The sequence below is a fragment of the Parageobacillus sp. G301 genome, assembly GCF_030268025.1.
In the GTDB taxonomy this organism is placed as follows: Bacteria; Bacillota; Bacilli; order Bacillales; family Anoxybacillaceae; genus Parageobacillus_B; species Parageobacillus_B toebii.
This window is the reverse complement of record NZ_BSDB01000003.1, coordinates 173,014-230,684: the sequence shown is the minus strand read 5'-3', so window position 1 is coordinate 230,684 and position 57,671 is coordinate 173,014. Positions and strand designations below refer to the sequence as shown.

The following is a 57,671-nucleotide window of genomic DNA, read 5'->3' as shown; positions in this document are numbered from 1 at the left end:
CAACCGCGGCTGCACAGGCGCCATCGTCGGATACCAACCGTTCGGCGGCTTCAACATGTCCGGCACCGACTCGAAAGCGGGCGGTCCTGACTACTTAATTCTTCATATGCAAGCAAAAACAGTATCAGAAATGTTTTAATGAAAAACCCTCTCTGCGCAGGCAGGGAGGGTTTTTTGTGCTGGCGCGGTTCCTTGAATTTAAACATTTTTTATTGATTCTCACGTTACGTGAAGTTTTATGATAGTGTCAGAAGGGGGGGAGAAATATGAAGAAGGTGTATCCAATCGGTGAGTTTGCGAAAAAAACAGGCCAAACAATACGAACTCTTCACTATTATGATGAAATAGGGATTTTGAAGCCGTCGCATGTATCGAGTTCTGGACGCCGATTTTACAGTGAAGATGAGATCATTACATTGCAAAAGATTGTGGCACTGAAGTTTTTAGGTTTTTCCTTTAAGGAGTAGATTTGAGTGAAGAAGAATCGTGATATGTCGATAGACAATTGGAAAACTTTCTGGGAGTTAATCAAGAGCACGAATCCGCCAAAATGGATTTTTGTTACTGCTGTTATTCTTAGTTTGATTGAGACAGGGGTTGGGCTCATTGTCCCATGGTTTACTAAATCTCTTGTTGACCAGATTGCTGCATCTGCGATAGAACCATCCATCATTATTTTACTTGCTGCTTCATTTATTGCGCAAACGATCACTTCCGGCTTTTCTTACTACTTCCTCACTTATATTGGGGAATATGTGGTTGCGGCGATTCGTAAAAAGCTTTGGAATCAAGTTTTATTATTGCCTATTTCTTTTTTCGACAATCACCAATCTGGAGAAACGATGAGCCGAATTACTCAAGATACCAACACGGTAAAAATGCTAATCACCCAACATTTAGTTACGTTTCTGACTGGATTGATCTCGGTCGGAGGGGCTGTTAGCATTCTCCTTATTATCGACTGGAAAATGACCCTTATGATGGTGACGGCTGTCCCAGTTTCCATCCTGATTCTCTGGCCGCTTGGGCAAAAAATGTACAAAATTTCAAAAGCTACCCAAGATGAAATGGCCAGTTTTTCAGCCAATCTTGGCAGAGTGTTATCCGATATTCGTCTTGTTAAAGCTTATTGCGCGGAGAAAGAGGAGCAAAAAAACGGGGAACTAGGGATTTTTCATTTGTTTCAATTTGGGCTGAAAGAAGCGAGAATCCAAGCTGTCATTTCCCCCCGTTTATGACATTTGTGATGATGCTCGTTTTAGTCGTTTTAATCGGTTATGGCGGCGTCCGTGTTGCCTCAGGCACACTTTCGTCCGGCTCGCTTGTCGCCATCATTATTTACATGGTTCAAATTGTTGTTCCGTTTAGTCAGATGGCTGCATTTTTCACTTCATTTCAAAAAGCGATGGGCGCAACAGAGCGAATCCAGCGCATTTTATCCTTAGAGAGAGAACCAAGCGGCAGTTTGCCTGCGGTGCCAAACCATAAGCAAGACATCCATTTTCGCAATGTTTCCTTTTCTTATAAAAAGGGAGAGCCTGTCCTCAAACAAGTAACGCTCACTATTCCTTCAGGGAAAACAACGGCTATTGTTGGTCCGAGCGGCGCCGGAAAAACGACATTGTTTGCTTTGTTAGAACGATTTTACACACCAGATGAAGGAGAAATATTGCTAGGGGAAACCAATATTGAAGATTTTGACTTGTATTCGTGGCGCAGTCAAATCGGTTATGTTTCTCAAGAAAGTCCAATGATGTCAGGAACGATACGCGACAATATTTGTTATGGACTAAATAGAGACGTTACCGATGAAGAAATAGAACGAGCAGCCAAACTGGCAAATGCAGCGGAATTTATCGAGCGGCTTCCAAAAGGATATTTGACTGAAGTTGGGGAACGGGGGATCAAATTATCAGGTGGACAGCGACAGAGAATTGCCATTGCCCGCGCTCTTATACGCAATCCAAAAATTCTTCTCCTTGACGAAGCAACCTCAAACCTAGACAGCTCATCGGAAGTTCTTGTTCAAAAGGCCTTGCAGCGGCTAATGGAAGGAAGAACAACACTTGTCATTGCTCATCGGCTCTCAACCGTTGTCAACGCAGACCAAATCGTTGTATTAGAGAATGGGACCATCACTGGCGTCGGAACACATAACGAATTGCTGCAAACCCATCCGCTCTACAGAGAACTGGCCGAACAACAATTTCAGACAATATCGGAGTAAACAAAAATAAATTTCTTGTTGGAGCGTGACAGATACGATTTCGGTGTTAAAACCACATTTAAAATGTGCTATATACGTTGCAGATTAATGCGATCGGACCGAGAGATCGCAATGAAGTATATGAAATAGCAAAATCGAGACTTCATTTCTTTTTTGAAGAAGTCTAAAAGCGTGGAACATAACCTCTAATTTGGCCCTTCTCTACATACGTAGGGAGGGTGCTTATTTTTTATTTTAGTGGAGGCAACAATTATATTGTGATTTGATTTACAATCCCCTGCCATTTCGTGTTGATACTCCGCCAAAAAATGGCGGTGTTCCGACATAAATTGGCGGCGAAAAGGAATGGAAGTGGAGGTACAATTTTAGGTGAAGAAAGTCCAATGTCAAAAGTTCTATAAAAAGTGTAAGAAGGTTGAAAAAATGGTAAAAAGCATTTTTTACTTATGACATTGTTCACATGGAAAGAAACGTTCCAATGGGGGCATCTGGTCAGTATACTGTTCGTTTTATTAGTCATTTTTATCACAGTTCTACGGGAGGAATCGCTCGGTTCAGCATTCATCCTCTACCATAGGTACAAGCATTCAACTTGCCCAAGGATAACAAACGTGTAAGTTGGTAAAATACCATCTAATGCTGTTTTAAAACCTTTTACTCTGTTTGCACGAATCGATGCAATGTGAAACGAGTCCATAAGTACTGAAAAAGTGGTTTCCACGATTTTGCGATTTCGACGCATCCATGGTGGCCACTTTTTTCTGTGATTTTTATTCGATCCTAAAAATAGGATATATGGATAAAACAGGTTTACCAGATAGTATATGAAGTCCTCTTTGTCAAGAAAAGAGGGGGTTTTAGAATTTCTATCGATTGGAAGAAGGAATTTCACCAATTTTGTTGTAATTTATCCATTTGGAAATATTTGTGTGAGATGTTGATGAAATGATAGAAAAAGAGACAGTGAAGATGACAATGAAAGAGATTGTCGAATCGTCTTTTTCCGTGACGTCTTTAAAAGAATTGGTGTTGACATCAATAGAGGAGCATGCAAAACGAAGCAATTTTTTGTTCGGCCGCTTAGCTGGTGTGCATTATCAGATGTTTTCCGAAAATATGAAGGAAAGCGAACAAATTGCAGCGGCTGTAGAACTGCTGATGTTGGCTGGAGATATGCTCGATGATCTCATTGATCAAGACAGCTTGGAAATCTCGTGGAGACAAGTCCCTCTTGCCACCTTTCTTCATGTCGTCGTCGGATTATTGTTCCTAGGACAAAAAGTCATTGCGGATTTACCTATTGATAATGATAAGAAAGCAAAAGCGCAGTTTTACGTTTCATCTCGATTGCTTCAAAGCGTAAATGGGCAGCATATGGATGTCACAAATGACATACAGACGGAAACAGATTATTTACAGATGGTGAAGAAAAAATCAGGTTCTCTAGTAGCCATGGCATGTTTCGTCGGAACTGCATTGGCAGGCGCTGAAAAAAACACTGTCATCATTGAAAAGTATGCCAATGATATAGGAATTGCTGCACAAATCGACAATGATATCGATGCGTTGTATCGTTGGGAGGAGAAGAACGACATTAAAGCAAAGAAGAAATCGCTTCCGGTATTGTACATGCTGGCCAGTAAACGGGATAACTTGTTGAAACAGTATTTTAGCAACCATGTTGATTACAATAAGCTTTATAATCAAAAAGAAACAGCCATTCAACAAATGGAGCAGGAAGGAGCGTTTTACTATGCAAAAGTAATAGGACAGATTTACAAGGAAAAGGCGTTACAAGAAATCGAGAAGCTGGATGTGGACGATAAGTATAAAATTGAACTCAAATCATTAATTTCATAATGTTTGGAGGTAATTGGAAATGCAAGAAATGATCCGTTTTCTTGTAGAACATCCAGAAGTCATCGGAAAATTACAAAATGGTACGGTGAGCTTGATAGGTTTAAGTGAGTTAGAGGTAAAAGCGGTTGTAAAGGTATTTAGTGAATCGATGGAGCCGCTTGGATATTGGAAGTAGATAACGATGAGTCGAATGGTCATTGTAATGATTGTTGCTTCGATTTTAGCAATATATTTAACTATTTTAAATGTTAAATATCCACTGATCGGCATTGATGTAGTGGAAAATAAGAATGGTGATATCATTGTTAACGATATTTACGAATTTGGATGGGCGGAAAAACAAAATATTCATGTTAATGATCAAGTGCTGAAAGTAGATGGGGAGCCCCCGCTCTCTCATTTTACTGTCCGAAAATACAAAACAATTGAACAAGCGAAAACAATAACGATTCAGAGAGAAAATCAAATTCAAATGTTGACGGTTGATTATCGATCGAATGGAGCGAAACAGTGGTTGTATTATATTGCTTTACCAGCTGTTTTTTTTCTATTCACTGTTAGTTTAAGCATTTTTTTGCTTCGTCTGTGGCCACATGATAAAGCGGCAACCGTGCTTATTTACTTTTTGTTATTGATAGGGCTTTGTTATATAAGTGCGAGCTTATCAGCAAAATATGCACTGTTTGGGCGGCAAATGTTTAACGGTATATTTTTAATCTTACCTGCCGTCTTTTTGCATTTCGTTCATCATTATTTTGAAAAAGAAAAGAAATTGTGGTTTACGAACAAAATCATCTTTTCTCTTTATGGGTTTAACTTTGTGATGTTTGTTGTCTCACTCATGTCTTTATCGTTTCGTTCGATCAGTGAAGCAGAAGTGCTATTGACTACATTTTTTATCAACATGGTCATCATTCTTGCTTTGTTAGGAAAAGGATTGGTTTATCTTAAAAAAGATGAACAGCAAAATACGGTCAAAGGGTTGTTTTTCGCAATTGGTCTATCTGTTGCACCATTTATTTTATTTTATAGTCTCCCGGTTTTAATTATTGGAAAATGGGTATTACCAGCTGAATTAACTGTTACCTCGCTTTTTGTGCTGCCATCTGTCTTTCTTTATTTAATTTGTACGGATCGGCTATTTCAATTACAGTTTTCCATCAATCATTTTGTGTACTATGCCTTTTTATCTTTACTTCCATCTTTTCTTGTTACATTGCTTTATATCAAATTTGTCAATGAAGCGAGAGGGCTTGTAGAGCTTGCTTTGTTGTTTTTACTGATTTATGTAATAAATATCCTTGCTCTCTATTTAAAAGGATGTTTCGATCGAACATTAAGGACGAAGTTATACGTACAAAAAGACTTTTATCAAGAAAGTATATATCGGATCGGCGAAGCATTAAAAAAACAGAAAAACATGCAAGAAGTGATCCAATGCCTAGAAAAAGAGGTGAGCGAATTATTAGCTATAGAGGAACTGGCTTTTGTACAACCAGCAATTAAAAATATGCAAGCACCTTTTCAATGTGATGAAAAAGAGTGGATGAAACTAACCAAAAAGATGGATAGAAAACCACTTTCGATTGGGAAAATCATTGAAAATAAGCGTTTGTTTGCGGTTTTTGTAGGCTCGTTCCGGCAAGGTCCTTTACTATTAATAGGAAAAAAGAAACATCCTATTCCATTTACGGCAGAACAAACAGATTGGTTATCGACTATTGTCTATTATACCAGCATCACGATTGAAAATATGGCCAAAGTAGAGGATTTAATAAAAGAGTTAGACAATCTAAAGGAAAGCAGAAATTCTATTTGGCTCACTCGTTTGATCTTTCAATGGTCGGAAAAGGAAAGAAGAAAGTTATCCATTGATTTGCACGATACGATTCTTCAAGATTTAATTGTTTTAAAACGGAAAGTGGAGAGTTTGCGCGTTCAAAATATGCGTATGGATGAAATGAAAAAGCAGCTAAGCGACATCGAAGAAGAAATCGTAGATATCATTGATTTAACAAGGGAAATATGTCATGAATTAAGACCGCCATTTTTGAGTCAAATCGGATTAAAGGAAGCGATCGTACAGTTAATCCAACGGTTCCAATTACGTGCGAATATAAAGGTAGAATGGAATGTTCATTTATTAGCCAAATTAGAAGAAGAACAGGAGCTTGCTATTTATCGGATTATCCAAGAATTATTAAACAATGCGCTAAAACATTCACAGGCATCATATATTAAATTAACATTGGAAACTCGAAACGAGGAAATCCAACTTCATTACATGGATAATGGTATAGGGATGGATATGAAAACGTTACGTCAAGATCATAGAAAGCTTGGATTGTTTGGCATCAAAGAACGCGTGCAAGGCTTAGGAGGAACTTACAAGATGACATCGCAACTTGGAGAAGGATTAGATATACGCATATCCATTCCATTATAAGCATAGGAAGGAGAAAAATAAGATGATTCGCATTTTAATTGTGGATGATCACCGCCTTGTTGGCGAGGGGACAAAGAACATGCTCGAGAGCGAACAAGACTTTCAAGTAGAACTCGTTACATCTGGCACAGAAGCGGAACAAATAATAGGACAACGTACGTATGATGTGTATTTGCTTGATTGGCGTATGCCGGATATGAACGGTATTGAATTAAGTAAGCGAATTCTCCAAAAACAACCGAATGCGAAAATTGTCATCTATACCGGATATGATGTTGCTCCTTTTTTTAATTATTTGATTGAATCAGGCGTTACGGGCTTTATCAGTAAAACAGCAACAAGAGACCAGCTAATTACAGCGATTCGCTGTGCATTAAGAGATGAAGCGGTCATCCCTGTGCATTTACTGCGACAACTGCGTCTTTGCGAAGTAAGGGCGAAGATAGAGGAAAATGGAAAACAGGCTGCGCTGAGCCAGCTTGAGCAAGAAATATTAATGGAAGTTGCCAATGGACTATGTAATAAAGACATTGCCAAAAAGCGTCATATAAGCCAGCGAAGTGTAGAAAGACACTTATCGCATATCTTTACGAAGCTGCATGTATCTTCACGGATAGAAGCAGTGGAAAAAGCAAAACAATTAGGGCTCATTCCAGAGCTTCATATGTTGCTAACGCCTTCATCGAATCGGTGAGGCGTTTTGTCTTTTTTAGGAATCGGCATTTCGTGTCGGTACTCCGTCAAAAAAATGGCGGGGTTTCGACACCATGTTGGCGGTAAAAAGGAAAGAAAATGGATGTATAATTAAGATAAGTAAGAATAATTTTAAAAAAAGTGTGTGAGACAAAAGAACGCAAGAGCCATTTTTGATTACATAAAAATTATAAGGAGAGATTCATTATGGCATATTCCTTAGGGATGATACTTGGTCCAATTGCAGGAGGAGGACTGGCCGATTTATTTGGTTTATCAACAGCTCTTTATATCATGTGTTTTGTTTTGGTAGGTTACAGTCTGTCTTCTAGGTTGATGAAACATGAGCAGAAAATCTGTAGAATGGATGAATTGTGTTGAAGGAAAAAATGAAGTACTTGAAACCATTTTTTTTAGTAACTGATATTGGGTTTATTGTATACTGGTTCATTACTTTTTTTCATCTTATACCTGAAAGTGTGGCGTTTAAGGACTATGATAACCCGATTATTATCGCATGGAACTGGTCTTTTTTTCCGTTAGATATTTTATTTCTATAACGGGTCTTTACAGTATATATCAATATAATAAAAATAACCCAGCGTGGATGAACTATGCTTTGATTTCTCTTGTTTTGACTTTTTGTTCTGGCTTACAAGCCATTGCATTTTGGGTTTTTAGCAAGAATTTTGACATAACTTTGTGGGCTATCAACTTGTATTTGATTATCTATCCATTATTTTTTATTAGAACTTTCATTGCCGAAAAGAAATAAGGATCGTCTGTGAAGGGTCATGATTTATCAGGATCGTTGGTGAAATGCTATTATGATACTCTTTCAAGCATTTTTAGAATAAAGGAGTGCTGTTCATGCATTTTCTAATTTGGGGCTTTCTTGTCTGGTTAGGAGCAACCCTCATTTTCCGATTTTTTGGACATTTTTTCTTCAATCCAGAAAATGCTTTGCTTCTTCTACTGTCCTATCTGCTTGTTGTTCCGCTCATTTTTTTATTAACCTATCCTCTATACAAACTTAAAGGTTTAAAAAAAGATGAGCGTTTAAAAGCTGCTATATTTATTGCGCTTCCCGGCATGTTCATTGATACGATTGTATTGGTTATCTTTCCAGAAGTGTTTACTAATTTACCAGTAGAATCTGATCGATATTTTGGTTCTTGGTTATTATGGGCATACAGTTGGATTTTGTTAACGGGGGTTCCGCTGAAAAGGAGAGAGGAACGATGACAAATGAAAAATTTTAAGATGTTTGTTTGACCGATGCTGCTAAACTTATTGGGTTGAACCTTTTTACGTAATGCTACTGGTATAGTATGGACTTATTAAAAAAGGTGATAAACACATGTTTTACCGTAAAAATAATATTTCTTCTGAAATCGATTGGCTCAAAGGTCATACGTACCGTATACAATTGCATGAATTCGATGATGATTCCGATTTGTATTTTTTAAAACCTTTACTGCAAAATAAACGGATCGTTTTTTTGGGAGAGAATGGCCACGGCGTGGCAGAGCATAGCCAGATTAAAACAAAGATGATTAAGTACTTACATAAAGAATTGGGGTTTCGAGTTTTAGCATTCGAAAGTAGTTTTAGTGACTGCAGCTTATGCTTTTATCAACAGGATCAACTGGATATAAGGCAATGGATGAAACATTCTTTGTTTAAAGTCTGGCATACGGAGGAAGTCGAGACTCTCTTTCATTATGTGAAGGAAACACAATTATCCAATCAGCCTCTCATCTTAACAGGATTGGATATTCAGCCTGCCTCAAACGATCATATTACTGGCAAATTTCTCTCAAAAATGTTTTCAAATATGGATAAGGCCTATGGTGAGAAAATAGTAGAGTTGGAACAAGAAATGCTTTACCAATATGTCAATTCCCGTAGTCCGTCAATTTCCAAAAAGGAACGTAAGCGAAAATGCAAAGAATTGATGGCTCTTTATCAAGAATTCCTCTTTTTATTAGATAAAAACAGTCTTGAGTTACAAAATAAATTTGGAAAAGACGCTTTTTTGCTTGTGAACCGAATTTTGCAAAACCGAATTTTCCTTATGCAGATGATCTCTTCCCATTTCATGAAAGCGATAAAAATCCGAAATAAGGCAATGGCTGACAATATTTCATGGCTGGCACAAGAGATGTTTCCTAATGAAAAGATAATAATATGGGCGCACAATGGGCATATAATGAAGCAATCTAGGAGATTACTAGGGTTTCTATCGACATTTTCTTATTTACCTCCCAAAATCAAGCAATTCTCCTATACCATTGGGTTTTTTATGTATAGTGGACAAGCAGCGGAAAATAATCGCAGTGTATATGAAGTACAGCAGCCTGATCAAGATAGCATCGAGTTTCGAATCAAGCAAGTAGGACACGAAATTGGCTTTTTAGATATCTCGCGGCAAAGAAAAGTGCCTCAAAATCGTTGGCTTTTCAAGCATACTTACACGATGCATGAAGGGAAGCAATTAAATCTTATCAAGCCTATTGCTTGTTACGATGGACTTGTCGTTTGTGCGAAAACATCTCCTCCAAAATACATCAATCTAAATTAAATCAGGAAGATTTTTCGCATTACATGTTATTCATTTCTTTTGTCATTTTGTCAGCAAGTTAGGTTTGGATTAAAATTCCGACATGAGCAAGCTTTTCTGCCACTTCGCTGAACGAAAACGCTATCAGACAAATAAATTTGTCCGCCATGCGTTTCACGGTTCAGGATCGACATGTCCAGGTCCTCAAGAAAACTATTGCTGCTATGACAGAAAAGAGGTCTTTACTATGATCACCGATGTCGGTGTTAACTTAGTGATGTTTTCTTTTCCATCATGTTAATTCCCAGCCTCGCCAATGCAATCCAAATTCCTTTCCTTTTAACTTGTTAATTCATTACTTTGCTAACTTGTTAAAATATGGTAAAAAATAATTGACAATAAAAAAACAAAGCCATTACAATAATAGTAAGTTATTAGTTTGTTTAGAAAATTTTAAAAATAGGTGCTGATTTGCGTGTTGAAGCAGGCAAAAGGAAGAATTGGCCGCAATGCGGTGCTCTTAGCGCTTTTCGAAGAGGAAGAAGAAGGAAAAATCACCGCTCATTTAGACAACTTGCAATGGCGTTATTGCAAAGGAAAAGTCGGTTCAATGGAACTGCAAAAAATCGTTGCTTCCGTTGAAACGGCAGCGAAGCGAAACAATGTTGTGAACGGTGAGCTATATCGAGAAATGCACGCGCTGTATCATGCGGTAGTTGAGGCGGTGCAGGGCGTAACGAGAGGACAGGTCGAGTTAGGAGATTTAATGAGAACCGTCGGTCTTCGTTTCGCTGTTGTCCGAGGAAACCCGTATGAAAACAGCAAAGAAGGAGAATGGATCGCCGTTGCCTTATATGGTACAATTGGCGCACCGATTCGCGGGCTGGAACATGAAACGATTGGATTAGGAATCAACCATATTTAAAATAGGAAGCCTATAGTTTTTTAGTCATGAGGAGGCTGCATCCGCAATGTGTGTATTGCGGATATAGCCTCCTTCTTTATTTCGCTAAAGTGCGATGGAGAGGGTGGGGAAACATGGTCGTTTTAACCGGTCATACGTTAACGCTAGAGGAAGTAAAACGGGTATTGTACCGTGATGAATTTGTCATTGCCTCTAAAGAGAGTATGGAGGCGGTGGAACGAAGCAGAAAAGCGGTGGAAGAGATTGTGGGGAATAAAAATGTGGTGTATGGCATTAATACAGGATTCGGAAAGTTCAGCGACGTCTTGATTGCCGCTGACGATGTCGAAGAACTGCAATGGAATTTAATTCATTCGCACGCGTGCGGAGTAGGGGAGCCGTTTCCGGAAGAGGTGTCTCGCGCCATGCTCCTTCTTCGGGCTAATGCTCTTTTAAAAGGGTATTCCGGTGTGCGGCCAATCGTTATTGAACGGTTGTTGGATTTATTGAACGCTAAAATTCATCCAGTCATTCCACAACAAGGCTCGCTTGGGGCAAGCGGCGATCTCGCTCCGCTTTCCCATCTGGCGCTTGCCCTTTTAGGAGAAGGAGAAGTGTTTTATCGAGGCAAGCGAGTTCCCGCTATAAAAGCATTATCAGCAGAAGGCATTGCGCCGATTACGTTAAAGGCGAAAGAAGGATTGGCACTTATTAACGGCACTCAGGCAATGACGGCGATGGGAGTAGTGGTTTATTTAGAAGCGGAACAGCTGGCGTATGAAAGCGAAGCGATTGCCGCTATGACGATCGAAGGCTTGCGTGGCATTATTGATGCATTTGATGAACATGTGCATCTCGTCCGTGGTTACAGGCAACAGGTGGAAGTGGCAGCAAGAATTCGCGATTATTTAGCGGGCAGCAAATTGACGACAAGACAAGGCGAGTTGCGTGTGCAAGACGCTTACTCGCTTCGCTGTATCCCGCAAGTGCATGGAGCTTCTTGGCAAGTGCTTGATTATGTAAAAGAAAAGCTGGAAATTGAAATCAACGCAGCAACGGACAATCCGCTCATTTTTGAAGGAGGAGCGAAGGTGATTTCCGGCGGGAATTTCCACGGTCAGCCGATTGCGTTTGCGATGGACTTTATGAAAATTGCTATTGCTGAGCTTGCGAACATTTCAGAGCGTCGAATAGAACGGCTGGTAAATCCGCAATTAAATGATTTGCCGCCGTTTTTAAGCCCGGCTCCAGGTTTGCAGTCAGGAGCGATGATTATGCAGTATACTGCAGCGTCGCTCGTATCTGAAAATAAAACGTTCGCTCATCCGGCAAGCGTCGATTCGATTCCATCGTCTGCGAATCAAGAAGATCATGTAAGCATGGGCACGATCGCTTCCCGCCATGCGTATGCCATTTTACAAAACACAAGGCGGGTACTTGCGATTGAACTGATTTGTGCCATGCAAGCTGTTGAGTATCGCGGTGTGGAAAACATGGCACCGAAGACGAGAAAGCTTTATGAAGCAGTACGAAATATCGTTCCATCCATTACAAAAGATCGCATCTTTTCCAAAGATATCGAAGCAACAGCGCAATGGTTGAAAGGTGTTGACTGGCCCTTTTTTCTTCAAACCATCACACCAACCAATCAATATTCATAGGGGGGAAACGATGATGCGCAACATTAAAGCAAAAAAAGGTCTTGAGCTAGAGTGCGAAGGATGGGAACAAGAAGCTGTTCTTCGTATGCTCTATAACAATTTAGATCCGGAAGTTGCCGAGAAACCAGAGGAGCTTATTGTATACGGAGGCATTGGAAAAGCGGCACGAAACTGGGAAGCGTTTGACGCAATTGTAAAAACGTTAAGAGAGCTTGAAAAAGATGAGACGCTCCTCATTCAATCAGGAAAGCCGGTTGGAGTGTTTAAAACGCATGAACGCGCGCCGAGAGTCCTTATTTCCAACTCGGTCCTTGTTCCAAAATGGGCAAACTGGGATCATTTCCATGAGTTAGATAAAAAAGGGTTAATCATGTACGGACAAATGACAGCGGGCAGTTGGATTTACATCGGGACGCAAGGAATTTTGCAAGGAACATACGAAACGTTTGCTGCAGTGGCGAAAAAACATTTCGGCGGAACGTTAAAAGGGACGTTAACGCTCACAGCTGGTTTAGGCGGAATGGGAGGTGCGCAGCCTCTTGCAGTAACAATGAATGAAGGGGTTGTCATCGCGGTTGAAGTCGACCCAAGCCGCATTCAAAAACGGTTGGATACAAAATATTGTGATCGCATGACCTATTCATTGGATGAAGCGCTTCTTTGGGCATATGAGGCGAAAGAAAAAGGCGAACCGCTATCGATCGGACTTGTCGGCAATGCTGTAGAAGTGCATCATGAGCTGTTAAAACGCGGTGTAAAAGTGGATATCGTCACTGATCAAACGTCGGCGCATGACCCGTTAAACGGGTATATTCCAGAAGGGATGTCACTAGATGAAGCGGCAGCATTGCGCAAGAGCAATCCAGATGAATATGTGCGCCGCTCAAAGCAAAGCATGGCCAAACATGTAGAAGCGATGCTTGAGTTCCAAAAACGCGGAGCGATTGTATTCGACTATGGAAACAACATTCGCCAAGTGGCGAAAGATGAAGGGGTTGAGAATGCGTTTGCGTTTCCAGGGTTCGTTCCAGCCTATATTCGCCCGTTATTCTGCGAAGGAAAAGGACCGTTCCGTTGGGCGGCATTATCGGGTGACCCAGAAGATATTTATCGGACAGACGCACTAATTAAAGAACTGTTCCCAGAAAATAAGGCGCTTGTTCGCTGGATTGATATGGCGCAGAAGAAAGTAGCATTTCAAGGGCTGCCTGCTCGAATTTGCTGGTTAGGATATGGTGAGCGGGTGAAAATGGGGCTTGCCATTAACGAATTGGTGCGCAAAGGAGAGTTAAAAGCACCGATTGTCATCGGACGCGATCATTTGGATTGCGGTTCAGTTGCTTCGCCAAATCGCGAAACGGAAGCGATGAAAGACGGAAGCGACGCCATTGGCGACTGGGCGGTACTCAATGCTTTGATTAACACGGCAGCCGGTGGTTCATGGATTTCCTTCCATCATGGCGGCGGTGTCGGCATGGGCTATTCACTGCATGCCGGAATGGTTGTTGTTGCGGATGGGACAGATTTAGCAAAAGAACGTTTAGAGCGCGTGTTAACGACAGATCCCGGCATGGGAATTATTCGCCATGCTGATGCTGGTTATGAGCGAGCGATTGAAGTCGCCGATGAAATGGGCATCACGATTCCGATGCGAAAGTACCAGTAAGGAGGAGTTTACAAATGTCTCATTTCGATACGCTCATTACAAACATTGGACAGCTTTTAACAATGGAAGGAAACGGTCCGGCTAAAGGGGAGCAAATGAAAACGCTCCCCGTTCTAGAGAATGCTGTGATTGGCTTAAAAGATGAAAAAATTGCATTTATCGGAACAAATGAGGAAGCAGAAGGATTTCGTGCCGCTCAAGTAATCGATGCAAACGGCAAGCTTGTGACACCAGGGTTAGTTGACCCGCATACACACCTTGTGTTTGGCGGCTCTCGAGAACATGAACTTGCACTAAAACAACAAGGTGTTCCATACTTAGAGATTTTAAAAAGGGGCGGCGGCATTTTATCAACAGTACGGGCAACGAGAGCGGCAAGCGAAGAAGAACTTTTTGCAAAAGCGAAGTTTCACCTTAATCGGATGCTGTCTTACGGTGTGACAACCGTTGAGGCGAAAAGCGGCTACGGATTGGATGAAGAAACGGAACTCAAACAACTGCGGGTCGTTCAACGCCTCCAACAAGAACACCCGATGGACCTTGTCTCCACGTTTCTCGGTGCGCATGCGATTCCGCTAGAGTATAAAGACAATCCGGACGAGTTTCTTGCTCGTATGGCAACTTTGCTTCATACCATTCAAAAAGAAGAGCTGGCCGAATTTGTCGATATTTTTTGTGAAACGGGCGTGTTTACAGTCGAACAGTCACGAGCGTTTTTACAAGCAGCAAAATTCCTTGGATTCGCCGTGAAAATTCACGCTGATGAAATCGATCCGCTTGGCGGAACGGAATTAGCTGTTGAACTGGGAGCGGTCAGCGGCGACCATCTTGTTGGCGCATCAGATGTTGGCATCGCGCAGCTTGCAAAGTCGAATACAATTGCTGTTCTGCTGCCGGGCACTTCGTTTTATTTAGGGAAAGAAAAATATGCAAGAGCGCGCGATATGATTGAAGCGGGAGTTGCTGTTGCGCTGGCAACGGACTTCAATCCCGGAAGTTCGCCTACAGAGAATTTGCAGCTCATTATGTCATTAGCGGCGCTAAAACTCAACATGACACCGGAAGAAATTTGGCATGCCGTCACCGTGAATGCCGCTTATGCGATTAATCGCGGCGAGGAAGCAGGACGCATCGCGATTGGCAGAAAGGCGGATATCGTCATTTGGGACGCGCCGAATTATGCGTACATTCCTTATCATTACGGAGTGAATCATGTCCACACAGTCTTAAAAGAAGGAAAAGCGGTGGTGAAAAAGGGGGGATACGATGTCAACGTTTCGCTTTCTTAAAGAAGCGGGGGAAGCATTGTTTCAAGACCGCCATGTGACAAAGGCGAGCAAGATATTGCAGAAGTGGAACGGAAATGAGGCGGGAAATGTCTGCCTCATTGGAGCTCCTTTATCGAAGGCGTCCATCAGCCACTCGGGAGCGTCTTTTGCTCCGAGTGCCATCCGAAAAATGCTTTCCTCCTACACCACTTATTCCATTGAGGAAAATATCGATTTGGCGGATATAAAGGTGACAGATTGCGGCGACATTTTGATGCATCCAACGGATATTGTCCAATCTCAGGAGAGAATTGCTGAAACGATCGAACAACTCATGACAGCCAATCCAGATTCGTTGTTAGTTGTCCTCGGCGGAGATCACTCGATCAGCTGTCCGGCGATTCGCGGATTCCAAAAGCGATGGGAGAAAATCGGAGCCATTCAATTTGACGCCCATCACGATTTGCGCAATTTAGAAGACGGTGGGCCAACGAATGGTACTCCGTTTCGAAGTTTAATGGAGTCGGGAACATTGGATGGAAACCATCTTATTCAGATTGGCATCCGTGATTTTGCCAACAGCAAAGCGTATACAGAGTACGGAAAACAGAACGGTGTCGCGATTTATACCATGAAAGATGTTCGCAAACGGCCCATCCAAGAGATTGTAAGGGAAAGCATTGAAAAACTGAAACAAGAAGTAGATGCTATTTACGTTTCGGTGGACATGGATGTTCTGGATCAAGCGTTCGCGCCAGGATGCCCTGCCATTGGTCCAGGCGGAATGGATAGCTATACGTTATTGGAAGCAATTGCTATACTAGGAGAATATGAAATTGTTAAAGCAATGGATATTGTTGAAGTGGATCCGACTGTGGACTTTCGTGACATAACAAGCCGAACCGCCGCATGGGTGATCATGCAGTTTTTAAAAGGAAAGAAAAAAGCCGGATGGATTTCATAAGCATGAAAGAGGATGCTTGAGTGAGCATTCTCTTTTTCTGTTCATAGTGCCAGGCACCTAAGAAGTCGCCGCATCATTCGGAACCAAAACAAAAAGGCTTCCCTCTTGTTGAGTGGAAGCAACTTAAACGGTAAACTGATATACCCCGTTTTTTACCTGGACGATTTTGTTTTCCGGCATTCCGGTTATTCCGCATAAAAACGGACGGTTGATAAGAGCGCTTTCGATGGCGGAAATGAGGCTTTTTGCTTCATATAAGCGGATCACTATGTTTCCGATAGCGAGTTCGAAATAGGCGCCAAATTCATCCTTGCTTTGCGTTACAGGCTGGCAGGATACATCGAATAAATGGCAATATTTTTGCAATGACTCATCAAGATGGCTTACATTCATCCCGATATAAGAAAGAGATGGAGATCCGATGCTGTGTTGCATAAGCGGTGCCATTTCCGTCGCGCGGGCTTCTTCCGGTTCACCCCATTGGATAAAAAACGGATAGCGGCATGTGTCATCTTGTTTGTCCTCGATAAACAGCATCGACCAGCTTAATACTTTACCATCTTCACGTTTTCGGCTCCCGGAAAACGGACCGATCGGCTTTAGCCCTTTTGCCTGAATGTGGGCAATGACAGAATAGATATCGTCTGTGCGGAATGCCAATTGTGAAAAGCCTTCTCCTTTATAGGAATCCGCGACGATTTGCTGGATCAATACATTGTCGGAAGTTTTTGCTTTATCAAAGTCCGTAAAGCCGATCCATTCAATGTAGCGCAGTTCGGTAAAGTAGTTCAGGCAGTTATACGTCCCCCAAGAAGGATGCTTTCCACCGTTTATAGCGTGAAATCCGATAAGCTGAAATGCGGTTTTTGCTTCTTCCGGGTTTTTTGTAAAGTGGACGATATGGTCAAACGTGACATTCATGGCTGCTTCTCCTTTTTTGCAAAAATAGAGGGGCGAGAACTGTTTGGCAACAAATGCCCTAAAATAGTCTGCTTTTCATTTTATATAGTTCACGCTCATTCTCCGTCGTTTTATGAACGGCAAAATCGATATCAAGCTGAATATTGTCTAGCCGTTCGTTCAGCTGTTGGTAGTGGGAATCTACTTTTTCCTCAAGTTTGTGAAGGCCTTGTTTGAGAGAAGTGATTTCACCGTGGATGTTGTGTACGTCCATTGTGAGGGCTTCAAGTTTGGCATCTGTTTCATCTTGCCGGTGAAGAAGTGCCGTCATTAGTTCGTTCAGTTCCTTTAGTCCGGCTTTCAAATAAGCCTGTTCTTTTTCCACATATTTTTGTCCATCGCGTAGATTTTTCACTTTGTTTTCTAGGCGTTTTTGTCCATCGCGTAGATTTTTCACTTTGTTTTCTAGGCGTTTTTGTCCATCGCGTAGATTTTTCACTTCATTTTCTAAGCGTTTTTGTCCATCGTGTAAATCTTTTACATCTTTTTCTAACCGCTTTTGCCCATCACGCAGATTTTTTATTTCGTTTTCTAGCTGTTGTTGTCCATTGCGTAAATCTTTTACTTCTGTTTCCAGTCGCTGTTGTCCATCGTTTAGACAATGCAAGGTGTCTTCCATATTCCCAAGACAATCTAATATTTGTTGGAGAAGTGCATCGGTCATCGATTTCCCTCTTTTCAAAAAATAATATCTTTCCCTTAATATAGCACGTACGTTCGATTTTTATCAAGGGATAATTGGTTTCGCCTTGATTATCTTTGTTTTTTTATAGAATGCGGCAAATGTTGCTTCATTCGATGAAAGTTTGGTATCATCATAGTATTGTGGTAGGTCGAACTCATTGGAGGTGAAAAAAATGTCGAGAATTTCCATCGAACAAGTAAAACATGTGGCGCATTTGGCGCGTTTGGCGATTACGGATGAAGAAGCAGAAATGTTTACAAAGCAGTTGGACGCGATTATTACATTCGCTGAGCAATTAAACGAGTTGGATACAGAAAACGTACCGCCAACATCTCATGTACTTGATATGAAGAATGTCATGCGTGAAGATGTGCCAACACCAGGGCTCCCGCTTGAAGAAGTGTTGAAAAACGCGCCGGACCACCAAGACGGGCAATTCCGCGTACCAGCCATTTTAGAGTAAGGAGGGGGAAGCAATGTCATTATTTGACCATAAAATTTCCGAATTACATACCCTTTTACAAAAAAAAGAAATTTCTGTTTCCGATTTAGTGGATGAATCATTCCGCCGCATTGGCGAAGTGGAAGAACAAGTGCAAGCGTTTTTAACACTAAATGAAGAAAACGCTCGCGCGAAAGCGAAAGAGTTAGATGACAAGCTAGCGAAAGAAGGAAACGATTTTGGCGTGCTTTTTGGCATGCCGATTGGCATTAAAGATAATATTGTAACAAAAGGATTGCGCACAACATGTGCAAGCAAAATTTTATATAACTTTGACCCAATTTATGACGCAACGGTTATGGAGCGCTTAAACGAAGCCGGTGCGATTACGATTGGAAAATTAAACATGGACGAGTTTGCCATGGGGTCTTCCACGGAAAACTCCGGTTTTCAACTCACGCGTAACCCGTGGGATTTAGAGCGCGTACCAGGCGGCTCCAGCGGCGGTTCCGCTGCGGCAGTAGCGGCAGGCGAAGTACCGTTTGCTTTAGGTTCTGATACGGGCGGTTCGATTCGCCAGCCGGCGGCATTTTGTGGAGTTGTCGGGCTGAAACCTACATACGGCCGTGTATCGCGCTTCGGGCTTGTCGCGTTTGCCTCTTCACTTGACCAAATCGGCCCGATTACGCGTACGGTAGAGGATAACGCCTACTTATTGCAAGTCATCGCTGGTTTAGATCCAATGGATTCGACATCGGCAAACGTAGAAGTGCCAAATTACGTAGAGGCGCTTACCGGCGACATTAAAGGCTTAAAAATCGCCGTGCCGAAAGAATATTTAGGCGAAGGTGTTGCGGAAGAGGTTCGCCAATCCGTCCTTGATGCATTAAAAGTATTGGAAAAATTAGGAGCGACATGGGAAGAAGTATCACTTCCGCACTCGAAGTATGCGCTGGCGACTTACTATTTGCTTGCTTCTTCGGAAGCATCCGCGAACCTTGCCCGCTTTGACGGAGTTCGTTACGGATACCGCACGGATAATGCGAAAAACTTGATCGATATGTACAAACAAACGCGCAGCGAAGGCTTCGGTAACGAAGTGAAACGCCGCATCATGCTTGGGACGTTCGCGTTAAGTGCCGGATATTATGACGCGTATTACAAAAAAGCGCAACAAGTGCGGACATTAATCAAACAAGATTTCGAAAAAGTATTTGAAAAATATGACGTTATTATCGGGCCAACGACGCCGACACCAGCATTTAAAATCGGCGAAAAAACACATGACCCGCTAACGATGTACGCGAACGACATTTTAACGATTCCAGTAAACCTTGCCGGCGTTCCTGGAATCTCCGTACCGTGCGGATTTGTGAACGGCTTGCCGGTCGGCTTGCAAATTATCGGCAAACATTTTGATGAAAGCACAATTTACCGCGTCGCTCATGCGTTCGAGCAAGCGACCGACTATCATAAACAAAAACCAGCGTTATAAGGGGGGAAACATGATGAATTTTGAAACGGTCATTGGTCTTGAAGTTCATGTTGAGCTAAAGACAAAATCGAAAATTTTCTCCAGTAGTCCAAATGCGTTCGGAGCGCCCCCAAACACGCAAACGAACGTGATCGATTTAGGCTATCCAGGGGTTCTTCCGGTATTGAATAGACAAGCGGTAGAATTTGCGATGAAGGCAGCGATGGCGTTAAACTGCGAAATCGCGACCGAAACGAAATTTGACCGTAAAAACTATTTTTATCCGGATAACCCAAAAGCGTACCAAATTTCGCAATATGATCAGCCGCTTGGCAAAAACGGCTGGATTGAAATCGAAGTGAACGGCAAAAAGAAAAAAATCGGCATCACCCGCATTCACTTAGAAGAAGACGCGGGGAAGCTTACACATACAAATGACGGTTATTCACTCGTCGATTTCAACCGTCAAGGCACACCGTTAATTGAGATTGTGTCAGAACCTGACATCCGTTCGCCAGAAGAAGCGTATGCGTATTTGGAAAAATTAAAATCGATTATCCAATATACAGGCGTTTCCGATTGTAAAATGGAAGAAGGTTCGCTTCGCTGCGATGCGAACATTTCCCTTCGTCCAATCGGCTCGACCGAATTTGGTACGAAAACAGAGTTGAAAAACTTAAACTCGTTTAACTTCGTGCGCATGGGCTTAGAATACGAAGCGAAACGGCAAGAGAAAATTTTGCTTTCCGGCGGCGTCATCCAGCAAGAAACGCGTCGCTTTGACGAAGCGACAAAAACAACGGTGCTTATGCGCGTCAAAGAAGGATCGGAAGACTATCGCTACTTCCCAGAACCAGATCTTGTCATGCTATATATCGATGATGAGTGGAAAGAACGCGTTCGCGCTTCGATTCCGGAGCTTCCAGACGCGCGCAAAAAACGCTATGTCGAAGAGCTTGGCTTGCCGGAATACGATGCAAAAGTATTGACGCTTACGAAAGAAATGGCCGATTTCTTCGAAGCGACGGTCGCAAACGGAGCCGATCCGAAATTGGCGTCTAACTGGCTCATGGTCGAAGTATCTGGCTATTTAAACGCAGAACAAAAAGAACTGCATGAGATCGCGCTGACGCCAGAAAGCTTAGCGGGCATGATTAAGCTCATTCAAAACGGCACGATTTCGTCGAAAATCGCAAAAAAAGTGTTTAAAGAACTCGTCGAAAAAGGCGGAGACCCAGAAAAAATCGTTAAAGAAAAAGGGCTTGTGCAAATTTCCGATGAGGCGACATTGCGCAAAATCGTTCTTGAAGTGTTGGATGCTAATCCGCAATCCGTTGAAGATTATAAAAACGGTAAAGACCGCGCGCTTGGCTTCTTAGTCGGCCAAGTAATGAAAGCGACAAAAGGACAAGCCAACCCGCCGCTTGTCAATAAGTTGTTAGTAGAAGAAATTAACAAACGATAAATAAGTTAAAGCTGGCTGCATCAAGCCAGCTTTTTATTTTTATCTTATTTCTATGATGCTACAATCAGTTAAACTTGAAGTCGAAAAAAGCGGGATACCAAGAGGCGATTTTGCCAATGCTTTGAGAAGATGTAGGAAGGAAAAGGCGGATTTTTCACGATAAATCCGCCTTTTTTCTTTCAATAACAAGCATGATACCTTGCTAAATTACGATGTTTGTGAGGAATGTTCCTAAAAAATAGTTAATATTATAAAAATATACAATAGTTTTACTATTTATATCATTATGCGTTATAAGAACAATTATTAACCTTTATGTAAAAAAATAACAAAAAGGGGATGAGGATGTTGAAGAAAAGGTCCATATTGCTTACTTTATTGTGTACACTGATGTTAATTATTGCTACTGCTTGCAGCGGTGGCGGCAATGAAGCAAAAAATGAAAATAAAGGAAAAAGCAGTGGGAAAAGCGGCGATACGGTTGACCTCTTGATGGGGACAGGAAGCCAAGGGGGGACATATTATCCGCTTGGAGCAGAAATGGCCAATGTTTGGAATAAAAATATTAAAAATATCAATGTTACATCCACTGAATCTGGTGCCTCTGTTGAAAACCTCGCCAAAATTGCTAATGGAGAATTCGATTTAGGGATGACTGTAAACCTTCCGGCATATGATGCTTACGAAGGAAAGGGAGATTTTAAAGGAAGAAAAGTAGAGAATTTCGCGTTTATCGGCCATATTTATCCAGAAGTATTGCAAATTGTGACGAGAGAAAGTTTCGGGATTAATTCTATCGCTGATTTAAAAGGAAAACGGATCGCGATCGGACCTCCAGGAGGTGCTACACAAACAGTCGCAAAAACCGTGTTGGCAGCATTCGGTATTAAAGATGGTGAGTATGTGGCATACCAAGAAGGATACGGCGATGCGAAAGCGAAGCTGCAAGACGGCACGATTGACGCATCGTTCGGATTGATTGGCCTGCCTGATGCCGGAATTGATGAACTGCAAGCATCTGTAAAAGACGTGAAATTTTTAGAAATTACTGGTGAAGAACTGGCTTATGTTGAAAAGAACAGCGGCTACACTCGATATACGATGAAAGCCGGTTCATATGAATGGTTGAAAAAAGATGTCAGCACTGTTTCCGCGTTTGCGGTTTTAGTCGCTAATACAGATACAGTGGATGATGAGACAGCATATCAGCTTGCGAAAGTAATGATTGAAAAAGCAAATGAAAACACACACCAACAGGCAAAACATATGACAAAAGAAAACGCATTGAATGGACGCGGAAATTTACCAATTCATCCAGGTGCAGAAAAATACTATAAAGAAATTGGCATCCTTAAGTAATAAAAAAGGGCAGACTAAGCGTCCTGGTCCTTTTTTCAATAATTCTCCTATCACAAAATCTCTTGTTTTTCCATTAATCTTAACGATGTGCCCCCTATGATTTTACTGTTGCCTATTTCAACCGGTAACAAGTAATTAACTTCATTTAGGTGGTGATGACAATGAACTGGCGTAAAAAAAACGATATGAAAGAAAAGCCGCTCGAAGAATTGTCCCAAGAGGAAATACTAGAAAAATATGATCGAGAAAGTTCCTACAGAAAAAATCTTGGGAAATGGTCATGGGTTGTCCTCTTTTTAGGTGTATCATTAACGTTGTTCCATTTGTACACAGGGTATCGCGGCGCGTTTGAAGCGAGAATTCAAGGTCCTATTCACCTGGGAACCGCTTTAGGCCTCATTTTTTTGCTTTATCCGATTAAAAAAGGATTGCATCGGAAACAAAAGGGAGTTCCTTGGTATGATGTCGTGCTTGCTTTCACAGCGCTTGGGGTTGGCTATTATAATGTGATTAATTACGAGGAGCTTGTAGCGCAAAAAATTGTGTTTGGGTATTCGCAAATGGATATTATTGTTGCTTCCCTTGGTGTGCTGTTAGTGCTTGAAGCGGCAAGAAGATGCGTAGGTTTGCCAATCGTGGCAGTAGCGGGTGTAGCAATTTTATACGCGTTATATGGAAATCATATTCCAACGAAAATGTTTGCCCATCGTGGATTTTCATGGGAAAAGTTAGCAACTGATTTGTATTTAACGACAAAAGGAATATTTAGTACGCCAATTCAAGTGTCATCCACGTTTATCTTCTTGTTTTTATTTTTCGGAGTGATGCTCATTCGGACTGGAGTTGGTCAATTTTTCAATGACGTAGCGTTTGTGTTAACAGGAAGATTTATTGGAGGACAGGCGAAAGCAGCAGTTGTTGCGAGCGCCTTGGAAGGAATGGTCTCGGGAAGCTCCGTCGCGAACACGGTAGGATCGGGAGCGTTTACGATTCCAATGATGAAAAAGGCGGGTTATAAGCCGGAATTTGCCGCAGCTGTAGAAGCTTCCGCATCAACAGGTGGGCAAATTATGCCACCAGTAATGGGAGCGGCCGCATTTATTATGGCTTCGTATACAAACACGCCGTATAGCCAAATCATGTTGGCTGCGATCATTCCTGCCATTTTATACTTCCTCGGTGTATTTTTAGGAGTACACTTCGAATCGAAAAAACAAGGGATTATCGGCACACCGAAATCGCAGTTGCCAAGCTTTCGGAAACTGATGACAGAACGCGGATATTTGATTTTGCCGCTTATAGTCATTTTTTACACATTACTGACTGGTAAAACGCCGATGCGCGCTGCTTTAGTGGCGATTTTAGTCGCGTTTCTTGTCAGCTTAGTACGCAAAGAAACAAGAATGACACCATGGCAAATCGTAAAAACGCTTGAGGAAGGTGCTCGAACCGCGCTTCCAGTCATCGCAGCATGTGCAGCCGCGGGAATTATTGTCGGTGTTGTCGTCCAAACGGGATTAGGTGGAAGAATAGCAAATGGCATTATTACGTTAGGTGGAGGATCATTAATTTTAACGTTATTCTTCACGATGATTGCCTGCCTTATTTTGGGAATGGGGTTGCCGACAACGGCAAACTATATCGTAACCGCGACGATGGTTGCGCCAGCGTTAGTATTAGGGTTGGATGTTCCAGTTTTAGCTGCTCATATGTTCGTCTTCTATTTCGGAATTGTCGCTGATATTACACCGCCTGTCTGTTTGGCAGCATATGCGGGTGCGGGACTGGCGGGAGCGAACCCGTTTATGACAGGAGTAAGGGCGTTTACGTTGGCGACGGCGGCGTATATCATCCCATACGTGTTTGTTATGAATCCGCAAATGATTTTAATTGACGTCAAACCGTTGTTTTTAACGATTTGCGTGGCCACGGCGATTATTGGCATGATCGGTGTAAGCAGCGCCATGGTTGGTTACCTTGTCAGAAAGGCGTATGTTTGGGAGCGGATTGTCTTATTTATCGCTGGTCTTCTTCTCATCTCGCCAAATATTACGTTTAGTGTAATTGGAAGCGTGCTATTAATTGCCGTTGCTGTGATTCAATCAAGAAGACCGAAAGAAACAAATAACCTTTTCACCGCAACCATGTAGTATTGGAGGGAAAGAGGGTGATTTTTGATCATCTTCTTTTTTTATTTACATATAGGCAAAAATCCTGCAATAAGAAATAAAAATTTCATATAATTTTATAAAATGAAAAATAAATTTCAAAGAGGTGTTCATGGTGGAAATCGAGCAGACAGAAGCGGTTGCTAGTAGTATGAAACGCTCCTTTCATTTGTATGAAAAAGCGAAGGAAGTCATACCAGGAGGCGTCACGGCAAATATTAAATATTTCGCGCCGCACCCGATTATCATGGAAAGAGGAAAAGGAAGCCGCCTAGTCGATGTCGATGGAAACGAATATGTCGATTATTTACTTTGTTACGGTGCACTTATTTTAGGACATGGCCATCCGAAAGTAATCGAATCGATCATGAGACAGATTATTACGGACGGAACGACCGTATTTGGCGCGCCACACATGTTCGAAACGTTGATGGCGAAAAAAATTATTCAAGCATTTCCAAGCATGGAAATGGTTCGTTATACAAATTCCGGTCTAGAAGCTACATTACTTGCCATTCGCTTAGCACAAGCGTTCACGGGAAAAACAGCTATCGCAAAATTCGAAGGACATTATCATGGTGGATATGATCAAGTGTTAATTAGTGTAAATCCGTCGGTTACCGAAGCGGGAGACGAAAAAGAGCCGAATGCGGTGCCTGAGTCGAAAGGAATCCCTCCCCAATATACGGATGAAACGATTATTTTGCCGTTTAACGATATTGAGGCAACGGAAGCGATTTTACGGAAACATAAAAATCGGCTTGCAGCAGTTATTTTAGAGCCGGTTCAAGGTGGCTTTATTCCGGCAGATGCAATTTTTATGAAAGAGCTTCGCGCCATAACGAAAGAACTTGGCATCGTCCTTATTTTCGATGAAGTAAAAACGGGATTCCGTATCACTTACGGAGGGGCACAAACGGTTTACGGCATCGCGCCTGATCTTACCGCATTAGGAAAAGTGTTAGGAGGTGGATTCCCGATCGGAGTGATCGGAGGGAAAAAAGAAATTATGGAACAAATGGACCCACGCCGCGGCAAAGACGCACTGTCAATAGAAACAGATAAAGCGAACAAAGGGGATGTCCTGTTCCATAGCGGCACGTATAACGGTCATCCGACTGTTTTAGCGGCAGGACTGGCAACATTAGACGTCTTACAGCAGCCGGAAACGATGCCGCGTCTATTGCAAATGACGAACATGCTCCGGGAAGGATTGGAAGCGGTGTACCGTGCTTATGGCATACCAATGAAAACGGTCGGATTAGGAAGCATCTTCAACATCGTCTTGACCGAACAAGATGTAAAAAATTATCGCGATTTGACAAAAGCAAATATGAAATTGCGGGAAGAAATCGATTACGAACTGTTGGGACACGGCGTGTATACGAAACCTGGCAATCGCTATTCGATGTCCGTCGTTCATACGGAAGAAGATATCGCATGGACGATAGAAGCGCATGAAAAAGCTATTCGAAAGGTAAAAAATCGTTTATAATGGACACACCAACAAACCGTTGTGAGAAAAGGACCGAAAAACGATGAATGAAGTGTATCGATTAATCGCCGAAAAACTGCCAGAAATGAGTCGAGCACAGCGGAAAATTGCGAAATACGTATTAAACAATCCTGAAGCGGTTCCGTTTTTCACGGTCGGAAAGCTTGCGAAAATGGCAGGAGTGAGCGAAGCGACTGTTGTCCGCTTCGCAACGTTTTTAGGATTTTCGGGATATCCAGAGTGGCAACAGGCGATGCAAGAATCGATGAAGCGGCAATTGACAACGGTGGAGAGACTGAAAATTTCCGAAGAAGTGTACGATTCGGAAGACAAATCGATTTTCGAAATGTTTCAAGAAGACATCGAAAGAATTAAAGCAATGTCGATGCAAATCGACATGGATTCGTTCTATCAAGCGGTGCAATACATTACCGACGCGAAACGAATATTTATTATCGCAAACCGAAGCGCGGTTTCATTAGGACTGTTTTTAGAATTTTATTTCGACATATTGTTTGAGAATGCGGAGCTCATTCGTAATCCGCACGGCATATCGGAAAAACTGTTTCGCCTTAATAAAGACGATGTCGTTATTGGTTTAAGTTTTGCCCGCTACACAAAAAGTACCATTGAAGCGGTCGCTTTCGCCAAAGACCGCGGCGCAAAAATTATTGTCATTACGGACCATCTATTATCACCGCTGGTATCGTACGGAGACGTCACGTTATGTGCTCCGACGGAAATGCCGTCGTTTATTGACTCGTTCGTCGCGCCGTTAAGTTTAGTGAACGCACTCATTACCGAAGTCGGCCGGAGAAAGCGCAGCGAAGTCGAAAAGCATTTATCTGATTTAGAAGAAATTTGGGAAAGATTTCATATTTTTTATGAGTAAAATGATGTGGACCTATTCCAAGAATGTTGGAATGGGTCTTTTTATTTCAGCGGCTCGACTCGTTTCTATTATGCGCGGTTGTACTATTGCTTCTTGTTTCCGTATCTCCGGTAAGCAGATAAATATATTTTCGTGCCTTCATATCGTCGGCCAAATAAAAAGTGTTTTATGTCAAGAAAACGGGTGCCTTAAACAAAAGGAAGATGATGTATAAAATTTTGTGTAAAGCATTTTGCTAGACCAAAAGAAAAAAGGTAGGGTATTCTCTGATTTGGACCACAACACATTCCAGAGAAAGGAGAACCCTACCTATGTCTAAAAGTATACCGAATGTCGACTGGGGCTATATGCCTTTCAAGGTTTTTTATTTTCAATCTAACAGCTGTATCAAAACATTTTGGCAAATGCCATGTCGAATGGAATGTATTTTTTGTAGAGTCATTGTGGATGATAGGCTACAATGAAGGTAATGATGGACGATAAGGAGAATGGACATGGATGCTTCTTGGTTAAAGCCGATTTCTGAGGTGAAGTATTTGGCGGTGGATAATGCCTATCGCTATCGCGCGATTTTGCGTTATTTTTACACTCAGCACGAACGGATGCGGCAATATTTGTTTCCGTTTTTATCTTACCTATGAGGAATTAAAACTCAGTAGCAAACATTTCGATCGGTGTTCCTGTTTTCCAAGTTTGTATCTTACCTATGAGGAATGAAAACCAAGCTAAAAGAGGTTTTATTATTGTTTTTATCGTAAAACTATATGCAATTGAACCGGCACTTCAGCGTGATGTAATGAATTGGTAACTATTTATTTTTATCGCACCTACGAGTAATTGCGTAGTGTTCCGGCAGCTTTCCCTGCACCATGTCAATATCACGTTCTAACCGATATGCGCATTCTCGTTTCTCTCTAGCATGATGCTAGGAAGGAACGAGTTTTTTATTTGGAAAATTCCCGTTGCACTTTTATTTTTTGCATGTTCTAATAGTGATTGATAGGTAACGGAAAGGTTTGTTTTTCCTTTTGGATGATGATAAAGATTTTATTTTCGAAGCAAGGAGTGGGGGCTGATGGAGAAAGAGGCGATCATCCGCTTTGAGCGGGTGACGAAGGAATACGATGGGTTGGTCGTGCTCGATGATGTCAGTTTTGAGATTGAGCGCGGGAAGTTTTATACCTTGCTCGGGCCGTCGGGATGCGGGAAGACGACGATTCTGCGTTTGATCGCGGGGTTTACGGAGCCGACGGAAGGAACGATTTATTTTCACGGAAAGCCGGTAAATCATGTACCTGCGAATAAGCGGCAAGTGAATACGGTGTTTCAAGATTATGCTTTGTTTCCGCATTTGAATGTGTTTGAAAACGTGGCGTTTGGGTTGCGGATTAAGAAGAAAAAGCGCTCGGAAATTGAGGAAAAAGTAAAGCAGGCGCTTCGGTTTGTGAATTTAGAAGGATACGAGAATCGCAGTATTCAAGAAATGTCCGGAGGTCAGCGGCAGCGGGTGGCGATTGCGCGCGCGATTGTCAACGAACCAGAAGTGCTTCTGCTTGATGAGCCGCTGTCGGCGCTTGATTTAAAGCTGCGCACCGAAATGCAATATGAGCTTCGCGAACTGCAGCGCCGTTTAGGGATTACGTTTATTTTTGTCACACATGACCAAGAAGAGGCGCTGGCGATGTCGGACCAAATTTTCGTGCTCAATAAGGGGAAAATCCAGCAAAGCGGCACACCGAAAGACATTTACGATGAGCCGATTAATCGGTTTGTCGCTGATTTTATCGGTGAATCGAACATCTTGCGAGGCACGATGATTGAAGATTACCTTGTCGAATTCGCCGGGAAGCGGTTTACGTGCGTGGACAAAGGATTTCGCCCGAACGAGCCAGTCGATATTGTCATCCGTCCGGAAGATTTGGACATTACGACAAAAGATCAAGGAAAGCTCCAAGTGCGCGTCGATTCGCTATTGTTCCGAGGTGTACATTACGAGCTGTGCTGCTATGACGAAGATGGGAATGAATGGCTCGTCCATTCGACGAAAAAAGCGGAAGTAGGAGAAGAAATCGGGCTTTATTTTGACCCAGAGGACATTCATGTCATGCGCATCAGCGAAGATGATGGTGAGAGATCCGATGAAAAATAGTGTACGCAATGTTTACTTATTTCCATATGTAATATGGATTGGGCTATTTGTCGTTGCGCCGATTTTATTAATTTTGTATTATTCATTTTTTGATATTGACGGGAATTGGACGTTTGCCAATTATAAAACGTTTTTTACGCCGATTTATTTAAAAATGGCGGCAAGTTCGGTTTGGTACGCATTTTTGATTACGCTATTTTCGTTGCTTGTCGCGTATCCGACCGCGTACTTGTTGACGAAGACGAAGCATAAACAGCTTTGGCTTTTGCTTATTATTTTGCCGACATGGGTGAATTTGCTTTTAAAAGTGTACGCGTTTCTCGGCATTTTTGGCACGTACGGATTGGCAAACGCGATTTTAGAAACGGTTGGAATCGGCAAGAAACAAATTTTGTTTACCGATTTTAGTTTTGTGTTCGTGTCGGTATACATTTTTATCCCGTTTATGATCCTGCCGATTTTTAACTCGCTTGAGGAGTTGAATCCAACGCTTGTTGACGCGGCGCGCGATCTTGGCGCTTCGGCTTGGACGACGTTTCGTCGCGTCGTTTTTCCGCTGACGTTAGACGGGGTGAAAGCAGGATGTCAAGCGGTATTTATTCCGTCGTTATCGCTCTTTATGATTACGCGTTTAGTTGCGGGAAACCGCGTTATTACGCTCGGTACGGCGATTGAGCAACATTTTCTTGTCACACAAAACTGGGGCATGGGCTCGACGATTGCGGTGTTTTTAATTATCGCGATGGCCATTGTCGTCATTGTGACAGGAAATCGGAAGTGAGGGTTAAGCGATGCGAAACAATAAAAAATGGGCGAACATGTATTTAGTGTTCGTGTTTCTCATTTTGTACGCCCCGATTATTTATTTAATTTACTATTCGTTTAATAGCGGCGGAACGATGCATAATTTCGAAAGGTTTACGCTGGAGTGGTATAAAGAGGTGATCGATGATACCCGTTTATGGATTATCGTGTTGAATACACTGACGATTGCCCTTTTGTCTGCGGCGGTTTCCACCATTCTTGGCGTGTTGGGAGCGCTCGCGATTTATTATGTGAAAAATCGGCATATGAAACAGTTGCTTTTAATGTTGAATAACGTATTAATCGTTAGCCCGGATGTCATTATCGGCGCCTCATTTCTCATTTTGTTTACGATTATCGGCATTCAGCTCGGTTTTACGTCGGTGCTGCTGTCGCATATCGCGTTTAGTGTTCCGATCGTCGTGTTGATGGTGCTTCCAAAATTGCAGGAAATGAGTCCGACACTGATTGATGCGGCTCGCGATTTAGGGGCGAATCAATGGGATGTGCTGACGAAAGTAATATTGCCGTTTATTACCCCTGGTATTTTCGCTGGTTTTTTCATGGCATTGACGTATTCGCTTGATGACTTCGCGGTGACGTTTTTTGTGACAGGCAACGGTTTTTCGACACTATCGGTAGAAATTTACTCACGGGCGCGCCAAGGTATTTCGCTGTCGATTAACGCATTATCGACATTGTTATTTTTGTTTACGGTTGTGCTGGTGATTGGCTACTACTTTATTAGCCAGAAAAGCAGCTCCTTATACGGAATGAGGGGGCGACGAAAATGAGAAAGCTTATATCATTGTTTGCGGCCGTTTTTTTCGCCTCGTTTGTACTGCTTTACGTGTCTTCCCAGCTGAATAAAGCGGAGGGATATTCTGGAAAGAATACATTGACAGTGTATAACTGGGGCGATTACATCGATCCTGAGCTTATTAAAAAGTTCGAAAAGCAGACGGGCATAAAAGTCATCTACCAAACGTTTGATTCCAATGAAGCGATGATGGCGAAAATTGCCCAAGGCGGCACGACGTTTGATGTCGCCGTTCCTTCTGAATATGCGATCAGTAAAATGAAAGAAGATGGATTGCTTATTCCGCTCGACCATTCAAAATTGCCGAATTTAAAATATATCAATCCGCGCTTTTTGAATTTATCATTTGATCCAGGCAACAAGTATTCCGTCCCGTATTTTTGGGGGACGGTCGGCATCGTCTATAATCCGGAAATGCTTGGCGGAAAAAAAATAACGAGCTGGAACGATTTATGGGATAAAGATTTGCGCAATCAAATTTTGTTAGTGGACGGCGCGCGTGAAGTGATTGGCATGGGGCTCAATAGTTTGCATTATTCGTTAAATGACACGAATAAGAAGCATTTACAGGAAGCAAAGAAAAAACTCGATCGCCTCACACCAAACGTCAAAGCGATTGTCGGCGATGAGATTAAAATGCTTTTGGTGAATGAAGAAGCGGCAATCGGGGTTGTTTGGTCAGGTGATGCGGCGGAGATCATTGCGGAAAATGACAAGCTCGATTATGTTGTGCCGAAAGAAGGATCAAATTTATGGTTCGATAATATGGTGATTCCGAAAACCGCGAAAAATATCGAAGGAGCACATCAATTTATTAACTTTATGCTTGATCCGAAAAACGCTGCGCAAAACGCGGAGTATGTCGGCTATTCGACGCCGAATGAGAAGGCGCTGGACTATTTGCCGAAAGAAGTAACTGAGGATAAACGGTTTTATCCAGATTTTGAGTCGGTCGGAAACTTAGAAGTGTACGAGAATTTAGGAAAACGAATGCTTGCTTATTACAACGAGCTGTTTTTGCAGTTTAAAATGCATCGGAAATAAGGAAAGGGAGACTGAGAGAATTGAAGCAGTTTAAAAAGGCGTGGCTTGCGTTTTTGTCTGTTGTTTTGTTTCTGGCGGGAAAACTGAAGTGGGTGCTGGCGATTTTTAAGTTTTTAAAATTCAGTTCTCTCATTTCCTTATTTATTTCGATCGGCGCATATGCGCTTGTATACGGATGGAAGTTTGCGGTGGCGCTCGTGTATTTGCTTTATGTGCATGAAATGGGCCATTTGTTTGCGGCAAAAAGGTTAGGAATTCCAACATCGAAGGCGATTTTCATTCCATTTGTCGGGGCGCTCATTGCGCTAAAGGAAGAACCAAAATCGGCGAAAGATGAGGCGTATTTAGCATACGCCGGTCCGTTATGGGGGACATTGGGGTTTCTCCCAGCTTTGCCATTGTACTGGATGACCGGAAACCCGTTTTGGGGATTAGTCATTGCGCTTGGAGCGCTTATTAATTTATTCAATCTCATGCCTCTGCATCCGTTAGATGGAGGGCGAATTGTCGGAGTGATTTCGCCAAAAATATGGTTTTTTGGTCTTATTGGGATGTTTGTTTATTTTCTTTGGAACCCGGGACCAATCGCCCCGCTCATTATCTTGTTAGGCTCTTTGAAATGCTGGGAGCTTTTGCGCCGGGAGTTTCGCTGGAAAAAGACGCAAATTCACAAAGAAGTCAATGAGTCATTACTGCAGGAAATTCAACGATACATGCTTTTATCGGAAGAAGAGCAGCAAGAAATGTATTGGCATTGGAAGGATGAGATAGAACGGACGGAGATGGAGCTATCGCGAAGAAAAACATGGTACATCCCCATTTTCCAAGATGAGCAGAAGCTGCAAAACTATCGCTTGGAGCGGTATGTGGAAAAGTATAATCAGTTATTAGAGGCAACTCGATGGGGCGTATTGCAGGAACAAACCGTTTCAGACTTTATCTGTAAGCTCCAAAAAGAAATAGAAGAAAACGAACAAGAAATACAGAAGCAAACAGTGTATTATCGTGCGGATGCGAAAACGAAATGGACATGGTTATGTTTATACCTTACGCTTGCGGTTGTTCTTGCCGTGTTCACAGCGTATGGGCAACAGATTATGGATGCCAATCAGTCGCTTATTTCGTAATGAAATCGAGGGTGGCCCTTTAGTTCTTTTTGGGTCACCCTCATTTTTGCTTACAACATTATACGGATTGGGCAGTCGAGTTCTTCTCTCTACTATGTATTTGAAGAACAAACCCGGCTGCTGTTACACAAAGGATACCCGCGACAATAAATATAAATGTATAGGTTCCGAACCATGTGTGTAAGATACCGCCGCCAAACGCGGCAGCCGCGGCTCCAATTTGATGAAAAGCCCATATCCAGCCAAATATCACGCCACTTTGCTTTCCAAATACATCACTGCACAGACGAACGGTAGGAGGTACTGTTGCGACCCAATCAAGCCCATAGAAGACAACAAAAATAGATAAGCCTAAAAACGTAGAATCCAGAGCATATGGGAGAAAGACAAGGGAAATTCCGCGCAATCCATAATACCAAAACAATAACCAACGATTATTCCATCGATCCGAAAGCCAGCCTGAGAGTGTTGTTCCTAAAATATCGAAAATCCCCATAACAGCTAGCATGCTAGCTGCGGTTACTTCTGGAATTCCATGTTCCATACAAGCCGGAATGAGATGGGTTCCAATGAGTCCATTCGTAGATAAACCACAAACAAAGAAGCTTCCTGCAAGCAACCAAAAATCTTTGGAGCGAACTCCTATTTTCAATCCATTTAGTGCAGAAAGGAAAGGATTCGCATGGGGAGCAGCTGCCGTTTCAACCGGCTCTGTTGCACCATATGGAAGAAGGCCTACATCACTGGGCTTATCACGCATAAACAATCCTACAAGCAACATCGTAATCAACACTGATAAGGATGTAACCAGGACAACCGTTTGCCAGCCGTAAAATGAGATCATTTGTGCGAATAGAGGTAAAAAAACAAGTTGTCCTGCTGCTCCACTGGCGGAAAACACGCCTACAACCAATCCACGCTTCTCTTTGAACCAATGATTTGCTATTACGGCTCCTAAAACAGAGGAAGTTAACCCTGCCCCGGTTCCCACTAAAAACCCCCATAACAATGTCATCTGCCATGTCGTTTTCATCCATACGGAGAGACCTGTGCCTATCGCTAGCAATGACAGGGCGATTAGCATCATTCGTTTTATCCCATATCGTTCCATAAACGCTGCCGCAAATGGCCCGCAAAGACCATATAATGCTATATTAATAGCCAAAGGAAACGTAACTTCTGCACGGGTCCATCCAAACGATAGCTCAAAAGGAACGATGAGAACACCGGGAGTAGAACGTACGCCTGCTGAAACTAATAACGTCAAGAAGGTGATTCCAGCCACAATCCAGTAAATACGATGTGATGTCAATGTAGAGGAAGAAGAAGGATTGTTATTCATTTTAAAGCCCCCTCTATCACATTTGAAATAGATACACCGATAGCGAACTTAATATAAGAAATTTAGAAATTATTAAAATAATATTATGGTGCCAACGTGAAAATTGTAAACAAAAACGTAAAATAAAAACGTAAATATTTGGTACACACAAAGAAGAGGGTGTCTATCACTTTTTAGACACCCTCATTTTGTTTTCTTCTCTTAAAAGTTATGGTGGACTATGGAGAATATCTCTAGTATTCCATATATAGCTGCTCATTTTGGGAATTTTCTTGAATTTTGGGAAAAATAACAAGAGAAGTGAAAACGAACAGCTTGATTCCGCTTTATTGTTTCGTCAAAAACGATCATGTTATAAAGAAAAAGAAAGCGCTATCATAATTGCGTTTTCAAACGAAAGCCTAAGAAAGGGGAGTGAGTGGACATGATGCAAAAAATTCAGCGGTTTGGTGCAGCTATGTTTGTACCGGTGTTGCTTTTTCCGTTCGCTGGTATAGTCGTTGGCTTGACCATCTTGTTTAAAAATCCTGATATCATGGGATCCATTGCTGATCCGAACGGAATGTGGTACAAGTTTTGGACGGTAGTAGAAGAGGGTGGATGGACAGTCTTCCGGCAAATGCCGCTATTGTTTGTTATAGGCATTCCGATTGGGTTGGCAAAAAAGGCCCATGCGAGAGCTTGTATGGAAGCGATTGTTACTTATTTAACATTCAACTATTTTATTAACGCGATATTGACTCTTTGGGGAGATAAATTTGGTGTAGATTTCAGCCAGGAAGTTGGCGGAGTTAGCGGTTTGACAATGATTGCGGGAATCAAAACATTAGATACGAGCATTATTGGAGCGATCGTTATATCTTCTATTGTTGTAGCGCTTCATAACCGCTATTTCGATACGAAACTTCCTGATTTTCTTGGCATTTTTCAAGGTTCATCATTTGTGGTGATTATTGCGTTTCTTGTGATGCTTCCAGTTGCTTTAATAACAGCATATGTTTGGCCAATCGTACAACATGGCATCGCATCTTTACAAGGATTTTTAGCAAGTTCGGGAGTGTTTGGGGTTTGGTTGTATACATTTTTAGAGCGCATCCTTATTCCAACAGGATTGCATCACTTCATCTACGGTCCGTTTGTCTTTGGTCCTGCGGTTGTTGAAGGAGGAATCGCTAAGTATTGGATGGAGCATTTATCAGAATACGCAACATCTGCCCATTCTTTAAAAGAAATGTTTCCAGAAGGCGGATTTGCATTGCATGGGATGTCTAAAATCTTTGGTATTCCAGGCATTGCATTAGCGATGTATGTTACTGCAAAACCAGAAAAAAGAAAACAAGTTTCAGGGCTATTAATCTCTGCCGCTTTAACGGCTGTTATTGCTGGAATTACAGAACCGATTGAATTTACTTTCCTGTTTGTGGCACCTTGGTTATTTGCCGTTCATGCAATTTTAGCAGCCACAATGGCAGCGGTGATGTATGCATTCGGCGTTGTAGGAAATATGGGCGGGGGACTGCTAGAAATCGCTACGGCAAACTGGATTCCACTATTTAAATATCACAGCACGACTTATCTCATCCAATGGGCAATCGGTTTCGCGTTTATGATTATTTACTTCTTTGTTTTCCGATATTTGATTCTTAAATTTAATGTTGCGACGCCGGGACGCGAAGCGGATGATTCATCAGAGACGAAATTATATACGAAAGCAGATTATAAAGCAAAAAAACAGGCTAACCAAAATGTCAGTAGCAACACCTATACGGTTCAAGCATTGCAATTTTTAGATGCGCTCGGTGGTCCTGAAAATATCGTGTCGGTTACTAATTGTGCCACACGCCTTCGCGTTAGTGTAAATGATGAATCAAAAGTCGCGCCGGATAGTGTGTTCAAGTCTGCAGGGGCCCATGGTGTCGTTCGTAATGGCAAAGCAATTCAAGTGATCGTTGGTTTATCGGTTCCGCAAGTGCGAGAGCAGTTCGAGAAAGCTTTAGAAGAAAAGGGATTTAAAACAGGGTCATAACAATCATCTCATAATGGATAAAAAGATGGGAAAATTCTTATCTAATGTGAAAAAGAACGGAAAGTGTGATTAGGTCCAGAATGGCTGGAATCCATTGTTCCCATATTTTCGGTTTGCTATAACAATAGTGAAAGCGCTCACTATAAAAAGGAGGAAGAAAAATGAAAAAGTTTTCCATTTTGATTGCAGGTGGGGGAAGCACATTTACTCCGGGGATTGTGTTAATGTTATTGGATAACTTAGATAAATTTCCAATTCGTAAATTAAAATTGTACGATATTGATAAAGAACGTCAAGATATCATTGCCGGAGCGTGTGAAGTTATTTTAAGAGAAAAAGCTCCAGAAATTGAGTTTCTCGCTACTACTGATCCGGAAGAAGCATTTACCGACGTTGACTTCGTCATGGCCCACATTCGGGTTGGAAAATACGCTATGCGTGAATTAGATGAAAAAATTCCGTTGAAATATGGCGTGGTAGGCCAAGAAACGTGCGGGCCAGGTGGAATTGCATATGGAATGCGTTCTATTGGAGGAGTATTAGAATTAATTGATTATATGGAAAAATACTCTCCTAATGCATGGATGCTCAATTATTCCAATCCAGCAGCGATTGTAGCTGAAGCAACGCGCCGTCTCCGTCCTCATTCGAAAGTACTTAACATTTGTGATATGCCTGTCGCGATTGAAGAACGTATGGCGCGAATTTTAGGGTTAAAATCCCGCAAAGAAATGACGGTAAGATATTATGGATTAAACCATTTTGGATGGTGGACAGATATTCGCGACAAAGAAGGAAATGATTTAATGCCTAAATTAAAGGAGCATGTTGCAAAGTACGGATACCTTGTAAACGACGGTGGGGACAATCAGCATGTTGATGCTAGCTGGCAAGATACATTCTTAAAAGCGAGAGACGTATATGCGTTAGATCCGGATACATTACCGAACACATATTTAAAATACTATTTGTTCCCGGATGAAGTAGTTGCACATTCTAACCCGAATTATACAAGAGCAAATGAAGTAATGGATGGACGCGAAAAATTTGTATTTACGGAGTGTAAAAAAGTCATTGAAAACCAATCAACAGAAGGCTGCGCTCTTCATATTGACGAACACGCTTCATACATTGTTGATTTGGCACGTGCCATTGCTTATAACACTCATGAAAGAATGTTGCTTATTGTAGAAAATAAAGGAGCTATTTCTAATTTTGACCCGACCGCAATGGTGGAAATTCCATGCATTGTCGGCAGCAATGGTCCTGAACCGCTATCGATCGGAGAAATTCCGCAATTCCAAAAAGGATTAATGGAACAACAAGTATCTGTGGAAAAGCTAGTGGTAGAAGCATGGATAACAAGGTCTTACCAAAAATTATGGCAAGCTATAACACTATCTAAAACAGTACCAAGCGCAAAAGTAGCAAAACAAATATTAGATGATTTAATCGAAGCAAATAAAGGATATTGGCCAGAATTACATTAAAAAGAATACGAAAACAAAAAGTACAAAATGTTGTACTTTTTGTTTTCGTTCTCCTCCTTTCTTTATAGTAAACTTTTTAAAGGAAGGAGGGTAAAACAATGAAAATCGAAGAATTGATTAATAAACATTATAATCAACTAAATGAGACCGATTTCCATATTTTAAAGTATATTTTAAACAATAAAAGCGAATGCCACAAATTAGGAATCAACAGTTTAGCAGAAAAGTGCAATGTTTCGCGTTCATCTATCTTAAGATTGGCCCAAAAGCTTGGGTTTAGCGGATATAGTGAATTTCGTGTGTTTCTGAAATGGCAGGAACAAGAAGGGAACAGTAGCGATAAAAGCCAAGTCGAAATTTTAAGCAACGATATTCTCGAAACATTAAAATATATCAAGACAAAAGATTTTTCTGAAATGTGCAAATTAATCCATCGCGCGCAAAGAATATTTGTTTATGGAACCGGTACTGCGCAATTAGATTGTGCCTTTGAATTACAACGAATGTTTCTGGCTGTAAAAAAATATTTACATGTCATTCAGGCGCAAACGGAATTTGAAATGGTAATTAAAGACCTGACGCTAGATGATTTAGTCATTATTATTTCTTTTTCCGGAGATACTCCGACGATTTTTCCAGCAGTACAGTCATTGGTCGCGAAAGGAATACCATTTATTTCAGTAACAAACTTAAAAAATAATCGGTTGGCAAGGATGACTCCTTTTAACTTATATGCCAATAGCTCGAGCAACGAATTAAGCGATGGCACTAAACTTAACACATTTGCTTCTTTTTTTATTATAGGAGAGACGCTTTTTAGTCACTATGTCGATTATCTTAAGCAACTGCAAAATGAAGAAAAAAATGGTGAACAACCATGAGGAGATCGAAAAATTTTTTGACTTGGAACTCTCAGACCATAATGGCTAAAAGCACTGTTTTTTTAAAAGCAGCCATTTACTTTTTTTATGCAGTACCATTGATTTTTGTCACTTACCTGTACTTAGTGGCGCTTCATGCGAACCAAACATTTTTCACTCCTGTAATCCGCGAGCCGATCATCACCATTATGTTTGTTATAGCGATGCTAAATCCTTTTTTTGCTGTATTAACAAAAGTAGCGGTAAATGATTTAGAAAACAAAAGGCATGTCAAGTTATCATATGTGACATTGTGGATGGTAGCTGCATCTCAATTGCTTATTGGAAATCTCTTTGCCAGCATCATTCTCCTATTCGGTTTGTATCAACAAAGAAAAGAACAACCAATGTTATTAAAAGAAAAGAAGTTAGAACTCAAACATAAAGGAGCATGTGCAAGACTTTTTGGAAGTGCACTAGTATTTTTTCTCTCTATCGTTTGTTTATTTTTATTAATGAAAATTACATTTTAAAAACAGATAGAAAGTGGGTTGAGATATGCTGAAAAAATTATTTAGCAAAAAAATAGAAACTAGAGTAGTGGAAATACATTCCCCTCTTGATGGTGAAGTAATACCGTTAGAAGAAGTTCCTGACCCTGTATTTGCTCAGAAAATGATGGGAGACGGTTTAGCGATCATTCCGAAAAACGGAAAAGTAGTTTCCCCTGTTAACGGAAAGGTTGTGCAAATTTTTCCTACAAAGCATGCAGTCGGTCTCGTTTCAGAGGAAGGATTAGAAATACTTATTCATATTGGATTAGAGACTGTAGAGCTAAATGGGAAAGGATTTGAAGTTGCGGTAAGCGCCGGCGAAACAGTGAAAGTGGGAGACCCTTTATTAAATGTAGACCTGGATTATTTAGAGCAAAAACATAAAGAAATCGTAACTCCGATTGTTATTACCAATATGCTTAATAAAGCGGGAGAGTTAGAATACATCGCAAAGAATAACGTAGTAACAAGAGGGGATGTCATAATGAAATGCAGTATAAAAGTGGTTTGAACAGCTCTTCTTTATGCCCATATCGATCGAAAATAGATTTTTTAAATGTTGTTCAGTCAAGTATAGCTTAGAAAGTACGAGCCGAATGATGTTGTGGAAATGAAAAAGGTGGCTGCTCCCAATTAGGGGATCAGCCACTCATCTATATAAAAAGGGGGTTATGCGTTTTTGGCTTGCGCTTCTTTCCACTTGGCCAGTTCGTTTTCTATTTCTTCCTCCAAAGGGGAAGGAAGAGTGTGTGTTGCCTTCAGGAAGTGACGGGCGGCAGCTGCTTCGGCTTCTAACGCCAGGACGCGCTCTTCCATGCGCGCGAAACCGCGAAGCGCTTGTTCCGGATGGAAAGACGCGAGTGTTGTGTTGATGTCTTTTATTGTTTTGGCCGCGTTCGCACGTGCATGGAGCTCCCATTGTTTTACGGAAAGCTCTTCGTATTTTTCGTGGAGATGTTGTAATTGCTCGGTCATATATGTTGTTTTTTCTTTGATCGTCTCGTATTGTTGTTGATAGTCTGCCAGTTTTTTCTCATACATTAGCTTTTCTCTTAATGCGAGTTTGGCGATGGTTTCTTCATTTCGTTCTAATGCTAGCTTTGCTTGGCGTGCTCGTTTTTCGATCATTGTTTTTGTGTGAGTAATTAGCGATTCGTACCGTTGTTCTAACGCTATTTGCTGGGCGATGGAGCGCTGTGCCTTTTCGATTTGCTCTTGTAGTTCTCGTAAATATTGTTTTGTTAAGGCAATAGGATCCTCCCATTGATCCACAAGCTCGTGTAAATCAGCAAGTATCATCGTTTTCACGCGGTGGAATAACCCCATCATTGTTCCTCCTTCTTGATCGTTTTTTCCCATTCGTCTAAAAAGTGTCGGTCATGTGTGATTGGCGTTGGCCATGTTGCCGTTGGTTCGGCTTTTGGTTCTTGTTTCTTATAGATCGAATAGATGACGATGAACGCAAGCGGGATGAGCAGCCACTTTGGCAATAAGGAAACCACGCCCCATATGATGAAGGCAAGTCCCATCCACTTAAACGGCCCCTTCGTTTTCCATAACAGCCAACCGATGACCAGAAGGATCAATTGGAGAAGAAGGAAAATCATCCTAATGGCGATCCAGCCGCCGAATTCCCAAAATTCGAATTCGGGACCATAATGGAACAAAATATGGTGACGTATGGCAAATGGTCCGTAAAGGGGCGGCATATTCATCATTGGCATGGATTGTCCCAAAACAAAGCGGCCAAGCTGCATTCCTCCGAATATGACAAGGAGAAAAAGGATGAGCAGGGCGGCCATTCTTTTTCTCATGCACATTTTGTCACCTCCTTTCCGTCATAAAGTAAACATGCGCTTGCATGGTGGCATTTGGGTCGTTTACAAGGAAGGATGGCAAAGAGACGAACAAGTGAACATCGCCTTTGTTCCTTCCTCTGTACAGTTTGCATTGTAAAAAAGAAAAGAGAAAATTAGGTGAAAAAGTATAAAAAAAAATGCTTTCCGTAATGGAAAGCATTTTAGCAAGGGATTTTTACAATAAATTCCGATCCTTTGCCGACTTCGCTTTGTACGTGAATGTTTCCGCCATGAGCGTCGACAATCCATTTGGCGATGGACAAACCGAGTCCGTGACCGCCTTGCTGGCGTGAACGTGCTTTATCGACGCGATAGAAGCGATCGAAAATGCGGTCAAGTGATTCAGGGGGAATGCCGATTCCGGTGTCTTTGACGGAGATGGTGAGCATTCGTTGTTGTTTGAACGGTTCGACACGAAGACTTAACGTTACTTCTCCACCGTCCGGAGTGTATTTGATTGCATTATCCAACAAGATGTATAACAGCTGTGTCAGTTTATCGACGTCGGCGGTAATGATGACAGATTCAGGAGAATGAAAGTCCATGCGAATATTTTTTTTCGACGCTAATTCTCCCAGCAAATGCAACGTTCGTTCCGCGTGTGGTCGAAAATCAAACGTTTCTTTAACTAATTGCAACGAGGCATGTTCAGAATCAGCACGGGCGAGTGTCAATAAATCGTTCATTAATTTTGTCATTCGTTTTATTTCTTCTCGAAGCCGATTCAGCAGTTTTTGCGTAAATTCATTTTTTGTTAGTTCTCCTTCCATCTCTAATGCTTCGACAGAAGAAAAAATGACGCTAAGCGGCGTTCGCAGTTCATGGGAGGCATCAGCAACAAATTGCCGTTGGCGATGATATGCTTCCTGAATCGGGATGAGTGCTCTTTTCGACATGAAGTAGCTTAACAACAAAGCAACGCCGATAAATAAAATGGCAAGACCGATCAACACGATTAATAACCATTGAAATACGTTAGAAAACGAAGTCACATCCATGCCGATATATAACATGCCGATCAAATGGCCGCGAACGACGATTGGACGAGCGGCAGTTAATAGCTTTAACTCATGGGAATGAAAACGGGAAAATGGATGCATATGGGCAGGAAAATTTACTTTAATATAGGTTAGTTCATTTTCATTTAGCGCGGCATTTTGCAGCGCCTCTAATAGAAACGGCCGCATTCCTTTGTTCACTTCATCTCCCATGAGAAGTTCGCCGTCGGTGCCGACGACATAAAAAAAGAATTGGTCTTCGCTTAAAAACACGACGTTTTCCTCATCCATAAAATCAAAATCGCTTTGTTTGATCAAAAATTGTTCAATCGCTTTTCTTTCCTGGTTGGCAAGACTAGTAATCCGCCGCTCTTGGTCATTCGTCACGATTATATAAAAAAGGAAGCAGACGATCACGATGAATAATGCAAGAAACACCATTAAAATACCGCTATATAATGCTGTTAGGCGCCACTGCGTTCGGTGAAACATATCAGTGTTTTTTATTTTCAATAAGAAAGAGTGCCATTTATTTATCAATTTTATATCCCACCCCACGCACTGTTTGAATGATCTCTCCTTTTAATTTTTTTCGCAGCAATTTAATCGTCGCGTCAATCGTTTTCATCGAAACATCCGCATCCCATCCCCAAACGCGGTCAAGGATTGTTTCGCGCGGTACGACATGCCCTTGGTTTTGCAAAAGAAGGTCCAATACTTGAAATTCACGCGGGGTTAACAGAATTTCTTCATCGCCGTGATAGAGGGTATGGCTCGTCCGATTAAGGACAAAATCATGAAAACGAACCGTTTCTTCTTGAAGAGGGACGAACGTGCGACGTGCGAGCGCTTTTAGGCGGGCCATTAATTCATCAATTTCAAACGGTTTGACGAGATAGTCGTCCGCACCGGCTTCTAATCCTTCAACACGGTCTTGGACAGCGTCTTTTGCGGTTAACATGAGAATGGCGCCAGCGTAACCGTTTTTCCGCAGCCGTTTGCAAATTTCCACTCCATCTCCGTTCGGCAACATCCAGTCAAGAATCAGCACATCGTAAAAGGAGGAGAGAGCATAGTCGTACGCGTCTTCCCCTTCTTGCACCCAATCGATTTGATCCACGCCTTTTTTCTTTAACATATGCACGATTAATTCGCCTAAATAGAGATCATCTTCTGCGAGAAGAATTTTCATCTCGTTTCCTTCCTTTCTATTTGCCCGTTTCTCTTTATTAATGATCATAACAAATGATCGTGAAAAATGAATGAAAAAGGGAATTTTTTCACCGTATTTTCACCTTTGCTTTTTACACTGTTAGAAAACGTGTATTGCACACGGCAACAGAGTAGAGATAACAAGAGAAAACGGAAGAAAGGGGAAATGCGGAATGGATATGAACATGTCGCCATATGAGCAACCAATGCCATCGTATCAGCCGCCGAAGAAAAGACGTTTCTTTTCTTGGGTTGCCGCTTCGATTGTCGGTGCGGTGATCGGAAGCGGACTTACGTTGTATGCGGCACCGATGATGGGCCTTTCTTCTGCTTCATCATCCACAAAGGAATCAAAAGAAACAAACATTTCGACGGAGTCGCTTCCTCTCCAACCAACGAAAAGCACGTCTAATAATATGGTTGCGGCGATTGAAAACGTTGCGGATGCGGTTGTTGGCGTGGTGAACATTCAAAAACAGGCGGACTTTTTCTCCGATAGTATCAAAGACCAAGAAGCAGGAACTGGTTCGGGAGTCATTTTCAAAAAAGACGGAAATACAGCATACATCGTGACAAACAACCATGTCATTGAAGGAGCGAATAAAGTACAAGTGTCGCTTGCCGATGGGAAAAGAGTAAAAGCGGAAATCGTCGGCGCCGATCCGTTAACCGATTTAGCGGTATTAAAAATTGATGGCAGTCATGTCAAAAAAGTAGCAGTCTTTGGTGATTCTTCGAAGCTGCGCATAGGGGAACAAGTCGCGGCAATCGGCAATCCGCTCGGATTAGATTTATCGAGAACGGTGACAGAAGGAATTGTCAGCGGAAGACGTACAATGCCCATTTCTACTTCTGCCGGGGAATGGGAGCTAAACGTTATTCAAACGGATGCCGCGATTAATCCGGGAAACAGCGGTGGTGCGTTAATTAATAGCGCTGGGCAAGTGGTGGGAATTAATAGCTTAAAAATTTCCCAAACTGGAGTGGAAGGATTAGGATTTGCGATTCCAAGCGAAGATGTAAAACCGATTGTCGAGCAGTTGATGCAATACAGAAAAATAAAACGCCCATATCTCGGTGTACAATTAGTTGATGTGGCCGATCTTTCTGATTCGGTGCGAAAAGAACAGCTGCACTTGCCAAGCGGTGTTGCCACAGGAGCGGCTGTAACAGCAGTAGAGCCGTTCTCTCCGGCGGCGGATGCAGGAATTCAGACGAAAGATGTCATTGTGGCGATCAATGGAGAAAAAGTGGATAGTGTCGCTGCACTGCGGAAATATTTGTACACGAAAACGAAAATCGGAGAGCGTGTGCAAATAGAGCTTTGGAGGGATGGAAGCAAGAAAACTGTGTCATTGCAGCTGAGCGAGCGGAGTCAATGAGATAACTAGCCCTTCTGAATGATCCATTCAGAAGGGCTAGTTGTTTATATTGGAAAAGGAGGCTGATCTGATTCACGCTGTGAAATGGTGTCTTTGTTCTGGAAAAAAGAAGGAAATATGTAGGGAATGTCGAAAAAATGTAATATCCATCTGAAAAGTAATGAAACGGAAACGCGCGTCATTTCGTATAATTAAATAGACGATGGCGGAAAGAGGGTGCGGGGATTGTTCGGATATTCACTAGAAACAGTGTATTTGGGTGTGCTTATCGTAAGCGGCAGTTTGACGTTATTATATATTTTGCTAAGCGATATGATCGACGGTGTCTTTGAGATGCCGGACCATCCATGGTTCAGCCCACAGCTTATTTTATCTTTTTTTACCGTTGGAAGTGCGTGCGGTTTTTTGTTCGAACGATATACGGGGATGTCTAGCGCGCTCATCGCTTTGATTAGCGCAGGAATTGCCATCATTGTCGTCTTGCTTTTGCACTTTTTCGTATTTATTCCGCTTCGTTCTGCGGAAACATCACTGAATTATTCGGAAACGGACTTGGAAGGGTCGCTTGCGAAAGTGATTGTAACTGTGCCGTCCGATGGGTTTGGAGAGATTTTGCTGCAGCGGAAGAGCGGAGCGATTTCGAAACCAGCAAAAAGCATGGACAACGAAGAAATCGCATCAGGGACGGAAGTGATTATCGTGAAAATGGAAAACGGCGTCGCTGTTGTGGCGAAGCACGATCCATATTATATTTCATCATTACATAAAGGGGGATATGCTTAATGACGCCAATGTTAATTGTCATCGGCGTTGTCGTGCTTCTTCTTATCGGATTAGTAGCTATTTTTATGCTTCGTTATCGCACTGTCGGACCAGATGAAGCACTCATTGTGACAGGAAGTTATTTAGGAAGCAAAAATGTGCATGTCGATGAATCAGGAAATAAAATTAAGATTGTCCGCGGCGGCGGGACGTTTGTACTGCCGATTTTTCAGCAGGCGGAGCCGCTTAGCCTTCTCTCGATTAAACTAGACGTGCAGACGCCGGAAGTCTATACGGAACAAGGCGTTCCCGTCATGGCGGATGGCGTGGCGATCATTAAAGTAGGCAGTTCCATTGGCGAAATCGCTACAGCGGCGGAACAATTTTTAGGAAAAACTCGCCAGGATATGGAAAATGAAGCGAAAGAAGTATTGGAAGGCCATCTTCGCTCGATTCTCGGTTCGATGACGGTCGAGGAAATTTATAAAAACCGCGACAAGTTTTCACAAGAAGTGCAGCGCGTCGCTTCACAAGATTTAGCGAAAATGGGGCTTGTCATCGTATCGTTTACCATTAAAGATGTGCGTGATAAAAACGGTTATTTAGACGCATTAGGAAAACCGCGCATTGCCCAAGTGAAGCGCGACGCCGACATCGCGACAGCTGAAGCGGAAAAAGAAACGCGCATTAGACGCGCGGAAGCGGATAAAGAAGCGCGCAAAGCGGAGCTAGAGCGCTTGACGGAAATCGCGGAAGCGGAAAAAATTAATCAGTTGAAATTAGCGGAATTCCGTCGTGAACAAGATATTGCGAAAGCGCGCGCCGATCAGGCATATCATTTAGAAGAAGCGAAAGCAAAACAAGAAGTTACGGAACAACAAATGCAAATTAAAATTATCGAGCGGCAAAAGCAAATCGAGCTCGAAGAAAAAGAAATTTTGCGGCGTGAGCGTCAATACGATTCCGAAGTGAAGAAAAAAGCCGACGCCGAACGTTATGCGATTGAGCAGGCAGCCGCGGCGGAAAAGGCGAAGTTAATGGCGGAAGCGGACGCTCAAAAATACCGCATCGAAGCGATGGCAAAAGCGGAGGCAGAACGAATCCGGCTTGACGGGCTTGCTAAGGCAGAAGCGGAAAAAGCAAAAGGGGAAGCGGAAGCAGAAATTATCCGCTTGAAAGGATTGGCCGAAGCGGAAGCGAAACAAAAAATTGCCGAAGCGTTCGAACGGTATGGTCAAGCGGCGATTCTCGACATGATCATCAAAATGCTTCCAGAATACGCCAAACAAGTGGCGAGCCCGCTTGCCAACATCGATAAAATTACGATTGTGGATACGGGTTCTAATAGCACAAACGGCGGGGCGAACCGCATTACCGGCTATGCGACCAATTTAATGGCCAGCCTGCAGGAAACATTGAAAGCTTCCACGGGGATCGATGTGAAACAATTGCTAGAAAACTTTGCGGCGAAAGGAAATGTGGAACCGCCAAGTATCCAAGCGAGTGAAGACGCGGTGGAGCAACGGAAAACAGCAGGGCAATAATGAAAAGGGCTGAGAGATCAGCCCTTTCTTGATGGAAAGACGTCATCGTTGCAACTGCTGGGCAATTCGGCTATTATGTTAAATAGTGGAATTGACATTAATAAAGTAGGATGATGAAACGATGAAGCGTGCAAGGATCATTTACAATCCAACGTCAGGTCGAGAAATATTTAAAAAACATTTGCCAGATGTGTTAATAAAATTGGAAAAAGCAGGTTATGAAACATCTTGCCATGCAACGGAAGGAGCGGGAGACGCGACTGAAGCGGCCCGCAAAGCGGTTGAGCGCGAATTTGACCTAGTGGTAGCTGCCGGCGGGGACGGAACAATCAACGAAGTCGTCAACGGGATTGCCGATCAAGATTATCGTCCAAAGCTTGGCATTATTCCGGTCGGGACGACGAACGATTTCGCCCGCGCCATCGGCGTGCCGCGTTCGATTGAAGGGGCATGCGACATTATCGCCAATGGAGAAGCCGTTCCGATCGATATCGGCTCCGTAACAAATGAAGGAAAAACCCGCTATTTTATTAATATTGCGGGCGGCGGCCGTTTAACCGAACTAACTTATGAGGTGCCAAGCAAATTAAAAACAATGCTTGGACAGCTTGCCTACTACTTAAAAGGTATTGAGATGCTGCCATCGATCAAAGCGACAGAGGCTCGCATTGAATATGACGGCAAAATGTTTGAAGGAGAAATTATGCTCTTTTTAGTATCGCTCACCAACTCTGTCGGCGGCTTTGAAAAGCTGGCGCCGGACTCGTCTTTGAATGACGGCATGTTTGATTTAATTATTTTAAAGAAAACGAATTTGGCGGAATTTATCCGATTAGTGACGCTCGCGGCGCGCGGCGAACATATTAATGACCCGAATCTGATTTACACGAAGGCAAACCGCATTAAAGTAACTTCGCCAAACAATATGCAGCTAAATTTAGACGGCGAGTACGGCGGAATGCTGCCAGGGGAGTTCGTTAATTTGTACCGGCATTTAGAAGTATTCGTCTCAAAAGAAAAAGCAGAACAAATGAGGACAGGGTACTAACCTGTCTTCTTTTTGTGCTGCACAGAATTGTGTGCTACAATCGTGACAGCACTGTGTGGACGACGGATGCTGATTACACTTAAGACTTCTGATGGATAAGAAGTTTGTCACAGATCCTTGGATAAAAAGCTCAAAAGACGGAATATCAAGTTATATTTTTTATAGCAGAGTTAGTTCCTCAAAGGGTGAAGAACAATGGCAAACATCGAAGCACCAGTAATGAAAAACGAATATTATGATGTGGCATTTGAAGATTTGACGCATGACGGGTTAGGAGTGGCGAAAATCGACGGTTTTCCCGTTTTTGTCAAGAACGGCCTGCCGGGCGAGAAGGCGAAAATCAAAGTCATCAAAGTGAAAAAAGGATATGGCTACGGACGCCTTATCGAGCTGCATGAGCAAAGCCCGGACCGCGTCGCGCCTCTGTGTCCGATTTACAAGCAATGCGGCGGCTGCCAGCTGCAGCACTTAAGCTACGAAGGGCAGCTTCGGGCAAAACAGAAACATGTCAAAGAAGTGATGGCGCGCATCGGGAAATTGGAAAATGTCATCGTTCATCCTGTCATCGGCATGAAAGACCCGTGGCGCTATCGCAATAAGGCACAAGTTCCTGTAGGCGAGCGCGAAGGAGGGCTTGTCGCTGGCTTTTACCAAGAGCGCAGCCATGAAATTATCAATATGGACGCATGTTTGATCCAGCAAGAGATGAATGATGTCGTCGTGCAGACAGTGAAAAAGATTTGTGAAAAATATAAGGTGCCTGCCTATAATGAGGTGGCGCATAAAGGCGTTCTCCGCCATATTATGGCGCGTTACGGGGCAGTGACAAAAGAAGTGATGGTCGTCCTTATTACCCGCACGGAAGAGTTGCCGCACAAAAAGAAAATTGTGCAAGAAATTATTGACTCCGTGCCAAATGTAAAGTCGATTATTCAAAACATTAACCCGAAAAAGACGAATGTCATTATGGGTGACGAGACGAAAGTATTGTGGGGAGCCGAATACATTTACGATTACATCGGTGACATTAAATTCGCGATCTCGGCACGTTCTTTCTATCAAGTCAATCCCGAACAGACGAAAGTGCTGTATGAAAAAGCGTTGGAATACGCGCAATTAACGGGAGAAGAAACGGTCATTGACGCCTACTGCGGCATCGGCACGATTTCGTTGTTTTTAGCAAAAAAAGCGAAAAAAGTGTACGGTGTCGAAGTCGTACCGGAAGCGATTGAAGACGCAAAGCGCAACGCTGAATTAAACGGCATCACCAACGTTGAATTTGCCGTCGGCGAGGCGGAAGCAGTCATTCCGAAATGGTACGAACAAGGCATCCACGCCGATTGTATCGTTGTCGACCCGCCTCGCAAAGGCTGCGACGAAACGCTTTTGCAAACGATCATTGCCATGAAACCAAAGCGCGTTGTGTATGTGTCCTGCAACCCTGCCACACTCGCCCGCGATTTGCGTATATTAGAAGACGGCGGCTATCAAACGATCGAAGTGCAGCCGGTTGATATGTTTCCGCATACCGCGCATGTAGAAAGTGTAGCTCGATTAGTGTTAAAGATAAGAGCATAAATAAACTCTTGCTAAAAATAAAAAACTCTTCTTGCCAAAACCGAAGTAAAGTTTTGATAATATAACAGGAAAAAGGAAAATCCTTCTTCATCCAGTTGACTGAACTGGTTAGGATGAAAAATAAACAATTTTTCAAGAGAAACGGGATGGGCTCCTGTTTCTCTTTTTTTGTTAGGAAATAATGGGGAAGAAGCATTCATTAGAAATACTAAGATAGACTGGTTCACGTTGAATGCTCAACTCTAAGCAGTTTCATTAAATAGCTGATAATTGGGGATGTTATACAAATGAGGTCATTGCAAAGGGGGAAGTACTGATGATATATGGGTTAAAAGCGACACAAATGATGGAAATAACAGCAGTGATCCTTAGTCTTATTGGAAGTTTTTTTATATTAAGAAACAATTTTAAACGATATGGGTTACTCTATTTTATAAGCGGTTTGACGGGAGCTTTCCTTTGTTTTGTATTTGTTTCTATCGGATTTTACTCTTTTCCGGCTAGACTTATCCCTATGTCACCGATACCTATCATTGAAATGTTTACGGTCATTCCTTTTTATGTTCTTTTCGGAGTGAGATATAGTCCGTCTAAATGGGGATGGAAGATCCCCTTTTACTGGGGGATGGTTCATATCGCGATGCTTTTAGAAATTTTCGTGTTATTCCCCCCAGTTAAGATAATGGATTACAAAGAAAACTGGGATGCTTGGGACTCTTATACATGGTGGTGGATTTATTTGCTTCTTTTTGAGTGGATTGGTGGAAAAATTGTTCCAACTCATTCAAGAAAACCGATACAATCTAAATCTTTTCGCTATGGAAGATGGGGATGGGTTGTCTTCCATTTTATTGTGATTACGACAATATTTTTAGCAGGTGTTTATACAGGATGGAATTTAAAAATGTGAACGATTTCTTACTCCCGTCGAAGAACAGAATTTTTTCTATAATCTGTGGTGCCATGACATGTTTCCGTTTCGCTGCAAATTGTTGAAGAAGCACAAATGAATACGGCATGGGTTCTGTTGGATACTGAACCCATGCCGTAATTCTTTTACACGTATCTGTTTGACCGATGCCCGTTCACCATATTTAGGCCTTCTTCCATTTACCGCGTGCAAGTGCAGCTGGATGTTTTGGCGTGCGGGAAAGTGAGAAACATATCCAAGTCTTATGCTTCTAGTTTTTGCGTTTCTTCGTTATAGACATTTAAATTCAATTCTTTAGTGATGCGGCTGGTGACTACACCGGCGGTCATGCTTCCGCTGACGTTCAAGGCAGTTCTTCCCATGTCAATCAACGGCTCTACGGAAATGAGCAATCCTGCTAATGCTACTGGCAGATTCATAGTCGATAGCACTAAAATCGCCGCAAACGTAGCCCCACCGCCAACGCCTGCAACTCCAAACGAACTGATGGTGACGACTAGAATAAGCGTCAAAATAAAGGAAAGAGAAGTAGGATCGATGTTGACGGTTGGCGCGATCATCACTGCAAGCATGGCAGGATAAATGCCAGCACAGCCATTTTGCCCAATTGACAGCCCAAAGGAGCCGGCAAAGTTGGCAATGCCTTCCGGAACGCCAAGCGCGCTTGTTTGTGCTTTCACATTCAATGGAAGAGTGGCCGCGCTTGAACGGGAAGTGAATGCAAACGACAGCACCGGCAGCGCTTTTTTTACGTAAGTAATAGGGTTTAGTCCGGCCAGCGCCAAAATTAGCAAATGAATGGCAAACATAATGAGAAGTGCAATATAGGAAGCGACGACAAATTTTCCTAGTTTTGCAATTGCGTCGATATCGCTTGTCGCAGTCACTCGGGACATAATGGCTAAAATTCCGTAAGGCGTTAAACGGAGCACTAACGTAACGATGCGCATGACAATAGCGTACAAGGCATCCACTGTTTTTTGAACATTTCCGCTTGTTCAGGCTGTTTTCTGGCAACCCCTAAATAAGGATTCAGCAAGGGGATGAGAAGGCGTTTGCCGAGCTTTATCATTTATACCCTACATTAAGCCGCGTTTTCTTTTTATCCAGATGTATTACATGACAAGTACTGGTATAATTGAATGATAAGTTGTTGCGAGTATGAAGATTTAAGGACAGTAGCAATATTTAAAATTACGGAGAATTAGGAGGGATGTATTATGACCACACACAGAATTTATAAAATGAGTTTTTCAAGAGTTTATCCAAACTATATAGCGAAAGCAGAGAAAAAAGGGCGTACTAAATCAGAAGTGGATGAAATTATCTGTTGGTTGACAGGATATACCCAGGATGAGTTGGAAACTCAATTAGAAAAACAGGTAGACTTTGAGACATTTTTTGCAGAAGCTCCGCGATTAAATCCGAACCGGGTTTTGATTAAAGGAGTAGTATGTGGTGTTCGAGTAGAGGAGATTGAAGATCCGTTGATGCAGAACATTCGTTATCTGGATAAGTTAATAGATGAGTTAGCAAAGGGAAAATCCATGGAGAAAATCTTGAGAAAATAATCATTGAATTTCACAGAAAATGTAAACACCAAATAAACTCGTTCCACTCAAAAAATAACCGTTCATCAAGAGAAATCAAGCTGGACTTTGGATGATTTTACTGAAAAACGAAACAGACCCTCCCTCGCTCCTTATTTGAGAAGGTGGGAGAGAGGAATAGAGAGAAAAACATGGATCGATCAAAGAAAATCGAATCAACATGTGGTGAAACCAAGAGGGGAGAAACGTCCACGTCTTCCTTTTTCTTTTTTGCGAAGGACCGTCAATTGCGAAACGAGGTGAACCCAATGGAGACGAAAGAGGCGAAACAAGTAATGGAGCTCATCATCTTGTATGAACAGTGGGGAATGTAGATGATGTATAAAATTTTGTGTAAAGCATTTTGCTAGACCAAAAGAAAAAAGGTAGGGTATTCTCTGATTTGGACCACAACACATTCCAGAGAAAGGAGAACCCTACCTATGTCTAAAAGTATACCGAATGTCGACTGGGCAAATCAACTGGAAAGTGTCATTCGTCAGTTTGTAAAGGAAAAATTAGAACTGATCATGCGGGAAGAAATCAAGAATTTCCTCGAAATAGAACAGGCCGGAACATCAAATATGAGAAATGGCTACTATTAACGAAATCTAGATACGCAATATGGCCGGATTGAAGGTCTTTTGGTCCCTAGAGACCGAAACGGGGAATTTCAAACACAGTTGTTTGCTCCTTACCAACGGCACACCGGCTGGCTTGAGGAAGCCATCATCAGGATGTATCAAAGTGGCATGAGTACGCGTGAAATTGGCAAGTTTATTGAACGAATTTTAGGCAATGCCTATTCTCCTGCAACGATCAGCCGTATTACCGATGTAGTGAAGGAAGACATCGAGAAATGGCACACTCGTCCACTGCACAAGCGTTATTCCGTCTTATATTTGGATGGTTTATACGTAAAACTTCGTCGCGAAACCGTGGAGAAAGAAGTCATTTATGTGGTGTTAGGGGTGAACGAAGAAGGATATCGCGAGGTACCGTCAAGAATTTTGTGTAATGTAAGATAGATAGGGTATCTCTGAAATGGATTTGGAATGGATAGGGAACCGGTTTCCTTCACACAGGAGACTGAATATTCAGTCTCCTGTGTGGAAAGGGAGAATTCCCTTATTTTGTTTATTTACAACATTTGGTTAACAATAACGTTCCTCAAACATTCGTTGAAGGGCTTCATGAGCTTCGGCAAATCCTCGTAACTTTCGTCCTGCCCATTTCTCGTTAAAGTCCTGTATCGTCAAATATACGACTTTTTCAGCGGCTTCTAAGCTACTCAAGCTGTTCATGGGTTTGAGACGTTTCCGAATTTCCTTGATCGTTCGTTCGATGGCATTGGTCGTATAAATCACACTTCGAATACTGCTTGGATAATCCATAAATGTAAGGAGGACATCCAACTCATTGGCCCAAGATTGGACTTCCCTTGGGTACTTGCGAGACCATTTGGATTGAAACTGTTGAAACATCTCCAATGCGATTTCTTTATTCGGAGAACGATAAATGAGTTTCAGATCCTCCGCCATTTCGAATTGATCTTTTTTCCGAACACGGCTGAGGGTGTTGCGGACTTTGTGCACGACACAGCGCTGCACATCGGCTTTCGGATACACCGCCTTAAAGGCTTCCTCCAACCCCGGAAGGCCATCGAAGACGCCAAGAAGCACTTCCTTGACGCCTCTTTGGTAGAGGTGTTGAAGAATTTCCTGCCATACATAGGCGCTTTCTTGTCCTCCCACAAAGAAATCAAGAATTTCGCGATATGATTAAGTCCCGAAATTTGTGTAAAAAGAAAACGGCAAAAAATGATTTTGTTTTCCGGTGATCCAAGTTCAATGGACTGAGAGCGAAATTTTACACAATCATTAGGACTTGATCTTCGTGAGCTGAAAAAAGAATTTGTAAATAAAAGGGTTGCAGATGCAAATCAATTTATTGATAATGTACTGTACAGTAAGTTAAGGAATAAATATATTTTATGGCAAACACTGCTACATCCATATGTTGTCTGCGATCACCACTCAAGGCATGTGGAGTGTGTCGCTAAACTAACCTTGAAGTTGTAGAAACTAAATAAAAAAACTCCTGCCAAAGTCGAAATAAAATTTTGATAAATGGTTGGAAAAAGGCTTGAGGGAAAAGGGAAAACCTTATCCCTCAAGCCTTTGCCTTTAACCTTTTATCTTTGATCCGAAATGGTTGCGTTATTATTAAGTGCACTTAATAGAGCAAGATTATCATATGGAGGACCAGATGTTGTACCTAGAAGCAAAACAATATCAAATTCATTCGGTGGGGTTCCCCATGAGTTTCCAAAGAAGGTTGTGAATGCACCGTCTACTAAAAATCCCCCTTTTGTATTGTAAACCACATTACTGTTAATAGGACCTGTCACATTCGGATTAATATACATTCCTGTCCTTAAAGAATGGAAAGTATTATTCATCACCGAAATAGCAATGCCTCCTTGAGGCACAATCGCTCTGTTAACAACCCAGCTGCTCATAGGCAATGCTTGAGGTGGCCCGTAAATGGTATTATTGACGATCATCGTGTTATTCCCGCCAATTTGGATAAATTCTTTTTGATAAGGAATATCGCTTGTCATCGTTAAACCATCGATTGTCGTATTCGGAGCAGTAATTAACATTGCAATAATGTCTGCTTGCAAGAATAGAAGGGTACCCGGTTCTCCTTTTAAAGTAATTCCAGGCTTATTGACTACAATTGTCGATGTAATTGGATACGTTCCACTTAGAATATGAACAGTTCCACCTGGATTCACCGCAGCAATTCCTTGAGGAATCGTTCCAAAAGGATTTGCTCTACTACCATTTCCACCAACGGCACCAGCTTGAACATAAATATTATCCAAATCAACGACCTGATTTACGGCTTGATCAAGAGCAGCTTGGACACTAGCAACAGAAGGGTAACCTAAAGCAGGTCGATCATCGAGCAATTGCTGGGCAACATCGTTTTTAGCTGTTTCTGATAATGTGTTATATTCTGTAAGATCCAATCCAAGCAAAGGATTTTCGATAGCAGCTCTCATTTCCGGAACAGTTGTTGCGGCATTGACAGCAGCTAAACCGACAACTTGATTTACGGCTTGGTCAAGAGCAGCTTGGACACTAGCAACGGAAGGGTAACCTAAAGCAGGCCGATTATCGAGCAATTGCTGGGCAACATCATTTTTAGCTGCTTCTGATAACGCGTTATATTCTGTAAGATCCAATCCAAGCAGAGGATTTTCGATGGCGGCTCTCTTCTCCGGAACAGTTGTTGCGGCATTGACAGCAGCCAACGCAGTGTCTGCTGGTGTAGGTTCATGCACTTGCACGATTTGCGTATTGGTACAACCACATATCACCCTCACCTGCTGCACATTTTTTCTTTTTTTATGTTCTAGCAATGTGTTTCGCCTACTTTCAACTTTTATTAAGCTATTTCAGTATATGAGTAGAATCATAAAATGCTGTAGACTAAGGTTTTATATTATCAAAATTAAGCGATTTAACCATTTTTCCCGAATCATCTCCTTCCTCTACACGAAGGAAGGAGGGATATGATTCGGAAATTTTTTGATCCATAAAAACAAACGTATGTTTTATGACCAAACTATCCAATCAGGAAAGGAAAGAACGGAATCTATTGAGAAGACTTCCGACGCAGGCATCGAGTGGAAGAAGGCCGCCTTCTTCTTAGCAGCAGCTTCTTCGATGGAGATGGTAACCGCCTCTTTCATGGAATGAGGGTGGGAGAGGTTCATACGGTTTTACGAAGTCTCAATGAAAATAGGCGTTTCAATCAGCAAAATAGGCACTTCAATCAGTAACAACCACCCAACAGAGCACATAGCTTGTTGAAGAGAGTACTCGAAGTAGTCGGTGGAATTATCTGCTTCACAGATATCTTTCTGATTACTTTCGTTCTACTCTCCACTCTTGGTTGCGTCGCCGGAAACAACAAATTTATAACAATAAGGAGATGGTGTGAAATGTATAATTTCCAAAATGAACTTCAAATGTTAGGTATGGATGATTTCGTAGCGGACGAGGTGATGGTTTGGGATCCTCAAACCCAGACCTATGTTGTCGATGATGCTCGTCAATTCGGTGGACGTTGTGGTGGACGTTGCGGAGGACAGTGTTTTGGACGTTGTGGAGGACAGTGTTTTGGACGTTGCGGAGGACAGTGTTTTGGACGCTGTTTTAACTGCTTTAGATGCTTCAATTGCTTTAGATGCCACAATTGCTTTGGCCATTGTTTTGGAGGAATTTAAGAAGGAACTGCCCCTGCATAATCCTCTGCAGGGGCCCTTTCTATGAAATGAACATAAAGGACAAATACAAATACATAAAATGATACTACGCATTTAGGAACAACTACGGATAAGGAGGGAGCAGGATGTCAAAACTGAACGATTCCGCGCGTCTGAAGGTGAAAAGGGACACGTTTTTTCTCCCTGATCCAAATGGCGGCGTGTATTTTAGGAATAACTCCAGCTCATTTCGTATGAAAGGCAAAACAATCTATCAGTGGATTGAAAAACTAATGCCAATGTTCAATGGAGAGCACACATTGGGAGAATTGACAGCTGGATTGTCGGTCCCATATCGGAACAGGGTGTATGAAATCGCAGAAATTCTGTACCGAAACGGCTTTGTTCGGGATGTGAGCCAAGATCGTCCGCATCAATTGGACAGCAAGATTCTCAAAAAGTATGCTTCACAAATTGAATTTATAGAAAGTTTAGTCGATTCTGGTGCGTTCCGTTTTCAAGTATATCGCCAATCTAAAGTATTGGCAGTCGGCTCTGGACCTTTTTTGGTCTCATTGGTTTCGGCGTTGATCGAATCTGGATTGCCTAAGTTCCATGTTCTGATTACAGACTCGATGCCTACTAATCGACAGCGGTTGAAGGAACTGGCGGAGAATGCCCGCAAAATGGACTCCGAAGTAGCAATAGAGGAGATAGCTTTACAGAGGGGATCGGGGGAGAGTTCTTGGCGAGAAGTGGTACAGCCATTTGAGTGGATTTTATATGTTTCACAGGAAGGCAATGTAGGGGAACTGCGGGCTCTTCATGCCGTTTGCAGAGAGGAGAAGAAGGGGTTTCTCCCCGCCATATCTCTGCAGCAAGTGGGTTTAGCGGGGCCATTAGTGCATCCGGACTCCGAGGGATGCTGGGAGTCCGCATGGCGCCGCATACACCGATCTGCGCTTCGTGAAGACCGGCTGGTGCAAGCTTTTTCTGCAACAGCGGGAGCGGTGTTGGCGAATGTGATTGTGTTTGAATTATTCAAAAAAGTTACAGGGGTGACGAAATCGGAACAGAGAAA

General features: G+C 42.3%; 48 protein-coding genes and 9 pseudogenes (2 of these 57 only partly in view). 46 read left to right on the top strand and 11 right to left on the bottom strand.

Annotation, left to right across the window (positions count from 1 at the left end; translation table 11 throughout):
- From pruA to QSJ37_RS16930, 3 genes and pseudogenes are all read left to right on the top strand, one after another.
- On the top strand, positions 1-139 hold the 3' end of the coding sequence (gene pruA / locus QSJ37_RS16940) for an L-glutamate gamma-semialdehyde dehydrogenase (RefSeq protein WP_285756418.1). 1,409 nt of this gene lie to the left of the window's left edge; the window shows 139 of its 1,548 coding nt (coding positions 1,410-1,548); the start codon falls outside the window, past its left edge; its stop codon occupies positions 137-139.
- A 127-nt stretch (positions 140-266) separates the two neighbouring features.
- A pseudogene (locus tag QSJ37_RS16935) lies at positions 267-464 on the top strand (MerR family transcriptional regulator); the annotation flags it as partial.
- 9 nt (positions 465-473) lie between these two features.
- Positions 474-2,227 (top strand): annotated as a pseudogene (locus QSJ37_RS16930) (ABC transporter ATP-binding protein).
- Positions 2,228-2,795: 568 nt separating this feature from the next.
- Here QSJ37_RS16930 and QSJ37_RS16925 read toward each other — a convergent pair.
- A pseudogene (locus tag QSJ37_RS16925) lies at positions 2,796-2,981 on the bottom strand (IS982 family transposase); the annotation flags it as partial.
- A gap of 215 nt (positions 2,982-3,196) precedes the next feature.
- Here QSJ37_RS16925 and QSJ37_RS16920 point away from each other — a divergent pair.
- From QSJ37_RS16920 to hutG, 13 genes and pseudogenes are all read left to right on the top strand, one after another.
- Positions 3,197-4,087 carry a polyprenyl synthetase family protein gene (locus QSJ37_RS16920; protein WP_285756366.1) on the top strand — a complete coding sequence of 297 codons (891 nt, stop codon included), beginning with the start codon at positions 3,197-3,199 and terminating at the stop codon, positions 4,085-4,087.
- 19 nt (positions 4,088-4,106) lie between these two features.
- Positions 4,107-4,262, top strand: a complete 156-nt coding sequence (comX, locus tag QSJ37_RS16915; protein WP_097354063.1) for a competence pheromone ComX — start codon at positions 4,107-4,109, stop codon at positions 4,260-4,262.
- Positions 4,263-4,268: 6 nt separating this feature from the next.
- Entirely contained in the window at positions 4,269-6,533 is a 2,265-nt protein-coding gene (locus QSJ37_RS16910) for an ATP-binding protein (RefSeq protein ID WP_285756365.1), read from the top strand.
- A 22-nt stretch (positions 6,534-6,555) separates the two neighbouring features.
- Positions 6,556-7,227 (top strand): response regulator transcription factor, encoded by a 672-nt coding sequence (locus QSJ37_RS16905; RefSeq protein WP_097354065.1) that lies wholly within the window; start codon positions 6,556-6,558, stop codon positions 7,225-7,227.
- A gap of 206 nt (positions 7,228-7,433) precedes the next feature.
- The gene (locus tag QSJ37_RS16900; protein WP_013877579.1) at positions 7,434-7,607 is read left to right on the top strand and encodes a hypothetical protein; all 174 of its coding nucleotides are present in this window, start codon (positions 7,434-7,436) and stop codon (positions 7,605-7,607) included.
- Positions 7,608-7,615: 8 nt separating this feature from the next.
- Positions 7,616-8,001 (top strand): annotated as a pseudogene (locus QSJ37_RS16895) (YvaD family protein).
- 95 nt (positions 8,002-8,096) lie between these two features.
- On the top strand, positions 8,097-8,471 hold the full coding sequence (locus QSJ37_RS16890) for a DUF5367 domain-containing protein (RefSeq protein ID WP_013877578.1): 375 nt from the start codon (positions 8,097-8,099) through the stop codon (positions 8,469-8,471).
- A gap of 115 nt (positions 8,472-8,586) precedes the next feature.
- Positions 8,587-9,810, top strand: a complete 1,224-nt coding sequence (locus QSJ37_RS16885) for an erythromycin esterase family protein (protein WP_285756363.1) — start codon at positions 8,587-8,589, stop codon at positions 9,808-9,810.
- A gap of 454 nt (positions 9,811-10,264) precedes the next feature.
- Positions 10,265-10,714, top strand: a complete 450-nt coding sequence (gene hutP, locus QSJ37_RS16880) for a histidine utilization transcription antiterminator HutP (protein WP_012749025.1) — start codon at positions 10,265-10,267, stop codon at positions 10,712-10,714.
- Positions 10,715-10,827: 113 nt separating this feature from the next.
- Positions 10,828-12,354: a histidine ammonia-lyase gene (gene hutH / locus QSJ37_RS16875; RefSeq protein WP_285756362.1), complete on the top strand. Its 1,527-nt coding sequence runs from the start codon at positions 10,828-10,830 to the stop codon at positions 12,352-12,354.
- Positions 12,355-12,367: 13 nt separating this feature from the next.
- Positions 12,368-14,020: a urocanate hydratase gene (gene hutU / locus QSJ37_RS16870; RefSeq protein WP_285756417.1), complete on the top strand. Its 1,653-nt coding sequence runs from the start codon at positions 12,368-12,370 to the stop codon at positions 14,018-14,020.
- 14 nt (positions 14,021-14,034) lie between these two features.
- On the top strand, positions 14,035-15,309 hold the full coding sequence (hutI, locus tag QSJ37_RS16865; RefSeq protein ID WP_285756361.1) for an imidazolonepropionase: 1,275 nt from the start codon (positions 14,035-14,037) through the stop codon (positions 15,307-15,309).
- Positions 15,287-16,252 carry a formimidoylglutamase gene (gene hutG / locus QSJ37_RS16860; protein WP_285756360.1) on the top strand — a complete coding sequence of 322 codons (966 nt, stop codon included), beginning with the start codon at positions 15,287-15,289 and terminating at the stop codon, positions 16,250-16,252. Before hutI ends, hutG begins: the two co-directional genes overlap by 23 nt.
- 123 nt (positions 16,253-16,375) lie before the next feature.
- Here hutG and QSJ37_RS16855 read toward each other — a convergent pair whose 3' ends face one another.
- Together QSJ37_RS16855 and QSJ37_RS16850 are read right to left on the bottom strand one after the other, a co-directional pair.
- Positions 16,376-17,173 (bottom strand): VOC family protein, encoded by a 798-nt coding sequence (locus QSJ37_RS16855; RefSeq protein ID WP_285756359.1) that lies wholly within the window; start codon positions 17,171-17,173, stop codon positions 16,376-16,378.
- A 58-nt stretch (positions 17,174-17,231) separates the two neighbouring features.
- On the bottom strand, positions 17,232-17,876 hold the full coding sequence (locus QSJ37_RS16850) for a hypothetical protein (protein WP_285756358.1): 645 nt from the start codon (positions 17,874-17,876) through the stop codon (positions 17,232-17,234).
- A gap of 193 nt (positions 17,877-18,069) precedes the next feature.
- Between QSJ37_RS16850 and gatC the strand changes: the two genes are divergently transcribed.
- From gatC to QSJ37_RS16785, 13 genes are all read left to right on the top strand, one after another.
- A complete protein-coding gene (gene gatC, locus QSJ37_RS16845; protein WP_012749030.1) occupies positions 18,070-18,360 on the top strand; it encodes an Asp-tRNA(Asn)/Glu-tRNA(Gln) amidotransferase subunit GatC in 291 nt (96 codons plus the stop codon).
- A gap of 13 nt (positions 18,361-18,373) precedes the next feature.
- Entirely contained in the window at positions 18,374-19,834 is a 1,461-nt protein-coding gene (gene gatA / locus QSJ37_RS16840) for an Asp-tRNA(Asn)/Glu-tRNA(Gln) amidotransferase subunit GatA (protein WP_012749031.1), read from the top strand.
- Between the two features lie 13 nt (positions 19,835-19,847).
- A complete protein-coding gene (gatB, locus tag QSJ37_RS16835; RefSeq protein WP_285756416.1) occupies positions 19,848-21,278 on the top strand; it encodes an Asp-tRNA(Asn)/Glu-tRNA(Gln) amidotransferase subunit GatB in 1,431 nt (476 codons plus the stop codon).
- Between the two features lie 345 nt (positions 21,279-21,623).
- Positions 21,624-22,637: a TAXI family TRAP transporter solute-binding subunit gene (locus QSJ37_RS16830; RefSeq protein WP_285756357.1), complete on the top strand. Its 1,014-nt coding sequence runs from the start codon at positions 21,624-21,626 to the stop codon at positions 22,635-22,637.
- A 161-nt stretch (positions 22,638-22,798) separates the two neighbouring features.
- Positions 22,799-24,787 carry a TRAP transporter permease gene (locus QSJ37_RS16825; protein WP_285756356.1) on the top strand — a complete coding sequence of 663 codons (1,989 nt, stop codon included), beginning with the start codon at positions 22,799-22,801 and terminating at the stop codon, positions 24,785-24,787.
- Between the two features lie 130 nt (positions 24,788-24,917).
- Positions 24,918-26,300 (top strand): aspartate aminotransferase family protein, encoded by a 1,383-nt coding sequence (locus tag QSJ37_RS16820; protein ID WP_285756355.1) that lies wholly within the window; start codon positions 24,918-24,920, stop codon positions 26,298-26,300.
- A 43-nt stretch (positions 26,301-26,343) separates the two neighbouring features.
- Positions 26,344-27,192, top strand: a complete 849-nt coding sequence (locus QSJ37_RS16815; protein WP_285756354.1) for a MurR/RpiR family transcriptional regulator — start codon at positions 26,344-26,346, stop codon at positions 27,190-27,192.
- Positions 27,193-27,686: 494 nt separating this feature from the next.
- The gene (locus QSJ37_RS16810) at positions 27,687-27,833 is read left to right on the top strand and encodes a hypothetical protein (RefSeq protein WP_483313623.1); all 147 of its coding nucleotides are present in this window, start codon (positions 27,687-27,689) and stop codon (positions 27,831-27,833) included.
- A gap of 434 nt (positions 27,834-28,267) precedes the next feature.
- Positions 28,268-29,341, top strand: coding sequence for an ABC transporter ATP-binding protein (locus QSJ37_RS16805; protein WP_285756352.1), 1,074 nt, complete (start codon positions 28,268-28,270; stop codon positions 29,339-29,341).
- The gene (locus QSJ37_RS16800) at positions 29,331-30,122 is read left to right on the top strand and encodes an ABC transporter permease (RefSeq protein WP_285756351.1); all 792 of its coding nucleotides are present in this window, start codon (positions 29,331-29,333) and stop codon (positions 30,120-30,122) included. The genes QSJ37_RS16805 and QSJ37_RS16800 overlap by 11 nt, the downstream gene beginning before the upstream one ends.
- A gap of 10 nt (positions 30,123-30,132) precedes the next feature.
- Positions 30,133-30,939, top strand: coding sequence for an ABC transporter permease (locus QSJ37_RS16795; RefSeq protein WP_285756350.1), 807 nt, complete (start codon positions 30,133-30,135; stop codon positions 30,937-30,939).
- Positions 30,936-32,009 carry an ABC transporter substrate-binding protein gene (locus QSJ37_RS16790; protein WP_285756349.1) on the top strand — a complete coding sequence of 358 codons (1,074 nt, stop codon included), beginning with the start codon at positions 30,936-30,938 and terminating at the stop codon, positions 32,007-32,009. The genes QSJ37_RS16795 and QSJ37_RS16790 overlap by 4 nt, the downstream gene beginning before the upstream one ends.
- A 20-nt stretch (positions 32,010-32,029) precedes the next feature.
- A complete protein-coding gene (locus QSJ37_RS16785; RefSeq protein WP_285756348.1) occupies positions 32,030-33,136 on the top strand; it encodes a site-2 protease family protein in 1,107 nt (368 codons plus the stop codon).
- A 58-nt stretch (positions 33,137-33,194) separates the two neighbouring features.
- Here the strand turns inward: QSJ37_RS16785 and QSJ37_RS16780 are convergent, their stop codons facing one another.
- Positions 33,195-34,478 carry an MFS transporter gene (locus QSJ37_RS16780; RefSeq protein ID WP_285756347.1) on the bottom strand — a complete coding sequence of 428 codons (1,284 nt, stop codon included), beginning with the start codon at positions 34,476-34,478 and terminating at the stop codon, positions 33,195-33,197.
- 424 nt (positions 34,479-34,902) lie between these two features.
- Here QSJ37_RS16780 and QSJ37_RS16775 point away from each other — a divergent pair, with 424 nt between their 5' ends.
- From QSJ37_RS16775 to QSJ37_RS16755, 5 genes are all read left to right on the top strand, one after another.
- A complete protein-coding gene (locus QSJ37_RS16775) occupies positions 34,903-36,504 on the top strand; it encodes an alpha-glucoside-specific PTS transporter subunit IIBC (RefSeq protein WP_285756346.1) in 1,602 nt (533 codons plus the stop codon).
- A gap of 161 nt (positions 36,505-36,665) precedes the next feature.
- Positions 36,666-37,994, top strand: a complete 1,329-nt coding sequence (locus tag QSJ37_RS16770; RefSeq protein WP_042408855.1) for a 6-phospho-alpha-glucosidase — start codon at positions 36,666-36,668, stop codon at positions 37,992-37,994.
- A 98-nt stretch (positions 37,995-38,092) separates the two neighbouring features.
- On the top strand, positions 38,093-38,875 hold the full coding sequence (locus tag QSJ37_RS16765; protein WP_042408852.1) for a MurR/RpiR family transcriptional regulator: 783 nt from the start codon (positions 38,093-38,095) through the stop codon (positions 38,873-38,875).
- Positions 38,872-39,387, top strand: a complete 516-nt coding sequence (locus QSJ37_RS16760) for a hypothetical protein (protein ID WP_285756344.1) — start codon at positions 38,872-38,874, stop codon at positions 39,385-39,387. Before QSJ37_RS16765 ends, QSJ37_RS16760 begins: the two co-directional genes overlap by 4 nt.
- A gap of 25 nt (positions 39,388-39,412) precedes the next feature.
- Positions 39,413-39,919 (top strand): PTS sugar transporter subunit IIA, encoded by a 507-nt coding sequence (locus tag QSJ37_RS16755; protein WP_285756342.1) that lies wholly within the window; start codon positions 39,413-39,415, stop codon positions 39,917-39,919.
- 158 nt (positions 39,920-40,077) lie between these two features.
- Here QSJ37_RS16755 and QSJ37_RS16750 read toward each other — a convergent pair whose 3' ends face one another.
- The 4 genes from QSJ37_RS16750 to QSJ37_RS16735 form a co-directional block, all read right to left on the bottom strand.
- Positions 40,078-40,734, bottom strand: a complete 657-nt coding sequence (locus QSJ37_RS16750; RefSeq protein ID WP_285756415.1) for a PspA/IM30 family protein — start codon at positions 40,732-40,734, stop codon at positions 40,078-40,080.
- On the bottom strand, positions 40,734-41,228 hold the full coding sequence (locus QSJ37_RS16745; RefSeq protein WP_285756341.1) for a hypothetical protein: 495 nt from the start codon (positions 41,226-41,228) through the stop codon (positions 40,734-40,736). The genes QSJ37_RS16750 and QSJ37_RS16745 overlap by 1 nt, the downstream gene beginning before the upstream one ends.
- Before the next feature lie 200 nt (positions 41,229-41,428).
- Positions 41,429-42,757 carry a sensor histidine kinase gene (locus tag QSJ37_RS16740; RefSeq protein WP_483313621.1) on the bottom strand — a complete coding sequence of 443 codons (1,329 nt, stop codon included), beginning with the start codon at positions 42,755-42,757 and terminating at the stop codon, positions 41,429-41,431.
- Between the two features lie 37 nt (positions 42,758-42,794).
- Positions 42,795-43,457 (bottom strand): response regulator transcription factor, encoded by a 663-nt coding sequence (locus QSJ37_RS16735; RefSeq protein ID WP_285756338.1) that lies wholly within the window; start codon positions 43,455-43,457, stop codon positions 42,795-42,797.
- A 199-nt stretch (positions 43,458-43,656) separates the two neighbouring features.
- On the opposite strand from QSJ37_RS16735, the gene QSJ37_RS16730 reads away from it, so the two are divergent.
- From QSJ37_RS16730 to QSJ37_RS16705, 6 genes are all read left to right on the top strand, one after another.
- A complete protein-coding gene (locus tag QSJ37_RS16730) occupies positions 43,657-44,859 on the top strand; it encodes a S1C family serine protease (protein WP_285756414.1) in 1,203 nt (400 codons plus the stop codon).
- 225 nt (positions 44,860-45,084) lie between these two features.
- A complete protein-coding gene (locus QSJ37_RS16725) occupies positions 45,085-45,642 on the top strand; it encodes an NfeD family membrane protein (protein ID WP_285756336.1) in 558 nt (185 codons plus the stop codon).
- A complete protein-coding gene (locus QSJ37_RS16720; RefSeq protein ID WP_285756335.1) occupies positions 45,642-47,165 on the top strand; it encodes a flotillin lipid rafts scaffold protein FloT in 1,524 nt (507 codons plus the stop codon). Before QSJ37_RS16725 ends, QSJ37_RS16720 begins: the two co-directional genes overlap by 1 nt.
- 121 nt (positions 47,166-47,286) lie before the next feature.
- A complete protein-coding gene (locus QSJ37_RS16715; RefSeq protein WP_285756333.1) occupies positions 47,287-48,213 on the top strand; it encodes a diacylglycerol kinase in 927 nt (308 codons plus the stop codon).
- A 195-nt stretch (positions 48,214-48,408) separates the two neighbouring features.
- Positions 48,409-49,791, top strand: a complete 1,383-nt coding sequence (gene rlmD / locus QSJ37_RS16710) for a 23S rRNA (uracil(1939)-C(5))-methyltransferase RlmD (protein ID WP_285756331.1) — start codon at positions 48,409-48,411, stop codon at positions 49,789-49,791.
- A 316-nt stretch (positions 49,792-50,107) separates the two neighbouring features.
- Positions 50,108-50,701 carry a CBO0543 family protein gene (locus QSJ37_RS16705; protein ID WP_285756330.1) on the top strand — a complete coding sequence of 198 codons (594 nt, stop codon included), beginning with the start codon at positions 50,108-50,110 and terminating at the stop codon, positions 50,699-50,701.
- 263 nt (positions 50,702-50,964) lie between these two features.
- Here the strand turns inward: QSJ37_RS16705 and QSJ37_RS16700 are convergent.
- A pseudogene (locus tag QSJ37_RS16700) lies at positions 50,965-51,749 on the bottom strand (cation:dicarboxylate symporter family transporter); the annotation flags it as partial.
- A 193-nt stretch (positions 51,750-51,942) separates the two neighbouring features.
- Here QSJ37_RS16700 and QSJ37_RS16695 point away from each other — a divergent pair.
- The 3 genes and pseudogenes from QSJ37_RS16695 to QSJ37_RS16685 form a co-directional block, all read left to right on the top strand.
- Positions 51,943-52,293, top strand: coding sequence for a DUF2200 domain-containing protein (locus QSJ37_RS16695; protein ID WP_062755874.1), 351 nt, complete (start codon positions 51,943-51,945; stop codon positions 52,291-52,293).
- 254 nt (positions 52,294-52,547) lie between these two features.
- A pseudogene (locus QSJ37_RS16690) lies at positions 52,548-52,643 on the top strand (DUF4351 domain-containing protein); the annotation flags it as partial.
- Between the two features lie 111 nt (positions 52,644-52,754).
- Positions 52,755-53,309: pseudogene (locus tag QSJ37_RS16685) on the top strand (IS256 family transposase); the annotation flags it as partial.
- 156 nt (positions 53,310-53,465) lie between these two features.
- Here the strand turns inward: QSJ37_RS16685 and QSJ37_RS16680 are convergent.
- Together QSJ37_RS16680 and QSJ37_RS16675 are read right to left on the bottom strand one after the other, a co-directional pair.
- Positions 53,466-54,089: pseudogene (locus tag QSJ37_RS16680) on the bottom strand (IS256 family transposase); the annotation flags it as partial.
- Between the two features lie 416 nt (positions 54,090-54,505).
- On the bottom strand, positions 54,506-55,741 hold the full coding sequence (locus tag QSJ37_RS16675) for a right-handed parallel beta-helix repeat-containing protein (protein WP_285756328.1): 1,236 nt from the start codon (positions 55,739-55,741) through the stop codon (positions 54,506-54,508).
- 585 nt (positions 55,742-56,326) lie between these two features.
- On the opposite strand from QSJ37_RS16675, the pseudogene QSJ37_RS17995 reads away from it, so the two are divergent.
- The 3 genes and pseudogenes from QSJ37_RS17995 to QSJ37_RS16665 all read left to right on the top strand — a co-directional run.
- Positions 56,327-56,455, top strand: a pseudogene (locus QSJ37_RS17995) (heterocycloanthracin/sonorensin family bacteriocin); the annotation flags it as partial.
- A 1-nt stretch (position 56,456) separates the two neighbouring features.
- The gene (locus tag QSJ37_RS17990) at positions 56,457-56,657 is read left to right on the top strand and encodes a hypothetical protein (protein ID WP_352177393.1); all 201 of its coding nucleotides are present in this window, start codon (positions 56,457-56,459) and stop codon (positions 56,655-56,657) included.
- Between the two features lie 79 nt (positions 56,658-56,736).
- Positions 56,737-57,671, top strand: partial view of a putative thiazole-containing bacteriocin maturation protein gene (locus QSJ37_RS16665; protein ID WP_285756326.1) — the 5' portion only. The gene runs 1,018 nt beyond the window's last position; 935 of the gene's 1,953 nt are visible here — the first part of the coding sequence; the start codon lies at positions 56,737-56,739; the stop codon falls past the right edge of the window.

Bases quoted from the DNA above. Each gene is read 5' to 3' on its own strand.
- QSJ37_RS16735 (WP_285756338.1), bottom strand. From the start codon at position 43,457: ATGAAAATTCTTCTCGCAGAAGATGATCTCTATTTAGGCGAATTAATC.
- QSJ37_RS16770 (WP_042408855.1), top strand. From the start codon at position 36,666: ATGAAAAAGTTTTCCATTTTGATTGCAGGTGGGGGAAGCACATTTACT.
- QSJ37_RS16745 (WP_285756341.1), bottom strand. From the start codon at position 41,228: ATGTGCATGAGAAAAAGAATGGCCGCCCTGCTCATCCTTTTTCTCCTT.
- QSJ37_RS16705 (WP_285756330.1), top strand. From the start codon at position 50,108: ATGATATATGGGTTAAAAGCGACACAAATGATGGAAATAACAGCAGTG.
- QSJ37_RS16720 (WP_285756335.1), top strand. From the start codon at position 45,642: ATGACGCCAATGTTAATTGTCATCGGCGTTGTCGTGCTTCTTCTTATC.
- QSJ37_RS16920 (WP_285756366.1), top strand. From the start codon at position 3,197: ATGACAATGAAAGAGATTGTCGAATCGTCTTTTTCCGTGACGTCTTTA.
- QSJ37_RS16805 (WP_285756352.1), top strand. From the start codon at position 28,268: ATGGAGAAAGAGGCGATCATCCGCTTTGAGCGGGTGACGAAGGAATAC.
- QSJ37_RS16715 (WP_285756333.1), top strand. From the start codon at position 47,287: ATGAAGCGTGCAAGGATCATTTACAATCCAACGTCAGGTCGAGAAATA.
- QSJ37_RS16755 (WP_285756342.1), top strand. From the start codon at position 39,413: ATGCTGAAAAAATTATTTAGCAAAAAAATAGAAACTAGAGTAGTGGAA.
- hutU (WP_285756417.1), top strand. From the start codon at position 12,368: ATGCGCAACATTAAAGCAAAAAAAGGTCTTGAGCTAGAGTGCGAAGGA.
- QSJ37_RS16775 (WP_285756346.1), top strand. From the start codon at position 34,903: ATGATGCAAAAAATTCAGCGGTTTGGTGCAGCTATGTTTGTACCGGTG.
- QSJ37_RS16740 (WP_483313621.1), bottom strand. From the start codon at position 42,757: ATGTTTCACCGAACGCAGTGGCGCCTAACAGCATTATATAGCGGTATT.
- QSJ37_RS16885 (WP_285756363.1), top strand. From the start codon at position 8,587: ATGTTTTACCGTAAAAATAATATTTCTTCTGAAATCGATTGGCTCAAA.
- QSJ37_RS16890 (WP_013877578.1), top strand. From the start codon at position 8,097: ATGCATTTTCTAATTTGGGGCTTTCTTGTCTGGTTAGGAGCAACCCTC.
- QSJ37_RS16795 (WP_285756350.1), top strand. From the start codon at position 30,133: ATGCGAAACAATAAAAAATGGGCGAACATGTATTTAGTGTTCGTGTTT.
- QSJ37_RS16730 (WP_285756414.1), top strand. From the start codon at position 43,657: ATGAACATGTCGCCATATGAGCAACCAATGCCATCGTATCAGCCGCCG.
- rlmD (WP_285756331.1), top strand. From the start codon at position 48,409: ATGGCAAACATCGAAGCACCAGTAATGAAAAACGAATATTATGATGTG.
- QSJ37_RS16810 (WP_483313623.1), top strand. From the start codon at position 27,687: ATGGATGCTTCTTGGTTAAAGCCGATTTCTGAGGTGAAGTATTTGGCG.
- QSJ37_RS16765 (WP_042408852.1), top strand. From the start codon at position 38,093: ATGAAAATCGAAGAATTGATTAATAAACATTATAATCAACTAAATGAG.
- gatC (WP_012749030.1), top strand. From the start codon at position 18,070: ATGTCGAGAATTTCCATCGAACAAGTAAAACATGTGGCGCATTTGGCG.
- gatA (WP_012749031.1), top strand. From the start codon at position 18,374: ATGTCATTATTTGACCATAAAATTTCCGAATTACATACCCTTTTACAA.
- hutH (WP_285756362.1), top strand. From the start codon at position 10,828: ATGGTCGTTTTAACCGGTCATACGTTAACGCTAGAGGAAGTAAAACGG.
- QSJ37_RS16910 (WP_285756365.1), top strand. From the start codon at position 4,269: ATGAGTCGAATGGTCATTGTAATGATTGTTGCTTCGATTTTAGCAATA.
- QSJ37_RS16815 (WP_285756354.1), top strand. From the start codon at position 26,344: ATGAATGAAGTGTATCGATTAATCGCCGAAAAACTGCCAGAAATGAGT.
- QSJ37_RS16800 (WP_285756351.1), top strand. From the start codon at position 29,331: ATGAAAAATAGTGTACGCAATGTTTACTTATTTCCATATGTAATATGG.
- QSJ37_RS16820 (WP_285756355.1), top strand. From the start codon at position 24,918: ATGGTGGAAATCGAGCAGACAGAAGCGGTTGCTAGTAGTATGAAACGC.
- QSJ37_RS16855 (WP_285756359.1), bottom strand. From the start codon at position 17,173: ATGAATGTCACGTTTGACCATATCGTCCACTTTACAAAAAACCCGGAA.
- QSJ37_RS16900 (WP_013877579.1), top strand. From the start codon at position 7,434: ATGGCATATTCCTTAGGGATGATACTTGGTCCAATTGCAGGAGGAGGA.
- QSJ37_RS16825 (WP_285756356.1), top strand. From the start codon at position 22,799: ATGAACTGGCGTAAAAAAAACGATATGAAAGAAAAGCCGCTCGAAGAA.
- hutG (WP_285756360.1), top strand. From the start codon at position 15,287: ATGTCAACGTTTCGCTTTCTTAAAGAAGCGGGGGAAGCATTGTTTCAA.
- QSJ37_RS16695 (WP_062755874.1), top strand. From the start codon at position 51,943: ATGACCACACACAGAATTTATAAAATGAGTTTTTCAAGAGTTTATCCA.
- QSJ37_RS16905 (WP_097354065.1), top strand. From the start codon at position 6,556: ATGATTCGCATTTTAATTGTGGATGATCACCGCCTTGTTGGCGAGGGG.
- QSJ37_RS16830 (WP_285756357.1), top strand. From the start codon at position 21,624: ATGTTGAAGAAAAGGTCCATATTGCTTACTTTATTGTGTACACTGATG.
- QSJ37_RS16750 (WP_285756415.1), bottom strand. From the start codon at position 40,734: ATGGGGTTATTCCACCGCGTGAAAACGATGATACTTGCTGATTTACAC.
- QSJ37_RS16790 (WP_285756349.1), top strand. From the start codon at position 30,936: ATGAGAAAGCTTATATCATTGTTTGCGGCCGTTTTTTTCGCCTCGTTT.
- comX (WP_097354063.1), top strand. From the start codon at position 4,107: ATGCAAGAAATGATCCGTTTTCTTGTAGAACATCCAGAAGTCATCGGA.
- QSJ37_RS16760 (WP_285756344.1), top strand. From the start codon at position 38,872: ATGAGGAGATCGAAAAATTTTTTGACTTGGAACTCTCAGACCATAATG.
- QSJ37_RS16850 (WP_285756358.1), bottom strand. From the start codon at position 17,876: ATGACCGATGCACTTCTCCAACAAATATTAGATTGTCTTGGGAATATG.
- QSJ37_RS16780 (WP_285756347.1), bottom strand. From the start codon at position 34,478: ATGAATAACAATCCTTCTTCTTCCTCTACATTGACATCACATCGTATT.
- hutI (WP_285756361.1), top strand. From the start codon at position 14,035: ATGTCTCATTTCGATACGCTCATTACAAACATTGGACAGCTTTTAACA.
- gatB (WP_285756416.1), top strand. From the start codon at position 19,848: ATGAATTTTGAAACGGTCATTGGTCTTGAAGTTCATGTTGAGCTAAAG.